The organism is Adlercreutzia sp. CNCM I-6207 (assembly GCF_977072305.1).
The window spans coordinates 1-57,671 of record NZ_CDRVLZ010000009.1; the positions used below are offsets into that span (position 1 = coordinate 1).

The window sequence follows — 57,671 nt, forward strand, 5'->3', positions numbered from 1 at the left end:
AGCTGACGCACCTGGAGTCGCATCCCTTCCTGAGCCTGGCCAACCGCGTCAGCATCGGGGAGAGGTACGGCTATATGTCAATGGTGGTTTAACAGCGGGCATGCAGAATTCAATCCAAAAAAGCACATTTTCCAAACGAGGACACCACTACCGGCCAATCCAGAATTGCCTTCCGGGCGAACAACCTAACTTACAAACGCGAGCGGCGCAGTCCTGTCCTATTCCGCATTGACCACGCAAGGGACGAGCTCAGCGGACACCGCAATCGGACCAACCGTCACGACTGTCGCATCATTGCTGCCGCTTTCTCAGGGCCGCCTGCTCAACAGAGCTCATAAGCTCTTGCTTAGTATGGACGCCCGTCTTTGCATAGATGCGCTTAACATGGGCCCAGACGGTGTTTTCGGTAATCACGAGATCCTCTGCGATATAGCGCGCCGAGCGTCCGCGGGCCAAATAGCCCAAGATCTCCCTCTCGCGCCGCGTGAGTCCATTTTCGCCGGCAATTACCTCAACGCCGCTCTCTAGAATATCGTCGATCACTCTCAGCTCGTTTTGGATTTCTTCGGCGGAACCCTGGGTAAAAGCATTCGCTTCGTGCTTGCTCTCGCACTTCGAAGCGTCCTCTCGAACATCGACCCCACTCCGCGCGCTCTCATCCGCATCAGTCGTCGACCGGCGCTGAATCTTCCGAAGCCCGAACATGAAGACACCAGCCAACGGATAGATGGCCGCAAAGGCAAGGAGAGTGAGCAAGGAAAGGCCGTAATCAACACTCAGAGCTCGCAATACGCTGCCAATGCCTAGGCCCGCAAGGAGGGAAAGAGCCGAACCTCCCAAATAAGCACCCGCAAGAAGGTAGGCAGAAAGATCGAGGCGGCGCGAACAGTCGACGATGTAGAGTAAGAACACCATGCCGCAGACGTCGTAGCAGACGATCACGATAAGACCGACAAGTCCTCCCAGCGCATCTCCGAAAAAGGGCAGAAGCGACAAAACCACAAGCAGCAACGGCAGACAAACCCGATACACCGACGTCGGATGGGGACGTCTGAGGGCGACGATCGCCATGAGCAGCGTGACGAGCGTCGCGACGGCAAGCGGCACCCACATGTTCACATCGCCGACCAAATGCTCCGATTGCGAGCCGAGCACGGCGGTATGCAAAATACCGACGACCCCCACAAGGACAAATACGCAAAGGTACGCGAGAGCCAGATCGCGTCGCTTTGACGAATCAGCGGGCGCAAGAATGCTCCTCGCAGGAAAGACCATACCACGCTTCTTGTAGGCGAGCAGCAGGGCCGAGAGGCACACTGCCACGATCGGCGGCCCAAAGGCCCAAAAGCGATCGATATCGACTGCCAGGGGAATGAGGATGCACTGGACAATGAGGGCACCGATGATCTGGATGGTCGGCGCGACCACATCTCGTTCAGCGGAGAGCACATCAAGCCACACGGTATTGAGAACCGTGGAGGAGAAGCCGCAGAGCAGACCGCAGACAAGAGCGAGAGCGCCCTCGGGAAGACCAGGGAGCAAATTCGCACCACCAAAGAGAAACCCTAGGGACAGCGCGAGCACGGCAGGATATTGCTTGAGTGATCCAGGCGAAAGACGCCCTCTGCGCGCCCCGAGCACGATCAGAGACGCCGTGGCAAGCGAGGCGACGAGCATGGGGGTCATAAAGCTCAGCTCCGAGATAAAGCCGACATTGGAAAACACCGACCCCATCGCTGTCAAATAAGCCACGCCAAGCGCCGTCTTGCAGAGACCGAAGCCGAGCACTCCTGCCAATGTTTTCGCCAGCCCGTCGGCCATCGACACCTCCCCTTTCGCAATTTGGACTATTCTACTGCTCGCACATGCTCGCCCATAACCCGAATGCCTCATTTTTTACAAACTCGAATACTGCATACAGCTGATCAGGCCTTATTCGAAAAGATACCCAATTTTCGGTCATACGGGCGGGCGTATCGCTCGCAAGAAATGCACCGATTTTCGGGGTCGCGGCCGCCGCGATTGCGTTCCATACTTCCAAAGGTCCACGCCGCGCAAGCACTGAGTCGCGGCACCAACAATCCCAAAAGGAGGGAATGCGCTTATGAAGCTCAATCGCAGGGACTTTATCATGGGGTCCTTGGCTCTCGGTGGAGCAGCCGCCGTCGGAGGGCTGGCCGGATGCTCCGCCCCAAAGCAGACGCCATCTGATCAAGGAGCCATGCCGGACACCGGCGCCGAGAAAGGGATCCCCGAAATCTTCACTGACGGCAAATGGATCGGCACGGCCATGGGCCACGACGACGAGCTGATTGCCGAGGTAGTTGTGGCCAACGGAGACCTCGCCTCGATTCGCGTGCTGCGATGCGACGACACCATTGGCATCGGCACGACGGCGGCCCCCATGATGGCGGCGCGAATCCTCGAAGCGAAAAATCTCGACGTTGATGTCGTCTCGGGCGCGACGACCACTTCCATCGCCGTCAGGAACGCCGTCTCGGATGCAATCATGAACGCCGGCGGCGACCTGGCGACCTTCAGCCTGGGAGCCGCAGAGCCGAGCGGCGGGACCGACCAAGCCGTCGAGGTGGATGTTGCGCTTGCGGGGGTCGGCACCGCGGGACTCATCGCCGCCGTCCGTCTCCTGGAAGCCGGCAAGTCGGTCGTCCTCTTCGAGAAGCAGGACATCGCGGGCGGCTCGATGCCGATGACCTACTCGGGCGTGGCGGCTGCGGAATCGGAGCTGCAGGCGAACTACGCAGTCGGACGGCACGACGAGAACCCCATGTTCAGCAAGGCAGGCATGTTGGCGATCATGAGCAAGTACCTCGTGCCCGAGAACGACCGTTTCGATGGCGCGATGCCCTATCAGACCGCGATGTACGACAATTCCGGAAAGCTTGTGGACTGGCTGCATGGCATGGGCGTTGGCTTCTACAGCCTCGGCGTGAACCCAGCCTACGGCGTAACTCCCTATCTCGCCCCCGGCTGCTATATGGGCGGCTGCGGATACGCCAAGGACTTCCTCGTCGACCGAGTGGGCGCGCTTGGCGGCCAGATCATCTATGCTACCAAGGTCACTGAGCTCTCGCAGGATTCGGACGGGCGCGTGACCGGCCTTCTGGCTGAAGGGCGCGACGGATCCACCTGGACGGTGACCGCGAAGGCCGTCTGCCTCACTACCGGCGGATTCGCCGCGAATCCCGAGATGATCGCCGAGCACTATCCCGAATACGCCGAGTACAAGTTCAACTGCGCGCCGGGATCCACCGGCGAGGGCATTCTCATGGGCCAGAAGGCCGGCGGTGCCGTGGAATGCATGGGCCGCGAGCTCGGCGCGTTCCTCTCGACGACGAGCCAAGCAGGCTCCAACTTCGAGATCGCCTTCCTCTACCAGACGACACCGGGCATTATCGTGAACGCCTCGGGAGCGCAGTTCGGCAACATGATGTCCGACAATCACGGGATGCTCGGACGTGGCTTGCGCGATGCGGCCAACGGTGGCGCCTTCTTCTATATCACCGATGAGTCGGGGCGCATCACCACCAACAAGAATGAGCTCTACGCCATGGACACTTACAAGTGTCTCGAACGACGCGGGGACATGGTTCACTTCGCCTCAGTCGAAGAGGCGGCCGCGGCGCTCGACCTGCCCCAACTGGAGGCCACCATCGAGGCCCACAACGCCCATGCCCTCGCCGGCGAGGAAGACGAGTTCGGGCGCAAGAACCTCCCCTACCTCGACACCTACAACGGCATCTGGATCGTCAGCTGCATCCCCACCTTCTACCTGACGACCGGAGGACTGGCCATCGACACTGCGGGGCACGTGCTCACCGAAGACGGAAAGCCCGTAGCGGGTCTGTATGCCGCCGGTGACGTGTGCGGCTCCATCGAGGAGAAGGACGGCCGACCCTACGCCATGGGATTCGACGCCGCCATGAACTACGGGTACCTCATGGCGGAGACCGTTATCGCCGATCTCTAGCGGCTCACTTCGCCACCTCTTCTCTTCCTCTTGCGCCGGGAGCCTTCGGGTTCCCGGCGCCTCGCCTTTTCGGAACCCCCTTATTCCCCATCGCCCACGTAAGGGGCGAGCACGGCGGTGAAGACCTTCAGGTGGGCCTTGCTGCGGTTCAGGCAGGGGACGTAGATGAAGGCCTCGTCGTCGGAGCGCTGGCGGTGGGCGCTTCTTCACCGCTGTCGACAGCCTAAGAATGAACGCCAAATCGCAGATTCTCGACGTGAACGACCCGCCCATCACCAACATGTACGCTGTCAGTTACGATGCCGGCGGCTTGCGCCCGTAAAAAGAGGCGCTCCGCAGAGCGCCTCTCAGAGGGAGGGTACCTTGCCGAGCGCGATTACAGCCGCGTCTCCACCGCGTGCAGAACGGCCGTGCGACCCGAGTAGATATTGTGGGCGCCGCACGATCCGGAGATGTTCATCGTATAGACGTTCGCCCAGATCATCGCGCCTTCGACGCCAACGGCATAGAGGCCGGCGATGGGTTCTGCCTGCTCGTCGACCACATTGAAGTTGCGGTCGGTCTTCAAAGACCCCATGGTCTTTCCCAGACTGCTCTTGATCTCTACGGCATACACCGTGCCCTCCATCGCGAGCGGGCGCATGAACTCCGAGGCTTTGCCGAAATCGGAGTCGTCGCCGGCCTCGCAGCAACCGTTGTAGCTCTCAAGCGTCTCGCTGAGAATCTCGGCATCGGCTCCAATCGACGAGGCAAGGTCTTTCCAGTTCGACGCCTTGAAGATGATTCCCTTGGCCTGGCCGTCCTCCAGCTCCTTGAGTCCCTGAGCGTCGCCGGCCACATAGTCGTTCATCATGGCTTCGTCCATGAGGATGAATGCCTGCTTGCACATGCGGATGGGGTTGGCCGTAATCATATGGTTCGCCAGGGACAAGTCCTCGTTGACGAAGCGCTCTCCCCGCTCGTTCACCCACAGCACCCAGGGAATGTTGGCCAGGGAGTTCATGACCGAGCAGAAATAACCGCCCTCGAAGAACGCAGGCAGATCGGGGACCGTCGTGCCGCCGAGCATGCCCATATTCGAGGTATTGCTGGCGCCTCCAACGGCGATGGCCATATCGTGGCCCGAGCCGTCGCAGCCCATGGTCGTGGGGATGCAGTTCTCCTCGGTGTACCCAAACTCGGCGAGCAAATCGAGACGCTCGGCGTAGCCGCCCGTGGCCAGGATAACCGCGCGCGCATTGACCTGGACGACGGTTCCGTCGGTCTTCGTCGCAAACAGACCGACAACAGAGCCGTCCTCATCGCAGATGAGCTCGTCGGCATGGGTGTCGAAAAGGAACTCCACCCCTTCGCTGACGGCCGCCTCGTTCATGGGCACGATATAGCTCTCAGCGCCCGTGCCGGTCTCGAACCAGTGGAAAATCGGATGGAAGCCCACATAGTTGTCGACCTTGCCAAAGCGCACACCCTTAGATACGAGCCAGTCGATATCCTCGCCCGACGCCTTCACCAAATCTCGGAGCACCAAGCCGCTGTTGCGGTACTGGTTCTGCTCAAGCTCGGTGCGAATCATCTCGCCCATGGACACCGTGATGTTTTGATCTTTCTGAATCTGGGAATTCACGGCGAACAGACCCTCGACGCCGCCCGCTGCGCCGCCGGCAATGCTCTTCGCCTCGATACAGATAACCGATGCGCCCGATTCGGCTGCCTGGACACAAGCGGCAAGGCCGGAACAGCCAGCGCCTACGACGGCAATGTCAAATTCGAGCGTCTCGTCCGGCACCGTCGCTTCCGGCTGGTCGCTTCCCGTGGCGGAAAGTTCGGCTTGCTTCGCATCGTCCTTCGGCGCGCAGCCGCTCATCGCCATGGCGCCCGTGGCAAGGATGGCTCCCACGCCGCCAATAAAAGCCCTTCTCGTTACCTTCTCCATTTCCCACTCCTTTCGAGGTACGCCAACTTCTGTTGACGCGATGCATTCTAGGAAGGAGGAAAACGAAAAACAATGTCAATATAGACACCCATTTGCTCAATAGCTATGGCTGCTCACAAAGGTTTTCCAATTTTAAAAATGACGGTTTTTGTTAAAATGACTCAAGTAATGTAGCGTGATTGCGCTTGAGGTTGTAGTACATCCGCGAGTGCCATGCCCTCAGAATCATCACGGCCTCATCTGTACCAGGGTTGTGCGCGGGGATCGTAATGGCATCCAAAGCGGGCAGGGCCCGATCGAGCGTTCGCTGGCCTCTGGCCGTAAGGCCGACCAGCACCGAGCGACTGTCGAAGGGGTTGGGCATCTCCTTTGCCAGGTGCGCTTCGCAAAGCCGCCGCTTGCTCAGCGACACATGGCTGCGCGGCGACAGGAGCCTGTCTGATATATCCTGTATGCGCAAACTGGGAACCCCGGAAAGCGCATGGAGCACGCGGAACTCGTTGAACGCCAAGCCGCACTCTTTTCTCACGCAGGTCCGCCACCGCTCCAAGATGGCTCTCGTGAAGAGGGTGAACTCGACGCCCTGACCGTCTGCCGGCACCCGCCTCAACTCGAAATCAGCCTCATGCCCGCGCAGGATGTCGAGGTTGCCGCCTATGCCCGTGCTCAGATAGTGATTGTACTCGACATCGGGCAACGACTCCTGCGCCACCCCCTTCGAGAAGGCGAAGAGGTCGCGGCAGCATTCCTCGGCCAGCAAGCGGCCCTTCTCGGTAAGGGAGAGTCTCGCCCGCCTCCTGTCCTCATCGCTGCTTTCCGCCGCGAGAAGAGACCGGTCGATCAACGGGGGGGGCCATATGCCAAAGTGTGCTCGTTTTCAGCATGAGGAAGTCGGAGAGCTGATTGAAGCCAAGGGGCGTCTCGGCCTCCCACAGACATAAGAGCAGCTCGTATTCTGTCACCGACAGACCGAAACGAGCCCGGCAGAACAGACTACTGTACCTCGATAGCTCCGTATAAATTGCGGCAAGCTGAGCGGAGAAGCCTATGGTTTCGCCCGCGCTGTAATCATCCACGCTTTGCCCTCCTGCTATGACTTACAAAGCGCTCAAGCCTCATCTCCCACGTAGGGAGCGAGGATATGGGTGAGCACCTTGAGGTGCGCCCGCGAGCGGTTCAGGCAGGGGACGTAGATGAAGGCCTCGTCGTCGGAGCGCTGGCGGTGAGCGCCGCGGCGGAAATCGTCGGCAGCGCGCTGGCGGCGGCGCGCGTCGGCCAAGTCGGCATGGGCGTCATCGCAGCGGGCGGCGGCCTTGCCTGTGTTCTCCAAGGCCCCCGGTTCCTCGTCCGCGTTCACCTTCTGCCCCGCGATCACCGCACGGTAGAGGGGCTCCAACTCGTAGGGCACGTCGTAGAGCGTCTCCAGGCAATCGACCGAGAAGTTGGGGCACACCATGAACAGGCGGCTGCCCGGCTCGGCGGCCTGGGCCAGACGCTCCAGCGTGGGCCGCGTGAAGGGCGACAGCCACGTGCGGCCCTTGTCGAAGCGACTCTGATAGCTGATGGTCCAGCTTCGGCGATCGAGCCCGAGCTCGCCGGCCACAGCAAGACTCGTGGCCCCGGTCTGCAGCTCGTAGGTGTCCCCCGCCTCGATGTCCTTCAGCGGAATGGAATGGAACGAGAACAGGAGCCGATCCCCCGACTCTTCGGAAAAGCCCGCGTTGCGGATGGAGGCGGCCACGGCCCGGACGTAGGTGGCATCCTCGCCGTAGCCGTCGACAAGGCGCACATCGCCCTTGAACCGGGCCCGCCGCACGGCCTTGGCCACACCGTCGCCCACCGAGCCGGTGGTGGAAAACGCCGACTGAGGGTACATGGGCAAAACGACAAGCTCGGTGCAGCCCTCCTCCTTCAGCTCCTTCACCGCCCGCTTGAGGGAGGGCTTTCCGTAGCTCATGCCGGCGCGCACGACGACGGGCAGCCCCTGCTCGGCATAGTAGTCGTTCAGGCCGCGCTCCAGGGAAGCCGTAATGGCAACGAGAGGCGAACCTTCTTCGGTCCAGATCTTCTGGTACTTCTCCGCCGAGGCGCGCGAGCGCTTGCGCAGGATGGTCGTATGCAGCAGCGTCCACCACACCGGGCGCGGCATGGGGCAGATGCGCGGATCCATGAGGAACTGCGAGAGGTACTTCTTCACGGCCTTTCTCGTGGGAGCCTCGGGCGTTCCCGTGTTCGCAATGATGACGCCCACCTTGCGCGGGGCGGCGGCCTGCTTCCTACTCATCGGGTACCTCTCCTTCCACAGAAGGGACGGGCGACGTTGCCATGAGCTCGGCCACCTCGCGCCCCGCCTCGGTCTTGCCCAGCGAGCGCGCGGCCAGCGAATCGAGCGCTTCCTGCAGGTCGCGCGGCAGATTGTCGGCGAAGGCCATGGGCTCGCCGGTCGTCGGGTGCTCGAAGGCGATGCTGTAGGAGTGTAGGAACTGGCGGCGCAGCCCCAGCTGGGCCCGGGCGTCGCGGGGGCCGTGGGCGTTGTACACCGGATCGCCCACGATTGGATGGCGCGTGTACTGCATGTGCACGCGGATCTGGTGGGTGCGGCCCGTGAAAAGCTTGCACTCGATGAGGCTGTAGCCGTCGTCCTTGGGGCCGGCCTCGAAGCGCTCAAGCACGCGAAACGTCGTGATGGCCTCCCGCGCGCTCGGCACGTCGCGCACGGCCATGCGGCACCGCTCGTCGGCAGAGCGCGCGATGGGCGCGTCGATCATGCCGGTGTCGTGGGCCATGATGCCGTGAACGAGCGCAATGTAGTGGCGGTCGACCGCCCGATCTTGAATTTGCGCCATGAGCTCGCGGCCGGCCTCATCGGTCTTGGCCGCCAGCATGAGGCCCGAGGTGTCGCGATCGAGTCGGTGCACGATGCCGAGCCGGTCGGCCTCCTCGCCCTGCACGTTGCACAGGTTCTCCTCGCCGCAGTGCCAGATAAGCGCGTTGACCAGCGTGCCGTGGGCATGATCGACGGAGGGGTGGCAAACGAGCCCGATCTGCTTCGAGAGCACGAGCATGTCCTCGTCTTCGAAGCGGATATCCAGATCGATAGGCTCGCCGTAGACCACCACGGACTCCGGCTCGTCGTCCACCTCGTAGACGATGGTGTCCCCCGCCGCCACGGCATGCTTTTTGGAAACCGTGGCGCCGTTCACAAAGACGCGGCCTTCCTCGATGGCGCGCGCGGCGGCCGAGCGAGAAGCGTAGAGCCCCCGGGCGGCGCACAGGGCATCCAGGCGGCTTCCAGCGTCCTCGGTGGCGACGATATGGCAAAGCGAGCGTGACATGGCATCCATTCTATCGACGTCCTGCCAGAGGGTCATCCCCCGAACAGGTTACTTCTCCTCCGATGCGACCTCCTTCGCGGGCGCATCCTTCCTCATGGACCAGAGCGTCCCCGCGAAGAACAGCACGAACCCGCAGGTAACCCCGATGTCGGCAACGTTGAACGTAGGGAAGCTGATAAACACCGTGTCGATGAAATCGACCACGTAGCCCAACGTGAAGCGGTCGAGCGCGTTGCCCAAGCCGCCGGCCACAATCAGCGCGATCCCCACCGTCTCCATAACGCCGGCGCGCTTGCCGGCCGTGAACAAATACACCGTGAGCGCGACGCAGACGAGCACCGACATCACTCCGAGGGCGAAGGTCGATTCATCGAACATACCCCAGGCGGCACCGGTGTTGTGCACCAGGCGGAACTGCACCAGACCAAGAAAGGGACCGGCCACCACCTGGCCCACGGAGAAGCCGTTGAAGTAAGCTTTCGTGGCGATGTCGAGGACAAGCCACAGAGCGGCAAGAGGAACGAAGATGGCGGCGTTGCGCTTGCGCCGGCTGGGAAGCCTCTCCTCCACGGCAGAGGCCTCCCCTTGCTCTTTCTCGATGGCTAGCGTCTCGGGAGCGGCCACTTACTCGGCCCCGCCCTCGATGGCGTCCAGCGCGTCCCCGCAGCGCTCGCACACGTCCGGATGATCCGGGTTGCCACCGAGCTCGCGGATGTTCCAGCAGCGCGGGCACTTCTCGCCCTCGGCCACCGTGACCGCCGCCGTGATCTCGTCGCCGTCGCCTTCCACAAACTGCACCGAGGCCACTATGAACAGCTCCTCGAAGACCGACGGGTCGAAGGAGCCAGCGGTCGCCACGAGGGCCGCCGGCGCCGTCACGGTAAGCGATGCCTCCTGGCTCTTGCCGATGATCTTCTCGTTTCGGGCCTCTTCCAGCGCCTTGGTGACCACCTCGCGGACGGCCATCATCTCCTCCATGGTCGCCACTTGCGCGCCAGCGTCGGCGGGAAGGGCGGGCACGAAGTCGCGCGCGGTGGGCCAGCCAGCCAGCTGCACCGAGGCCTCGTGGCCCTCGATGTCCCTGAAGGCCGGCGGGTAGCACTCCCACACCTCGTCGGTGGTGAACGACAGGATGGGTGCCATGACGCGCACGAGCACCTCCAGGATGTTCATGAGCACGGTCTGCACGGCCCGGCGTCGCGGCGAAGCCGGCGCCTCAGCGTACAGGCGATCCTTGGTGACGTCCATGTACACGGCGGAGATGTCGTTCACATAATCGTACAGGGCCCGGTAGACGCTGTTGAAGCGGTAGGACTCGTAAGCGGCCTCCACGTCGGCGAGCAGCTGCGAGAGACGCACCATCGCCCACTGGTCGAGCGGCTCCAGCGCGTCCCAGTCCCCCACGAAGTCGTCCGGCGTGAAGTCGTTCAAGTTGCCGAGCAGGAAGCGGAAGGTGTTGCGGAAGCGACGGTAGGCGTCGGAGACCTGCTTCAGGATGTTCTCGGAGATGGACACGTCCTGGGAGTAATCGCAGGAGGACACCCAGAGGCGCAGCACATCGGCGCCGAACTTGTTGCACATCTCCTCCGGATCGATGCCGTTGCCGAGCGACTTCGACATCTTGCGACCTTCTTCGTCCACGGTGAACCCGCAGTGCATGACCGACCTGTACGGCGGCACTCCGTAGGCGCCGATGGAGGTGAGCAGCGACGACTGGAACCAGCCGCGGTGCTGGTCGGAGCCCTCCAGGTACATGTCGGCCGGGAAGGTGAGCCCATCAGCTTCGGCACGGTGGCGGCAGACGCTCGTGTGCGAGACGCCGGACTCCCACCACACGTCCAGGATGTCCTTCTCGGGGATGAGCTCGGTACCCCCGCACACCTCGCACTTGGTGCCGCGCGGCAGATAATCGCTTGGCGCCTCGGTGAACCAGGCGTCGGCGCCCTTGGTGTTGAACAGCTCGATCACCGCGTCGAAGGTCTCGGCCGTGGCCACCGTGTTGCCGCACTTGGCGCACTTGAACACGGGAATGGGCACGCCCCAGCTTCGCTGGCGGGAGATGCACCAGTCGGGGCGGTCGGCCACCATGGCGCCGATGCGGTTCTTGGCCCAGGCGGGAATCCACTCCACTTCCGAGTTGATGGCGCGCAGGGCGTCCTCGCGCAGGGCGTTCTTGTCCATGGAGACGAACCACTGGTCCGTGGCGCGGAAGATGACCGGCTCGTGGCAGCGCCAGCAGTGCGGGTAGGAGTGGTTGATCTTCTTCTCGGCCACGAGCGTCCCCTGCTCGCGCAGCCAGTCGATGATGACGGGATTGGCCTCGTCGGTGGAAAGGCCGGCAAACTGCCCCGCCTCGCCGGTGAACACGCCGTTGTCGTCCACGGGCATGAGCATGGGGATGTCGAACTCGAGCGCCACGAGGTAGTCGTCCTGGCCGTGGCCGGGGGCCGTGTGCACGGCGCCGGTGCCCGTATCCAAGGTGACATGATCGCCGTAGATGACCGTGCCCTTGATGTCGCGGCGCACGGGAGCCGTGTAGGTGAGGCCGAACAGCTGCTTGCCCGTCAGCGTCACCGGCTCGCCGTCGGCACCGCGGACGAAGTCGTAGTCTTCCCAGCCGGCCACCTCGGCCACCGTTTCCACGAGCTCCTTGGCCATGATGAGGTTGTCACCGCCGACGGTGACCATGACGTAGTCGGCGTCGGGCGCCAGCGACACCGCCGTGTTCGCAGGAAGCGTCCAGGGGGTCGTCGTCCAGATGAGCAGATAGGCGGCGCCTTCGGCTCCGGAGGCCTCGAACACGCCGGGCATCGCATCCAGCTTGAACTTCACGTAAATGGAGGGCGACACCTCGTCGCCGTACTCGATCTCCGCCTCGGCGAGCGCCGTGTGGCAGTGGGTGCACCAATGGATGGGCTTGCGGCCGCGGTAGACCGAGCCCTTCAGGTACAGATCCTTGAAGATCTCCACGTTGCCGGCCTCGTAGTTCGGAATGAACGTGAGGTAGGGATGCTCCCAGTCGGCGTTCACGCCAAGCCGCTTGAAGCCGTTCCTCTGGATATCGACGTACTTCTCCGCCCACTCGCGGCAGCGCTGGCGCAGCTCTACCTGGGAGATCTCGGCCATCTTCTCGGGCCCGAGCGTCACTTCCACCATATGCTCGATGGGCTGTCCGTGGCAGTCCCAACCGGGGATGTAGGGGGTGAAGTACCCGCGCTGGGCGTGGCTTTTAACGACGAAGTCCTTGAGGATCTTGTTGAAGGCGTGACCGATGTGAATGGGGCCGTTGGCATAAGGAGGGCCGTCGTGCAGCACGAAGGGCTTGCCGTCGGCGTTCTTCTCCAGCACACGGCGGTAGATGTCCATTTCCTGCCACTGGGCGAGCCGCTCGGGCTCGCGGGCCGGCAGGTTCCCCCGCATGGGGAAATCGGTCTCGGGCAGGTTCATGGTGTCCTTGTAGCTGTTCGACACAGTTCGTCCCTCTTCCACGTCTCGGGTTCCTCTATATCACGGCCGTCGAAGTGCGACGGCGGCGCCTGTGAGCGTATCTTGCAAAGTATACGGCAAGGGGGCGCGACGCGGGCAATGGTTACAACTTTTTCTCAGGAAAGGCTTCATTAGCCGCAGCAGGTGCAATGGGCCCGATTTGCGTTAGAATATCGGATGCGCAGCAGCGTGCCGCAAAATGCAGCCCCCTACCCGATAAGGAGCCCTCCATGGCCTTCGCCATCGTCACCGATTCCTCCTCCAATCTCACTGAGGAGGTCATCGACCAGTTCGACCTGCATATCCTTCCGCTCACGTTCATGGTGGATGGCGAGGAGCATCACAGTTACCTCAAGGGGCAGAAGACCGATCTTAAGCAGTTCTACACCATGATGCGCGAGGGCAAGGTCATCACGACGTCGCTGCCGAATCTGAAGGACTCCCGCGAGCTGCTGGAGGGGCTTCTTGCCTCGGGCCAGGATGTGCTCTACATCGGGTTCTCCAGCGGGCTTTCCGGCACCTACCAGGCCATCGACCTTCTGCTGGCCGAGCTGGCCGACGCCTACCCGGACCGCACGGTGCTCGCGGTGGACACCCTGGCCGCCTCCATGGGCGAAGGGCTGCTCGTCTGGTACGCCGCCAAGATGCGCGAGGAGGGTGCGTCCATCACCGAGGTTCGCGACTGGCTGGAGGCCAACAAGCTGCATCTGGCCCACTGGTTCACCGTGGACGACCTCATGTTCCTATTCCGCGGCGGCCGCGTCTCCCGCACGAGCGCCTGGGCCGGCACCCTTCTGAACATCAAGCCGGTCATGCACGTGGACGACGAGGGCCACCTCATTCCGCTGGAGAAGGTGCGCGGGCGCAAAAAGTCGCTGAAGGCGCTGGTCGATCATATGGCGCAGACGGCCACCTCTCCCGTGGCGGATCAGACCGTGTTCATCAGCCACGGCGACTGCATCGAGGACGCCGAGTACGTGGCCGACCTCGTGAGAGAGCGCTTCGGCGTCACCGACATCCTCATCAACTACGTGGATCCGGTCATCGGCGCCCATTCCGGCCCCGGCACCATGGCCCTGTTTTTCCTGGCCAGTGAACGATAGCGACGCTTACCTGCCGCCGTGGGAGGGCCCGGCCATCCTGCTGGTAGATCTGGACGCCTTCTTCGCCTCCGTCGAGCAGCTTGACCACCCGGCCTGGCGGGGCAAGCCCGTCATCGTCGGCGGCGATGCGGACGCCCACGGGGTCGTCTCCACCTGCTCCTACGAGGCCCGCGCCTTCGGAGTGCGCAGCGCCATGGCCTCGTCGCTAGCACGAGCGCTGTGTCCCGAGGCCATTTGGACGCATGGCCATTTCCATCGCTACCGCGAGGTGTCCGCCGCCATCATGGTCATCCTGCGAGACGAGACGCCTCACGTGCAACAGGTCTCCATCGACGAGGCCTTTATGGACGTCACCCCCACTGCCGTGAACACCGAGCACCCGGTTCTCGTGGCCCAGCGCATCCAGGAGCGCGTGGCCGCCCTCGGCGTCACCTGCTCCATCGGCGTGGGCACCTCCAAGTCCGTGGCGAAAATCGCCTCGGACCGCGACAAGCCCCGAGGACTCACCGTGGTTTTCCCCGGCACGGAGGCGGCCTTCCTGGAAAAGCTGCCCGTGCGCACGCTCTCCGGCGTGGGGGCAGCCGCCGAGAGGACGCTCCTTTCCCACGGCGTGCGCACCTTGGGAGCCATGGGCCGGGCCGACGGTGCCCTTCTGCGGAAGATCTTCGGGAAGAACGGCGAGATGATGCGCGACCGGGCCTTAGGGCGCGATCGGTCGGAAGTGGCCGAGGACGACGAGGTGAAGTCGGTCTCCAACGAGGTAACCTACGCCCATGATCTGGAGACGCGCGAGGACATCGAAGCGGCGCTTTCCACCATTGCGGCAAAGGTGGGGAGGCGCCTGCGTCGCAAGGGGCTCAAGGGACGCACCGTGGCCGTGAAGATGCGCTACGACAACCGCACGACCCGCTCGGCCCAGTGCTCGCTGGCCGCCCCCACCGACGATGACATCGCGTTCGCCCCGGTGGTGCACCGCCTGGCGGAGGAGCTGTGGGCTCCGGGCATGAAGGTGCGCCTGCTCGGTGTGGCCGTGACCCATTTCGAAGAGGACGGCGCCCCGGTGCAGGAGACGCTTTTCGACGCTGCCGTCCTTGGGGGCGATGACAACGCAGACGCGGTTGAAAGCGAGGCGCTCATCCGCGACGAGGAGAAGCGCCGCAGCCTTCTGGCCGCCACCGACGCTTTGCAGGAGCGTTTCGGCGACGGCACGGTGCGCTTCGGCTTCGAGCTGCGCCAATCCGGCAACACCACCGGCTCCTCCTCGAAAAACGTCGAGGACTACAAGTAGCTCCCTACCAGCGGGCCCATCATGTTCTCGAGTTTTTCGAAAACTCACGAGCAAATGCCACTTCGAGCCCGTTTTGGCACCCCGGGATGCCAGTTGAAGCCCGTAATGGCACGAAATGCCATTTGAGGCCCGAAATGGCCATGGGTGGATTACCATTTCGGGGTCGAAGTGGCATTCACTCATCCCCAAAACGAAAAATTTCCGCTAAAACAGGGCCACGCGAGACATCACTGGCGGAAAGTACACGAGCGGAACAAGTGAAAAGAGGAGCGATTATGGCGCTGGTTTTGGCGATCGACATACGGAACACGCGGACGCGGATCGGGCTGGCAGTTGATGGACGACTCGTCTCCCAGTGGGCCGTTCCCACAGATTCCGCCGAGACAGCCGACGGCGCCGTGGCCTGCGTTCTCGGCTTCTTCGACGCCCTCGCCCGCAATCTCGCGCCCATCGAAAAGGACGCGCCCGACGCCATCGACCTGCCCGAGAGCGCTCCTTTGGCCGACGGGGCCATCATCGCCTCGGTCATCCCTGCCCTCACCGGCGTGTGGTCCGATGCGGCGCGGCGCCTCACGGACGCGCGCCCGCTCACCGTAGGCCCAGGTCTTAAGACGGGGCTGAAGATGAACTTCTCCGATCCCACGGCCGTGGGCGCCGACCGCGTCGCCGAGATGGTGGGCGCCAAGAGCACCTACGGCGCCCCGGCCCTCGTCATCGATCTGGGCACCTCCACCACCTTCGAACTTTTGGACGAGGCGGGCGCCTTCCGCGGCGGCATCATCGCCCCGGGCATGAAGCTCGGCGCCCAGGCGCTGGCCCGCGGAGCCGCCCAGCTGGCCGCCGTGGAACTTAGGGCCCCCAAATCGCTGCTCGGCCGCACCACGGCCGAGGCCATGCAGGCGGGCATCGTCATGGGAGAGGTGGCCCGCATCGACGGACTCATCGACATGATCTGGGCCGATTGCGGCTATACCACGCCGGTCGTTCTCGTGGGCCAGCACGCCGAAGCCATAGCCGCCCTCATGACCCACGCCGTCACCGTCGACCAAACCCTCGCCCTCCGCGGCCTTCTGGAGCTTTACGCGGCCAATACGCGACGTTAGTTGAATTTAAATATCTTCTGGGCGATCTGATAGCCCTTGAGTCCGATCTTCTCGCCGGCCTCGGTGGGCAGGTTCGTGGCCAGATTCAGCGCGTTCGAGCGCACCCGGCGGTAGAGCGACGGGTTCTGCTCCTTCAAATAGGCCCAGATATCCTTCAGATCCCGCTCGTCGGCCTCTCCCCCGCGCATGCGCAGAAACACCGAGCAGATGCACATCATCATGGAAATATAGTTTCGCAGATAGTGGCGCAGATGACGATTGCGCACAGCCTGCGGATCCACGTTGTCGATCATCTGCCGCGTGACGCGCAGCTGCTGGTCCATGCGACCCATCATGACCTTCTCGTTGACCGACTGGTCCTCGCGCCCGATGAAGTAATGGTAGGCGTCCACGTTGAAGTAGCGCATGGTGCGCACGTAGACCAAAGGCTCGTAGACGAAGATGTTGTCCACGTAGAAGGTGTGCTCGGGCAGCGTAAGATGCATCTTGCGCAGCATCTCGGTGCGGTAGTACACCGAGTGCATGAGCAGGTACTGGCTCGGCAGGAAGGTGCCCACCTCGTCCCAGCCGAACTCATAGCCCTCTGGCAGCACATTGCCGTAGCCCATGACCTTTTGCTCGCCTTCGTCTACCTTGTCGTAGACGTAATTGGCCACCACCATGTCGCAGGGTACCGGCGCGTCCAGCTGGCTGCGCAAGTACACCATGAGCGGGAACATGGCCGCCGGATCGAGCCAGTCGTCGGAGTCGACCACCTTGAAGTAGAAGCCCGTCGCGTGAGCGAGCCCCGTGTTCACTGCGCCGCCATGGCCCTTGTTGGGCTGATGGATAGCGCGCACGATGTCCGGGTACTCGTTCTGCCAGCGGTCGCAGATGGCCGCCGTGTCGTCCTTGGTCGAGCCGTCGTCCACGAGCAGGATCTCGATGTCCTCGCCGCAGGCGAGCAGCGTCTCCACGCAATGATCCATGTAGGCTGCCGAGTTGTAGCAGGGCACGGCGAACGTGATGGTCTTCAAAAGCGCCTCCTTCGTCGGGGTCTCGGTGCGCGGGCGTGCTGCCTCGCGCGGCGTCCTAGGCGTCGGCCGTCTCCGTCAAGATCTTCTCGGAGGCAGCCAGGGCGTCGGCGACCACCTTGTCCATGTTGAAGTAGCGGTACTCGGCCAAACGTCCCAGCGGATGGAAGTTCGGCAGCGCATCGGTCAGGCGGCGGTAGCGCGCATAGAGCGCATCGTTGTCGTCGTTGATGATGGCATAGTAGGGAATCTGCGTCGCCGGATCCTCGTAGGCCCGGGAGTACTCGCGCATGATGGTGGTCTTGTCGCCGGTCTGCTCTGTGAGCCACTTGAACTCCGTGATGCGGGTGTAGTCCTCGGTCACCGTGTAGTTCACGGTGCCGCAGGGCAAGTGGTAGGTCTCGTCGAAGGTCTCGTAGACGAAATCGAGGGAGCGGTAGGGCAAACGGCCGAAGCGCCCCAGGAACAGCTCGTCAAGCGGACCGGTGTAGACGATAGGGCCTGCGAACGGCACGCCCTTGATGTGGATGGCCTCCAAAGGGGCATCCTCTTCGCGGCCGGCGAAGACGAGATCGAACACGCTCTCCGCCTCGGTGTTCAGGCAGACGGTGATCTTCTCGTGGCCGAGCAGGTTCTCGAACAGGCGCATGTAGCCATCGACCGGCATTCCCTGGAAGGCGTCCTGGAAGTAGCGGTTGTCCCGGGAGATGAACACCGGCACGCGCGCGGTCACCGAGGGATCCACTTCCTCGGGAGTGAGGCCCCATTGCTTCTGGGTGTAGTAGAGGAACACGTTCTGGTAGACGAAGTCCGCCACCTCCTGCAGCTCCGGATCCTCCTGGGCGCGCAGCTCGTTGATGGTGACCTTGCGCTCGTCGCCGAAGGTGTCGACGAGCTTCTCGATGAGCCGGGCCGCCTTCTCGTCGCCGAAGGCGATTTCCATAGAGTTCTTGTTGAAGGGCACGGGCATGTAGGTGCCGTACCAATCGGCGAGCACCCGGTGCTGGTAGCTCGACCACTCGGTGAAGCGGGCAAGATAGTCGTAGGCGCGCTGATCGTTGGTATGGAAGATGTGCGGCCCGTAGCGGTGCACGAGCACCCCGGCCTCGTCGTACTCGTCGTACATGTTGCCGGCGATGTGCGCGCGCTTCTCGATGATGAGCACGCGAAGACCGCCCTCTTCGGCAAGCTGCCGGGCACTGACAGCCCCGGCAAAACCGGAGCCGACAACGACGGCGTCGTAGTCTTCGATGGCGATATCGCGGAAATCGGCGTAATTAACGGCCATAACGGGTTCTCTCCCTCGTACTCGTTGATGCGAATGGGGCGCCGGCGCTCGGGCGGCGTCGTTCGGAGGATATTGTACCCAGCCCGCATCCGATGGCCTCCAAACCCCATACAAACCGAATAAATGAACCTGCCGCGCGGTCGCGCCGTGCGGGGCGGCGGCCCGTGCTCTATCATGAGGGCAGGATACCCGTGAGAAAGGACGTTCCCGTGAGCCAGTTCCTCGATTCCATGATCGCCCGCGCGAAGGCCGACAAGAAGACCATCGTGCTTCCCGAGGGCAACGACATCCGCACCCTCAAGGCCGCCGAGGCGATTCTCGCCGAGGGCATCGCCGACCTCATCGTCTTGGGCGACGCCGACGACATCGCCGCTGCCGGCTGCAACTTGGAGGGCGCCCGCATCGTCGACTTCCGCACCTCCGAGCTGCGCGAGCCCTATGCCGAGAAGCTGGCCGAGCTGCGCGCGGCGAAGGGCATGACGCTCGAGCAAGCCCTCGAGCTTATGGACAACGAGCTGTACTTCGGCATGATGATGGTGAAGATGGGCGAAGCGGACGGCCTCGTCTCGGGCGCCTGCCACTCCACCGGCGACGTGCTGCGCCCGGCCCTTCAGATCCTGAAGACCGCTCCCGGCGCGCAGATGGTGAGCTCGTTCTTCGTCATGAACGTGCCCGACTGCGACTTGGGCCACCACGGCACCTTCATCTTCTCCGACTGCGGCCTGGAAGTGCAGCCCGATGCCGACCGTCTGGCCCAGATCGCCATCAACGCCGAGGCGGCGTGGCGGTCGCTGTTCGCCGATGCCGAGCCGGTCATCGCCATGCTGTCGCACTCCTCCTACGGCTCGGCCAAAAACGACGATTCCGACAAGGTGGTGCGCGCGACGGCCAAGGTGAAGGAGCTCGCGCCCGAACTCGCGGTAGACGGCGAGCTGCAGCTGGACGCCGCCATCGTTCCCGAGATCGGCGCGGCGAAGGCGCCGGCCTCCCCTGTCGCGGGCCGCGCCAACGTGCTCGTGTTCCCGGACATCGATGCGGGCAACATCGGCTACAAGCTAGTGCAGCGCTTGGCGAAGGCCGAGGCGCTCGGCCCCATCCTGCAGGGCATCGCCGCCCCGGTGAACGACTTGTCCCGAGGGTGCTCGGCTGACGACATCGTGGGCGTGGTGGCCATCACCGCCGTGCAGGCGCAGGGGAAATAACGTCCTTTTTTGCTTCTCTATCCCTCCGGGCCCGAGGTGGCCGAGGGGGTGCCGTGCTCAAACAGCATTGAAGTGCAGGACTCGCCAAAGGTCGCGACATTACCTTATGCACTTCAATGAACTGCGCGCGGCACCCCCTCGCCCACCTCGGGCCCTGCATTTTTGAGGCTGCGGGCAGGATCCCTGCCCTGCCCGGGCCCTGCTCGTTTCAGATTGCTACACTGATTGCTTGCTTTTCTCTTCTCTCTCGATGCTGAGTTTCTCGAAGAGCTCGTCGCGGCTGTGGACGCCGAGCTTCTTGTAGACGTGGCGGATGTGCGACTTCGCCGTGCCGTTGGCCACGACCATGGCAGAGGCCACCTCGCTGGCCGAGCACCCCTCTAAGAGCAGCGTGAGCACCTCCTTCTCGCGCTCGCCCAAACCGCAGGCGGCAGCCACGCGATCCACTTTGGCGCGACGGGCCGCATCGAGATCTCCCGTCGCCTGCTCGCCCTCGAAAAGCTCCGCCGAACGAGTCGGCGTGACACCCCGTCTCACGAGGATGATCATGGCGGCGTTGGCAGCCAGAATAGACAGCAGAACCATGATGTTCGACGCGAATTGCTCGGCGAATGCGAAGCAGAGCGCCATGCACAGGCGGCCGACGAGACATCCGGCGGCAAACGCCACCATGAGGCTCGTGAAGGCCGCAAGAGTGCGCCGCCGACTCCCCTGCGCGCTGGCGCACAGGAGCACGACGGCATAGGCGAGGAAAAGGAACATGCCGAGCGCTGCCAGATCGAAGGAAAGCGCAGGCTCGAGGTGAAGATAGGAGGCAGCTATGACGGCCACGATGATAGCGGGCACGGCGATGGTCGTCAGCGGGAGGACTGCCGCATTTGCCAAGAGCACCACAGCGCAGATAAGCAGCATCGGGGCGAAGAAATCCCCCGAAGCATAGGAGGCGCTGTCGCCCCCGATACCGGCAAAGGCGATGGCCGTGATGAAGGAGAAGCTGAACAGAAACGTCGCCGAGGCCGGGTAGCGGAAGGCATCCGCCGGCACGGCCGCGGGCGCAGCGGCGTCGTCTCCCTCCTTGGCCTGCTCCGTGCGCAGCTTGCGAGAGAGCACGAACGTCCCCAGGAACATGAGCACCCCCATGCACACGCACAGCTTTACCGCCTCCAGGCCCGAGAACACCCAGATGACGAAGGAGGCGAACACGCCCGCCAGCACGATATTCCAAATCACCGAAAAGGAGCGGCGATCGATGTGCACGGCGAACCACGAGGTCATGGCCACGGGCAGATAGACGCCGAAGATAGCGCCGCAAACCCAGTTGACGGGCTCGGGCACGTGGATGCCCGCCCCGAACAGCACGCAGTACAGCACCAAGCTCGCCTGCACGAGGAGGGCCAAAGTCCAAAGCCATCGGCTGCCCACGGCAAGGCGCCCGCTCTGCCGCAGACGCAGCCCAAGCATCAGCGCGCAGAGGACCTCGGCGACATAGGAAGCATCGGTATAGGAGAACATGAACGCCGAGGTGTGCCACATGGCCGGCCAGAAGTACACCTGGCCCACGAAGGCCAAGTTGCAGGCCAGACCTACGAACAGACTTATGGATCCAGCGCTTCTGAAATGCTCCTCGAACCCGAGGCGCAGCCCCGCGATCGTGTCTCTCAGATGTTTCATCGATTGCCCCTCCCCTTTTCGCTGCCACCCATGAAACCACAAAAGGCAGATAAGCGCCAGCGGCAAATTGGCAGTCTCTCCTCATTTCCAGAAAGGTGGGTTAGCGGGATAGGTTAGCAAGTTCCGCCATCGCTAACCTACAGGTTATCTCTCACGCTAACCTCAATGCTGCCGCTAAAGTGACCAGCGTGATCGGGGACACCGCGATCCCCGGAGCGCCGGAGCGAATGCGTCACGCGACGTCTTCGCCAGACATCAACCCGGCGCGAAGACACCGACCACAAGGGAGTGGAAAATGGGAAAATATACCCGCCGACAGTTCATCACCAGCGCTGGTGTCGGCATGGCCGCCGTCGCCGGCCTCGGCCTTGCCGGCTGCGCGCCGCAGACCCCGGCCGATAAGGCCATGGCCAACACGGGCAACGGGGGAACCACCTTCGCCGACACCATCGCTTGGGACGGCGAGTACGACGTCGTCGTCATCGGCTTCGGCGGCGCCGGTGCCGTGTCCGCCTGCTACGCCGCCGACGCCGGCGCGAAGGTGCTGCTCATCGATAAGGCCCCTCAGGGCATGGAGGGCGGCAACACGCGCTTCTGCGGCCAGATCATCCTGAACTCCGACGACAAGGAGGCCATGCTCGCCTACAACAAGGCCATGGCCGGCGATTTCGCCGTGGACGACGAGCTCATGGACGTGTACGCCGAGGGCCTGACTCAGACGAAGACCATGCTGCGCGACTTCTTCGGCGTCCCCGAGGAGAACTTCCTCGATTGGAAGGAGGACTCCTCCGCCCAGCCGATGATCGCCATGTTCATCCCCGAGTACCCCGAGCTCGAAGGCGGCGAGGCGCTGCACGTGCTGACCGTGAGCGACAACGTGTGCAACTCCGCGCTGTGGAAGACCTACCGCAACAAGGTCATGTCCATGAGCGACAACATCGACGTGTGGTACATGTCCCCGGCCACGAAGCTCTTCCAAGACCCGGTCAGCCGCGCCGTCATCGGCGTGGAGATCGACAAGGCCGGCGACACGGTGAACATCCGCGCCAAGAACGGCGTCGTCATGACCATGGGCGGCTTCGAGAACAACAAGCAGATGGTCGAGGACTTCCTGGGCCTCACCAAGAGCACCCCGGCCGGCACCCTGTTCAATACCGGCGACGGCGTGAAGATGGCCATGGGCGTCGGCGCCGATCTGTGGCACATGGAGGCCTACGAGGGCAACTGCTTCGCGCTCGGCGGCATCTCCTTCGTGGTGAACGAGGATCAGCACGCCAAGACGTTCAACGACCTGCGCAACCTTTCCGGCAGCGTCATCGTCGTGGGCAACGGCGGCGAGCGCTACCTGCGCGAGGACGTGTACAACCGCCACGGCCATGTGCCGAGCAACGGCGACTGGGTAAATGTGAAGCGCCCGCGCAACACCTACATGGTGTGGGACGCCGCCCAGAACGAGGCCATCGCCGAGTACCACGGCATCCCGGCCGGGTTCGAGGATCAGGTCGTCTCCGCCGCCACCATCGCCGAGCTCGAGAGCGCCCTCGGCATTCCGGCCGGCAAGCTCGAGCAGACCGTGACCGATTTCAACAAGATGGCCAACGATGGCTATGACCCGGCCTTCTTCCGCGCCGCCGAGACCATGCGCGCCTTCGGCGAGGGCCCCTTCTACGCCATCGAGATGATCCAGGCCTTCCTGAACACCCAGGGCGGCGCCCGCCGCAACGCCCGTGCCGAGGTCGTGGGCACCGACGGCGAGCCCATTCCGCACCTCTACTCCGCCGGCGAGTTCGGCGGCATGACCCCGTACCAGTACAACGGCGGCGGCAACATGGCCGAGTGCCTCATTTTCGGCCAGCTGGCCGGCGTGGGCGCGGCGGCCGAGAAGGATCCGCTGCCGGTGCTCCCCCTGGGCGTGGCCTCCGAGATCGTCTACACCCAGGGCAGCGGCAGCCACGAGGTCGATCCTGACCCGACCGCGTCCGCGAAGCTCGGCGAGAACGAGTACCTCGGCACCTCGACCCTGTGCATGGGCAACGAGCTGGCGGTGAAGGTGAAGGTGGAGGGCGGCAAGATCGCTGCCATCGACATCGTGCAGCAGCAGGAGACCGCTGGTGTGGGCAGCTTGGCACTCGACGCCCTGCCGGCCCGGATCATCGAGGCCCAGTCCACCGAGGTGGATGCCGTAGCCGGCGCCACCGTCTCCTCCACGGCTCTGAAAGACGCCGTGAACAACGCCCTCGCCCAGGTGAAGTAGCTCGCCTGATGCGATAGGGGCGCACCCGAGCGCCCCGCAATCCCTCCCCACGAGATCGTGGCCCGCTCTGGGCCTCGATCTCGTTTTTTTCAGCCGCAAATCGACGATTGTTCCGTTAGAACCGTCGATTTGTGGCTAGCATTTTCCCGAAACAGCCTGATCCGGAGAAAAAGAAGCCCCGGATTGACGATCTTTACAGAACAACCGTCAATCCGGGGCTAGTTTTTCGGAGCCGAAAGCGCCTACGCAAGCTCGGTGATCTCGAGCGTGCCCTCCTTCACCAGCTGATAGGTGTCGCGGGCGATCATGTACTCCTCGTCGGTGGGAATGATAACGATGCGCACCTCGGAGTCGTCCGTGGAGATCTCGCGCTCGCCGCGCAGGCCCTTGCGGTTCTTCTCCAGGTCGATCTTGATGCCGAGCGGCTGCAGGCCCGCGAAGATCATGCGGCGCATCTTGTCGCAGTTCTCGCCCACGCCGGCCGTGAGCACGATGGCATCGACGCCGCCCATGACGGCGATGTACTGGCCGATGTATTTCTTCGCGGAGTTCGAGTACATGTCGTAGGCGAGCTGGGCGCGCTCGTCACCCTCCTCGGAGGCCTGGCGCACGCTGCGCAGGTCGTTGGAGATGCCAGAGATGCCCAAAAGCCCGCTCTTCTTGTTCATGAGGTCGTTCACCTCGGCCGCCGTGAGGTTCTCCTTCTCCATGATGAAGGGGACGATGGCCGGATCGATGGCGCCGCAGCGGGTGCCCATCATAAGGCCATCGAGAGGCGTGAGACCCATGGAGGTGTCAACGGCCACGCCGTGGTCGATGGCGGAGATGGAGCAGCCGTTGCCCAGATGGCAGGTGATGAGCTTCAGATCCTCCAAGGGCTCGTCCATGAAGGCGGCCGCTCGCTCGGCGATGTAGCGATGCGAGGTGCCGTGGGCGCCGTACTTGCGGATGGCGTGCTTCTCGTACAGCTCGTAGGGCAACGGGTACATGTAGGCCTTCGGCGGAATGGTCTGGAAGAACGAGGTGTCGAAGACGGCCACCATGGGCTTGCCGGGCATCTGCTCGCGGCAGGCCTCGATGCCCATGAGCGCGGCCTTGTTGTGCAGAGGCGCGAGCTCCGCCAGCTCGTCGATCTTGGCGACGACATCGTCATCGATGAGCACGGAGCGATCGAAGTACTTGCCGCCCTGCACTACGCGGTGCCCCACGGCGTCGATGTCGTCCAAAGAGTCGATGGCCTTGGTGGGGCCGCTCGTCAGCGCCTCCAGCACGAGGGCCATGGCGGCGTTGTGATCGGGCATGGGGGTGTCGATGACCACCTCATTCTCGTCGATGCCGTGCTTGTGGAAGGCCTCGGCGGAACCGACACGCTCGCAGATGCCCTTGGCGAGCACTTCATGGGTTTCAACATTGATGAGCTGGTACTTCAGAGAGGAAGAACCGGCGTTGAGGACGAGGACGTTCAATGACTTACCTCCTAATCAATAGTTTCCCCTATTTTAGGAGTGCACGCAGGGCGCGTCGCACCTGCTCGCGTCCTTATCGGCAAGCGGAGCGCCGCTCACCGATTGACACCCCGTCATCTTTTCCGTTGAATTGCGGAGGCGGCTCCCCGTAGAGGGCGACCTTGATCCCCCCCTTCCAACTGAAGACATCATTCCGGTCGAGTGGGCAGACCAAGGTCTGCCCCTACGGAATCTGTCGCGCCGTCACCGCTCTAGGAGAGGGTCGTGTCCTGGGTCTCGTCGTCGGGGGCGGCCACCAGCTCGCCCATGAGCACCTCCACCTGCTGCTCGGCGGCGCCCAAGCGCTTCTGCAGCGAGCCCAAGAGCACCACGCCGCGCTCGTAGGCGGCGAGGGACTCCTCCAGTTCCAGCGTATTGCTCTCCAGCACGGAGACGATGGACTCCAGCTCGCTCAAGGCCTCGCGGAAGGTCAGCTCTTCCACCGGCTTCTTCTCGTCAAGGTTCGCGGCATCGCTCATGGCGCTTCCTTTCTCATCGTTGCGTGTATCACTCGTCGCTGAGCGTATCATCAGTCCCAAGCCTCGACGGCGCTGTGGATGCGGCGGATATCGTCCACCGTGCAGTCCAGCTCACCGTCGGAGAGGGTCACCACGAGGCGCTCCCCCGCCGCGACGCCGTCCACCGAGCTCACCACTCGGCCGTCCTCCCCCTTGGCCATGGCGTAACCGCGGCCGATGATGGCCAGAGGCGACAGATCGTGCAGGCGCGCCGAGCTCACGGCCACCGACGCGCGATAGGGGTCGGTCATCGCCGCGCCGGCGCGCATCAGGCGCCCCCGCGCCCCATCGAGCTGCTGCCGGGAGCGCTCGCCGAAGTGCTCGCCGAGGTAGCCGAGGCGCCCTGCAGCGGCGCCCACCGCTCCTCTGGGCGCCGAGAGCAGCCCGGGCAGCATGCGGCCCAGCGCCTCGCCGATAAGCCCCAGCCTGTGGCGATCCTCGCGCAGCGCCTCCGGCAGCGCGCGGCCGAGGCGGTCGGACAGGTCGTCCAAGGCCAGCGCCTCGCCGTCGAACAGGCGCGTCGGCTCGCGGAACAGCGGTAGGGAAGCCACCCGTTCCATCTTGATCGACAGCGCGTCCAAACGACGGCTCTCGGCATGGCCCATGGCGGCGCCGAGCCCCTGGATGCGGGCGGCGATCTCGCCCTGAGCCGGCGCCACGGCCTCAGCGGCCGCCGTGGGCGTCGAGGCCCGCACGTCGGCCACCATGTCGGCGATGGAGGTGTCCGGCTCATGTCCGATGCCCGTCACCACGGGCACGGGACAGGCGGCAATGGTGCGCGCCAGCCGACGGTCGTTGAAGGGCATGAGATCCTCGAAGGATCCGCCGCCGCGCACGAGGAGCACCACCTCAGCGCCGGCGAAGACCACCTTGGCCAGACCGTCCACGAGCCCGTCGGCCGCCCCGGGGCCCTCCACGGGAACGCCGGCGAACAGGATGCGGGCCAAGGGATACCGCCGTCGCAGGGTGCGAAGCACGTCGTGGACGGCCGCACCGCGCGGCGAGGTGACGAGCCCTATGGTCTCGGGATAGGCGGGCAAAGGACGCTTGCGGGCCGGATCCATCAGTCCCATGGCCTCGAGCTCCCGCGCCAAGTTGGCCACCTGCAGCCGCAGCTGCCCCTCGCCGGCCAACGACACCGAGAACACGTCGAAGTTCATGCGCCCCTTGGCCGCGTACAGCGAGAAGCGCCCGGTGAGCTCCACCAGGGCGCCGACGGAAAGCGCCACGCCCGAGGCCTGGTAGCGGTTCATCCACATCATGCACGGAAGCGAGGCCTTCTCGTCCTTCACGGTGAAGTACACGGCCTTGTAGCCGGGCTTGTCGTTCACCTCGGAGACCTCGCCCACCAGGCGCACCACGACCTCTTCCAGGGCATTCTTGGCCAGGCCCATGGCCGCCGACACCGACAGGGCCGGGGCGGCCTCCTCTTCCGTTGTCGTCTCGCGCTCTTCCACCGCCACAGCAGGCTCCGTTTACTCCTGGCGCTGGCCGAGCAGCCACAGAAGCTGCAGGATGGAGGTGAGGGCGGCGGCCAGATAGGTGAAGGCGCAGGCGCGCAGAACGTCGAAGGCGCCCTTGCGCTCCTGGGCGGGCAGGCCGATCTGACCCATGTAGGCCATGGCGCGCTGGGAGGCGTTGAACTCGACGGGCAGGGTCACCAGCTGGAAGAGCACCACCACCGCGTACATGATGATGGCCGCGGTGGTAAGACCGGCGATGTTCAGGACGATGCCGGCCATGAGCAAAAAGATCCAGGCGTTCGAGGCCAGGTTCACCGCCGGCACGATGGCCCCGCGGATCTTCATGGGCGTGTAGTCCTGGGCGTACTGGCAGGCATGGCCCACCTCGTGGCAGGCCGTGGCCGTGGCGGTGATGGTGCGCCCGTCGAAGGCCTCGGGCGAGAGCGTCACCGAGTTGCTGCGCGGGTCGAAGTAGTCCTGCCCCGGGCCGCCGCGGAAGACCTGCACATTCGAGATGCCGTAGTAGGAAAGCATCTGGCGCGCCGCCTCGGCGCCGGTCAGCCCCGTGGAGTTCGCCACATGGGAGTAGGTCTTCAGTTTGTGGTTCACATACCACTGGGCGCCCATACCGATGACGAGCGTCACGACGATGAGCATGAGGTAACTGCTGGAAATCATAGGGTTCTCCTTGCGTATGCCTTGCATTTTTGGCAGTCAATTATAGGCATGGGAGCGCCCCGGTCGCCCGGGAGGCGCCGAAAGCGTGAAAGATACGTAACCGCCTCAGGAACGCGGCGTCACCACGAGTCCTTCGGGGCCGAGGGACAGGGCGAGCCGACCGGCGAGAAGCTCCAGCAGCTCGTCCCCCACCATGGCGCGGCGCCAGCCGCGCAGCACATCAACATCGGCGGTGTAGCCCCGGGCGACGCGGGCGAGCTCCGTGCGGGAGGCCAGCGTCTGCATGGCGATGTCGTTCTCCTTGGCGCGCAGCCGCACGAGCGCCTCCATGAGATCGAGCTCGGCATCGACGTTGCGCTCGCTCTTCGGCGATTTGTCCAGCTCGGGCCACGTATCGGGCGCAGCATCGAGACCTCGGACGAGCACGGTGGCTACGGCCCGGGCGTCCCGAGTGTTCAGCTTCTCGCGCACGCCGCGGATCAGGAACAAATCGTCGATGGTGCGGGACTCGCGACGGCAGGCCTCGACGATCTGCTCGTCGGTGAGCACCCACTTGCGCGGCATATCGCGCTCCTGAGCCGTCACCTCGCGCCAGCACGCCACCTCCCGAGCCGCCGAGAGCTGCCGGCGCGTAAGCTGGCCCACGCGCTTGAGCCGCTTGTAGCGCTCGAAGGGGTCGCTCTCGTAATGGGCCGGGTCGCTCATGGCGGCGAAGTCGTTGTCGAGCCAGTGCAGACGCCCCTTCGCCTCCAATTTCTCCACCATGATGCGGTACATCTTCGGCAGATAGATCACGTCGTCGGCGGCATATTCCAGCTGGGAAGTGGAAAGGGGTCGGCGCGACCAGTCGGTGAACGAGTCGCTCTTCTTCAAGTTCACGCCGCACAGGCTGTGCACCAAAGGCCCGTAGCCGATCTGCTGGGTGTGGCCCAAAAGAGTGGCCGCCACCTGGGTATCGAACAGGGACGCGGGCAAAACGCCCAGCTCGCGATAGAGGATCTCCAAATCCTGGCCGCCGGCGTGGAAGAGCTTCACGATGGAAGAGTCAGCGAGCAGCGGGGCGAGCACCTTCATGTCCTCGATGGCGAAGGGATCAACGACGGCCACTTCCGCATCCGTGGCCAGCTGAATGAGGCAGAGGTTCGCGTAGTAGGTCTTCTCGCGCAGAAACTCCGTATCAATGGCCAAGACCGACGTCGAGGCCGCTCTGCGCACGAAGGCCTCCAGGTTTTCTTGGCTTGCAATGTATTCCACGACGGTCCTTGTCTGTAAGAGGTGAGGTTGTAGTACCATCCTATAATAGCAAGGGAAAGGAATTATGTGAAACTCCTCATCGTGAACAACCTGGCCTCCGGCTTCCGCGACGGGGCCATTTACGACTTCATGCGCGCCTTTGCGTCCGACGGCGACGAGATTTGCGTGCGCTGCACCGACGGTAACACCGACCTCGCCGATTTTCTGCGCGACGCCGAGAATTTCGACGCCGTGGTAGCCGCCGGCGGCGACGGCACGGTGGCCTCGGTGGCCTACCTTTTGGCCGAGACGGGCATCCCGCTGCTCCCCTTCCCCGCCGGCACCGCGAATCTGCTCGCCATGAACCTCGCCTCGCCGGCCGAGCCCCATGCGCTCGCCCATCTCATGCGCGAGCAGCGCCTCATGGATTTCGACATCGGGGAGATCGAGCTCTCCAACGGCGAGCGCTTCGGATTCTCCATGATCGCCGGAGCCGGCTACGACGCCGCCATCATGGAAGGCGCGGAGCCCTCCAAGCGCCTTCTGGGCCCCATGGCCTACTTCACGGCGGCCTTCGCCAACTTCGCGCCGCAGTTCTCCCGCATCACGCTCACCATCGACGGGAAGACCGTCGAGACCCAGGGCGTGGGAGTGCTCGCCATCAACTTCTCGAAGCTGCAGTTCGACATCTCGCTCGTCCACGAAAACCTGCCGCGCGACGGCATGTTCGACATCGTGGTCATGAACACCCACGACGCCGTGGGCCTCATCCCGGCGATCTTAAGCTGCATGCTCGACCGCGCCGGCGAGTTCCCCGCGCGCCCCGATGTGATGGAGGTCTTCCGCTGCCGGGAATGCACCGTCGTCGCCGACCCGCCGCTGGATGTGCAATACGACGGCGAGGTGACGGGGACGACCACGCCCTTCACCGTGCGCATGCTGCCCGAGGCGGCGCGCTTCGTCGTGAGCGAGGAGTGCCTGAAGCTCTTCGGCGAGGAGAGCGCTTCGCCGCTTAATCTCGACTAGGGACGCGCACAACGAGGCCAGCGCGCTCGCCCAAGGGCCCCCTGCCCGCTCCTTCCCTTCCACGGATCTACCACCCTCCCCTTCCGTGAAAAAAGCGGCCCCGGCGCGATTGCCGGGGCCGCTTTCTCGCTTCGACCGAAGCGTCGCTACACGAGGCCGGGCGTCGTCACCAACAGGTAGATAGACAGGCAGGCTGCCGCGATGATAACGACGAGCACCACCTTGTCCAGGGTGCTCTGAAAGTACTTCTCGCCGCGCTCCTTCTTGCCCCAAATGTACATGATGATACCGGGCACGTACAAAAGGCACATGAGGATGACACCGAGCACGCCTGCGGCCCACGAAAGGAACAAGCTGTAGACGACGCCCACGCAGCCGAGGATACGCCACCAGAGAATCGGACCGCTGAGGTGCCCCTTGAAGGCCTCGGGCTCCTTGAAGGCCACTTTCGCGAAGTAGGCGGCGGACAGCAGGTACGGCAGAAGAATCATGCCGGCGGACAGCGTGTAGAAGAACTGGTAGGTGGAATCGGTGAACAACCAGGTGATGAGGAAGAGCTCGATGATGATGTTCGTGACCACCAGCGTCACCACCGGCGCGCCCTTGGCGTTGGTCTTGGCGAAGGCCTTGATGAACACGCCCTCCTCGGCGGCCTCGAAGGGGGACTCGCTGGCGAGCACCGTATAGCCGAGCATGGCGCCGATGAGCGAGAGCGACACGGCGAAGTTGATGAGCACGGCACCCCAGTCGCCCACGGCGGCCTGCATCACGTAGGCCAGCGCCGGATTCTCGAGGTTGGCCAGCTCGGAGAGCGGCATAACGCCCATGGAGAGAATCGATACCGTCAGGTACAGCGTCAGCACGCAGATGAACGCGATGATCGTGGCCTTGCCCACGTCCTTCGCCTTCTTGGCGCGGCCGGAGATGGCCACCGCGCCCTCGATGCCGATGAACACCCAGATGGTCACCATCATGGCCGTCTGCACCTGGTCGACGAAGGCCAGCGACGGGTCGGCCCCGGTAGTGAGGTTCGCGATGAAGATGTCGGGTTTGAAGGCGCCGATGAAGATGATGGCGATGATGCCGATGAGCAGGGGCACGAACTTCGAGATGGTGATGACCGCGTTGATGAGGGTCACCTCGCTGATGCCGCGGCTCACGAGGAAGGCGTAGAACCAGATGATGCAGGAGGCGCCGATGACGGCGTAGAGGTTCGTGCCGTTGCCGAAGATCGGGAAGAAGTACGACAGCGCGCCGAACAGAAGCGCCGAGAAGCTGACCGTGCACAGAAGAGCCGAGATCCAGTAGCCCCAGGCACTGTTGAAGCCGAGGAAGTCGCCGAATCCCGTGGCGGCGTAGGTGTAGATGCCGCCCTTGAGGTCGGGCTTAACCCGGGAAAGCGCGAAGAACGTCATGACGAGGCAGAACACGCCGATGGCGGAAATGCCCCAGGCGGTCAGTATCGCCCAGCCGCTCGCGCCGCCGGCCGCCGCATCGCCCGACAGCGAGAACACGCCCGCGCCGACGATGAGCGTGATGACCGTGGTGACCATTCGAAACAAGCCGATGCCCTTGGGGTTGGTCACCCCGTCCGCTGCGGCCTGGGGCACGGCGGCCCCTGTCGTGGTCATTGATTCTGTGCTCATGGAAAGACCAACTCCTCGGTAGGGGAACATTGAGAACAATGATACCCCAGGTGAGGTTATTTCGCTTCCACAACTTTTCCACGTAAGGGCTGCGTTACGAAAACTTGTCGAGATAACGAAAAAGGTCGGAAGAAAACTCTTCCGACCTGCGAATTCATGGTGCGCGATACAAGATTTGAACTTGTGACCCCCACCGTGTCAAGGTGGTGCTCTCCCCCTGAGCTAATCGCGCATTCCGGGTTGCCGCCTCGCTTTCGTTCAGCAGCGAGTTAGTAGTTTAACAGATCGCCGCTCCCTGTCAAAGGGTTTTTCAGGATTCCTTGGAATCGGCGGCAGATGGCGCGGATGCGGGGGCAGGAGCCTGGCTTCCCTCATCGATCGCCGGCTCCCCTTCGGGAAGCTCGCGGCCCGATGCCGGGGCAATCTTGTCGTAGTTCCAACCGTTGGTGTACTTGGGAGGCTGCACCACCGCATAGCGGGCGCCGCACTTCTCGCAGATAACGACCTTGCCGGCCTTCGGGCGGAACATCCACCACACCACCCCGGCCGTGGCAAGGGTGACGACGACGGCCAGCACGATGAGCATGTCCATCATGCCCACCTCGGCGGCATCGCCGGTCGTGAAACCCGCCAGAGCCACGAGCACCCACAGGCCGAGGATGTAGATGGCGAACCCGGCCACGAGGACCTTCGCAACGCCCCGAGTCGGCAACGCCCCCTCGTACTGGGTGGCGCGGGCCTTGCACTCGCGGCATTTTACTTTGCTCGTCTCCATGGGCAACCGCCTCTCACGGCCGAATCTTTTCGTGCTGCCATACTACCATAGGGTGACGTTCATTTTGTGCACGCGATCAACGATCAAGGCAAAGTCATCTCAGCTCGCCGGGAAACCGAACGCTGCAGCTTTCCGCACCGAGCACGACGCAAAGAGGGCTCTTCCAGCAAAAAAAATCGAGAGCCCGCAGGCTCTCGACTCGTGAAATCATGGAGCGGACAACGGGATTCGAACCCGCGACCCTCACCTTGGCAAGGTGATGCTCTACCAGCTGAGCCATGTCCGCATATAGGTTCCAGGTTGGAGGCGACGCCCAGATTCGAACTGGGGGTGAAGGCTTTGCAGGCCTCTGCCTTACCACTTGGCCACGTCGCCATTCCCTGGCGGCTGTCATTGCAAAGGCCGGTCAAACAAGAGCCTGACCGGCCTTCTGATGACAATGGAGCGGACAACGGGATTCGAACCCGCGACCCTCACCTTGGCAAGGTGATGCTCTACCAGCTGAGCCATGTCCGCATCGCGAGGAGATACTATAAGGGAAGCAGCCAGACGATGCAAGCCCTAATTTCAAGAAATTCAAGACTCGTCCGCAAACGGCCGCCCGGGGCATCCTTCCGTGGCCGCATCGCTAGTTGAGCCGCTCGGCGTTCTCGATGGCCGCGTCCACGCGGGCACGGGCCTGCTCCCCCACCTTCGCCGGCGCCTCGCCGCCCTCGGCCTCGCGCACCGCCTCCTCGATGGCCTCGTCGGCCAGCTGCTTCTTCCACGCGTTCAGCCGCGAATTGAAGGCCATTTGAATGAACTCCAAGACGACCGCGAAGATCATGGCGAAGTACACCATGAGCTTCTCCATGTGCATGTCGAGCACCTCGATGGAGGTGTGGATGCCGGCGGAATCAAGCACGAGCAGAACGCCGATGGCGCAGATGAACACCAGTGCCAGGATCTTCATCTCCGGATGACTGTTGATGAAATTGGAGATGGGGTCGATAAAGATCATCATGACGAACACGGCGATCATGACGGCCAGAATCATGACGATGAGGTGCTCGGCTAGGCCAACTGCTGTGATGACCGAGTCGATGGAGAACACGAGATCCATCACCATGATGGTGCCGACGGCCTGGGGCAGCCCGATGAGATGGCGCGCCTTGTGCTCCTCGGAGGTCTCGGCCTTGATCTCGGTGAGGGCGAGCACGTCGATAAGCTCACTGATGCCCTTGTAGATGAGGTAGCCGCCGCCGACGAGCATGACGATGTCGCGCACCGAGAAGCCGTGGCTGTAGGCGCCGAGGTTCACGGTGAACAGCGATGCGGTCATGTGCACCAGATAGGAGGCGAAGCACAAGAAGAGGATACGCATAACCAGCGCGCCAGCCAGGCCCAGCTTGCGGCCGATATGCTGCTTCTCCGGTGGAAGGCGGTTGGTGGTGATGGAGATGAACACCAGGTTGTCCACGCCCAAAACTATCTCCAGGAAAATGAGCGTGAGGAGGCTGATCCATGCCTCCGGGGTCGCAAAAATCGAAAGATCCACGTCTTCCTCCTCGGTCCGCGCGGGCCGGCCCATCCGACCCACAAAAAAAGACTCATGGTGCAGAACGGACCTCTGCGGTCAATCCTGCACCATGAGTCTCGCTAATTGAGGCTCGCCAGGTCCGCCGTTGCCGCCCATGCGCGCAACCGTGGCCACGATGTTGACGAGCCGCGCCCGTTGGCGCCAGCTACTCCCCCATGGAGTCCGTTTATCCTAGCAGAGAGCCAACGGGGAAGCAATGGTATAATCGGCAGCAACACCGTAACGTACAGGAGCGCCATTCATGACCCAAGACGAGAACCTGCGCGATTCCGTAGATTCAACCGAAGCCGCTACAAGCCCCGCCGAGGAGGCGCGCCGCCGCAAGGCCAGCCACGCCCGATCGGGCGAAGCCGAGATGCCTCCCACCCGCCGTGCAGGCTTCCACCCGCTGGCCCGCGAGCCGAAGAGCACCGTGCAGATCGGAGACGTTCGCTACTACGACGGCGCCGAGCTCTCACGTCCCTTGGAGATGCCGCCGCGCGTGAAGGCCATCATGCTGGCCGCCATGGTCGTGGCCGCCGTTGTCGGCTGCCTTTTCTTGGGGCGCTACTTCGACCAGATCATGAACGAGCCCATCCGCCAGCAGCAGACGCTGCAGGACAACTTGGCCCGCGAGGTTTCCTACGACTTCCCTTTGCTCTCTTCGCTCATGCCGCTTTCCGACGAGGAGATCATGACCGCGCTTACCGATGCCGGCTACACTTTGTACGAGCGCACCCCCGTTGGCACCGACCCCGACGGCGGCTTCGAGGTCATCAAGCTGCCCGCCGACGTCTCCCTGGAAGAAGCGGGGCTCATGTACGTACAGGGCATCGACAAGCTGTCGGCCGGCGACGCCGTGAAGCTTTTGAAGGGAGCCTGGACGCTCACCGTCTCGCGCAAGGCGGGCGACGACATGCGCCTGCGCTACGCGGACTTTGCCTCGGGCACCATCGAGAAGGCCGTCCAGGGGGCCATGCAGGTGGAGGGGCTGGAAAATGCCGAGGTCACCGACAGCGGCGTGGACGACTCGGGCAACACCTACCAGGCCGGCGTCGTGTCCACGGACAACGGTACCTACAACTGGCGCGTGTCGGTCATCGAGCTGGACGAGGTCTACGACATCTCGGGCCTGCCGAATACCGCCTTCTACGTCGGCATCCGGTTCACCGCCCAAGCTTAGGAAAGCCGTCCCCGGCTGTCCCCGCAGATTACCGAAAGCCGCCGCCCGCGAAATCGGACGGCGGCTTTTTTGCGCTAGCCCTCGGCGCGCTCGGCGGCCGTATCCGGCTCGATATGCACGAGCACTTCCTTGATTTGAGGGAAGGCCGCGGCCACGACACCTTCCACCTCGTCTCCCAGGTCATGGGCGGCAAGCACCGTCATCTGCGGATCGACGAGCACGTGCAGATCGCAGTAGACCTCGGCCTCGGTGCCCCGGGTGCGCACGGCATGGATCGACCGCACGCCATTCACCTTCTCCGCCACGCGGGCGATGTCGGCGGCGGGAATGCGCGCGTGGTCGGAAAGGGTGCGCAGCCCCGTGCGGAACACGCCCACTGCCGAGGCGAGGATGGCCACGGTCACGAGCAGCGCCATGATGGGATCGGCCATGGGGAACCCGGCCACGACGAAGCCGAGGCCGACGATGACGCCGATGGAGACGAAAGCGTCGGAGAGCGTGTGAGCCGCATCAGCCGCGAGGATCTCGCTCTTGAGCCGCTTGCCCGCACGGCGCTCGTACACGGTCACGAACAGGTTCACCACGAGGGTTCCCACCATGACGATGAAGGACACGGGCGTCACCTGAGCCGTGTAGGTGCCGGCGACCAGCTTCTCCACAGCCGAGGAGCCTACTTCGAAGGCAGCGAAGAGGAGCAGCACACCGATGGCGAGCGAACCGTAGGTCTCGAACTTGGAATGGCCGTAAGGGTGCCCCGCGTCGGCAGGACGCGCCGCCAAGCTGATGCCGACAAGCCCGATGACGTTGCCCAGCGAGTCGAATACCGAGTGGATGCCATCGGCCTGCATGGAGGCCGACCCCGACGCCAGACCGTAGAAGTACTTGGAGGCGGCCACCACCAGGTTCAAGACGAGAACGATCCAAAGAACCCTCTCCACCTGCCGCCCATGAGCTGTTTTCTCTTTGCCTGTCTCCATCATTCACTCCTTAATTGGACCAAGTGCGACTCCCCCGAACGCCCAAGGAAGTCAGCGAGGGGCCGACAGGGGCCTGATATGGCCCCGCCTTTGGGCCAAGCGGCCTTCGTGCCGCGCCGAGCCCAAAACAAGGGGCCAGATCAGGTGCCTGTCGGATCCGCAGCATCGGCATCAAAAAAGGGCCCTACGGGCCCTTTTGTGATCGATGGTGTCGGAGGCGGGATTTGAACCCGCACACCCGGTATATGGGCACTAGCACCTCAAGCTAGCGTGTCTGCCGTTCCACCACTCCGACATGCTTTTTGCAGCGACGATTATTCTAACAGAACTCCCGCGCGATGCAAGAAGAAATTTCCAATTACTGGGTAATGGTTCCGTGGGGGTAAATGATCATGAGAACCACCAGCGAAAGCAGGAACACGATAGCGCAGCCGATGGTGATGCGGTCGAGGTTCTTCTCGATGATGCTCGTGCCCGTCTGGGTAGAATACATGGAGCTCGCGATCATGTCCGAGATGCCCGTGCCCTTGCCCGAATGCATGAGAATGAAGATGATAAGGCCGACGCCGGACAGAACCAGCAGAACCAAGAAGACGATTACCAGGGGATTCAACGTGTCACGCTTCCTTTACGTTTCCAGTGTTTTGCGTACGCAAGTTGACTAGTATAGCCGATGCCGCCGGCGCCTTCAAGGGTCACGCGGCGGCATCGAAACGATTTCAAGCCAGAAGGCTCTCGCCGGTCATCTCGGACGGCTGCGGCAGGCCGATCATCGCCAGCAGCGTGGGCGCGATGTCGGCCAGGCACCCTTCTGCGCCGGAAAGGGCGAGGCCCGACCCGCTCGCGTCCACGAGCACGAGCGGCACCGGGTTGGTGGTGTGCGCGGTGAACGCGCCGCCGTCCTCGGCAATCATCTTGTCGGCGTTGCCGTGGTCAGCCGTGACCAGCGCCACGCCGCCCTTGCGCTCGATAGCGGCGAGCACGCGCCCCACGCCGGCATCCACCGCCTCTACAGCCGCGCGGGCCGCGTCCACGACGCCGGTATGTCCCACCATGTCGCAATTGGCAAAGTTCACGATGTACACATCGGCCTCATCGGCGTCAATGGCCGCTGCCAGGGTGTCGGCCACTTCGGGCTCGCTCATCTCCGGCTGCAGATCGTAGGTGGCTACCTTGGGGCTCGCGATGAGGCATCGGCTCTCCCCCGCCTTCTCGGCCTCGCGACCGCCATTCAAGAAGAAGGTGACATGGGCGTACTTCTCCGTCTCGGCGATGTGGTACTGGGCAAGTCCCGCGTCAGCCAGCACATCGGCCAGCACGTTTTCCGGGAACTCCTTAGGGAACGCCACAGCCGCTGGAATGTCCGGGTCGTACTCCGTGAGGCACACGAAATGCACGCTCGGCCACGTCTTGCGTTCAAAGCCGGCGAAGGCTGGATCGGTGATGGCGCGGGTGATCTCGCGGGCGCGGTCGGGGCGGAAGTTGAAGAAGATGACGGCATCCCCGTCGCGCATACCGCGGGCATCCAGGGCCACCGGCTCGACGAACTCGTCGGTCACCTCGCTTCCGTAGGAGGCCTCCATGGCAGCCACGGCAGCCAGGTCGCGGAAGGGCTCGGCGCAGACGACGGCATCGTAGGCTCGCTCCACGCGTTCCCAGCGATTATCGCGATCCATGGCGTAGTAGCGGCCCTCCACGGAGGCGATGGAAATCTCGCAGGGCGCGCCAGCCGGGGCCTTCGACGCAGCCCGCTCCAGATGATCTACGAGCTCGGCCATATAACCGGCCCCACTGGCGGGCGGCACGTCGCGGCCGTCCATGAAGCAGTGCACCATGATGCGCGGCACCCCGGCCGCCACGGCGGCGTCCACGAGCGCGTAGAGGTGCTCGTTGGAGGAGTGCACGCCGCCGTCGGAGAGCAATCCCATGAGATGCAGCGCGGCTCCCTGCTTCTTGGCCGTCTCGAAGGCCGCGACGATCTCCGGATTTACGGCGATCGATCCGTCGCGGCAGGCGCGGTTGATGCGCGTGAGCTCCTGGAACACCACGCGCCCCGCACCGATGTTCAAATGCCCTACCTCCGAGTTGCCCATCTGCCCCTCGGGCAGGCCCACGGCCTCGCCGGAGGCCGCCAGGCGCGTGGTGGGCGCCTCGGCGAACAGGCGGTCGAGCACCGGTGTTGCGGCCAGCGAGATGGCGTTGCCGGGGCCCGGCTCGGCCAGGCCGAAGCCGTCCATGATGATGAGACAGGCGGGAAGGCGCAGCTCTTCGCGGGCCGGCGCCACAACAGGTCGTTCCATTTAGCAGGCTTCCTTCACGATCTGGATAAACGAATCGGCCTTGAGCGCCGCACCGCCGATAAGGCCGCCATCGATGTCGGGCTCGGCGAGGAGCAGCGCCGCGTTCCCCTCGTTCATCGAGCCGCCGTAGAGCACGCGCAGGTTCTCGGCCACCTCAGCGCCGAACATGTCCGACACGGTGGCGCGGATGGCGGCGCAGACCTCCTCGGCCTGCTCGGGCGTGGCCGTGCGACCCGTGCCGATGGCCCACACCGGCTCGTAGGCCACAACGGTACGGGCGGCGTCGGCCGCGTCCATGCCGGCATAGGCCGCGCGCACCTGGGCCGTGACGAAATCGAGGTAGGTGCCCCCGTCGCGCACGGACAGCGACTCGCCCACGCAGATGATGGGGGTGATGTCGGCCTCGATGAGCGCGCGGGCCTTCAAATTCACTTCCTCGTTGGTCTCGCCGAACAGATTGCGGCGCTCGGAATGGCCGACGATGCAGAAGGCGCAGCCGATGTTCTTGATCATGGCGATGGAAATCTCGCCGGTAAACGCGCCCTTGGGCTCCCAGTAGACGTTCTGGGCGCCCACGGCGATATCCACGCGGTCGAACTCGAAGACGCTCTTCACAGGCTTGAGATCCACAAACGGCGGGCAGACGGCCACGTCCACCAGCTCGAGCCAGTCGCGCTCCATGCGGTTGGAGATCTCCTGAGCGAGCACCACGGCCTCGGGGATGGTGTTGTTCATCTTCCAGTTGCCGGCAATGAGGTTCTTGCGGGGCATATTGCTTCCTTTCTAGCGAAGGGCCTCGACGCCGGGGAGCGCCTCGCCCTGGACGAGCTCCATGGAGGCACCGCCGCCCGTGGAGATGAAGGTCATCTTGTCAGCCAGGTCGAACTGGTTCACCGCGGCCACCGAGTCGCCGCCGCCGATGATGGTGTCAGCCTCCTCGTTGGCGGCCACGGCCTCGGCCACCGCCCGGGTGCCGGCCTCGAAGGAGGGCATCTCGAAGACGCCCATGGGGCCGTTCCAGAAGACGCTCTTGGCCATGCCGATGGCCTCGGCGTACAGCTCGGCCGTCTCCGGGCCGATATCGAGGCCCATCATGTCGTCGGGAATCTCGTCCACCGAGACGGTGGCGAGGTTGGCGTCGTTCGCGAAGGCATCGGCGCACACGACGTCCACGGGAAGCAGCAGCGACACGCCGCGGTCGGCGGCCTTCTTCATCATGTCGCCGGCGCGCTCGACCCAATCGGCCTCCATGAGCGAGGTGCCCACGGATTTGCCCTGGGCCGCCAGGAACGTGAAGCACATGCCGCCGCCGATGATGAGGGTGTCGGCCTTCTCCAGCAGCGCGTCGATGACCTTGATCTTGTCGGAGACCTTCGAGCCGCCGAGAATGGCGACGAAGGGGCGGCGCGGCTCGTCGAGCATGCCCGTGAGCGTGGCCACCTCGCGCTCCATGAGATAGCCGGCATAGGAGGGCAGATAAGCCGCAACACCGGCTGTGGAGGCATGGGCGCGGTGCGCGGTGCCGAAGGCGTCGTTCACGTAGGCATCGGCGAGGTCTGCCAAGGCACGGGCAAACTCGGGGTCGTTCTTCTTCTCGCGCTTGTCGAAGCGGATGTTCTCCAGCAGCAGCACGTCACCGTCTTCCAGCGCGTCGACGGCTTCCTGAGCCGCAGGTCCGATAAGCTCGCGCGAGAGCACGATGTCGCGGCCGAGCAGCTCCTGCAAACGGCGCGCGATGGGGCCCAGGCTGAAGGACTCCTCGAAGCCCTCCCCCGCCGGGCGACCGCGGTGGCTCGTGAGGATCACCCGGGCGCCGTCGCCGATGAGCTTGTTGATGGTGGGCAGCGCCGCGCGGATGCGCGTGTCGTCGGTCACGTTGCCATCGGCATCCACCGGCGCGTTGAAGTCGACGCGCACGAGCACCTTCTTGCCCGCGAAATTCTCGTCATCAATGGTCTTGATATCCGCCATGTCGTTCCTTTCCCAAAGAGAAAACCCGGCTCATTAAGGGAACCGGGATTCTCAAAATACTAATTATTTTGCCTCACTGGTTCGCCCAAGGAAGTCAGCGAGGTTTCGACAGGTGCCTGGAATTGCCCCGCCTTGGGGCCAAGCGGCCTTCGTGCCGCGCCGTGCCCCAAACAAGGGGCAAGGCCAGGTGCCTGTCGGAACCGCAGCGTCGGCGATCTTGATTAAAATTCTTATTCCTCCGGAAGAAGAATTTTAACAAGATCCTTCACGCGGTTGGAATAGCCCCACTCGTTGTCGTACCAGGAGACGCACTTCACGAAGTTGCCCTCGCCGCCGAGCACCATGGTCAGCTGCGAGTCGAAGATGGAGGAGTGGTCGTTGCCCACGATGTCGATGGACACGATGGGATCCTCGGTGTACTCCAGGATGCCCTTCAAGGGGCCCTCGGCCGCGGCCTTCATGGCGGCGTTGATCTCCTCGGCGGTCACCGACTTCTCCAGCTCCACCGTAAGGTCGACCATGGAGCCGTCGGGGGTGGGAACGCGGGTGGCGAAGCCGTCGAGACGGCCCTTGAGCTCGGGGAGCACGAGGGACACGGCGCGGGCGGCACCGGTGGTGGTGGGGATCATGGACACGGCGGCAGCGCGGGCGCGGCGCAGATCCTTATGGGGAAGATCGAGGATCTTCTGGTCGTTGGTGTAGGAGTGAATGGTGTTCATGTAGCCGCGCTTGATGCCGAAGTTCTCCAGCAGCACCTTGGCGAAGGGAGCCAGGCAGTTGGTGGTGCAGGAGGCATTCGAGATGATGTTGTGCACCTCGGGGTCGTACTGGTCGTCGTTGACGCCCATGACGATGGTGATGTCCTCGTCCTTGGCCGGGCAGGTGATGACGACCTTCTTCGCGCCGGCATCCAGGTGCTTCTGCGCCAGCTCGCCGGTCTTGAAGATGCCGGTGGCCTCTACGACCACATCCACACCCAGCTCGCCCCAGGGCAGGTTCGCCGGATCGCGGTCGGAAAGCATGGTCACGTGCTTGCCATCCACCACCAAGCCGTCATCCGTCACTTCGATATCGAAATTGCGGATGCCGTGGATGGAGTCGTACTTCAGCAGGTGAGCAGCGGTGGCTTTGTCGCCCAGATCGTTGACGGCGATCACCTCGACCTCGGGATCGTCAGCCATGGCGCGGAAGACGAGGCGTCCGATGCGACCGAATCCGTTGATGCCTACCTTGGTTGTCATGCGTATCTCCTTTCACAAGATACTCGCGAAGCCCGATGGGCACGTATCAGCTGTTAGGCCTCTCACAAGTTTACTACGAAGCTAAGCGATTCCCACCACGATAAAGCCGACGGCCCCGAAAACCGTCCCGCCTGCACAAAAGCGAGCGCAACAACTTGCCGCCTATTTCCTCCAGTAAATTGACTCGGGCACAACTTACTGGAGGAAATACGGCACAAGGGAGAAGCTAGAGAAGCCGTTTACCACCTCGATGGGGTTGGCGGCGCTACTCCCCCGCGTCCAGCTCGGCGGCCATCGACTCGAGACGGCGGACGCGGTGGTAGACAGCGCTCTTGGAGAGGGGCGGCGTCGCCCGCTCACCGAGCTCCTTCAGCGATGCCTCGGGGTAGGTGACCCGCAGGCGGATGAACTCCTGCAGCGCCGGGGGCAGGTCCTCCATGCCGTAGTGCTCCACCACGCGCCGGATGGCGTAAATCTGCTCCACGGCGGCGTTCGAGGCCTTCTGCTGGTTGGCCAGCTCGGCGTTGATCTGGCGGTTCACGTCGTTGCGCACCGACTTCACGACGCGCTCCTCCTCCATGGAAAGCGCCGCTTGGTGGGCGCCGGTGAAGGCGAGGAACTCCGTGATGGCGTTGCCGCTCTTCAGATAGACCATGTACGAGCTGCGCCGCGCCATGATGCGGGCCGTGATGTCCTTGCGGGCCATGAGCTCCACGAGCCCCTCGGCCAGCGCCTCGGATTCCACGGTGATCTCGAAGTGGAAGTCGCTTTTGGGGTTCGAGATGAAGCCGCTGCCCAGAAAAGCGCCGCGCAAATAGGCCGCCGCGCAGCAGGGCTTGGCCACCAGCGATTCCTTGATTCCCATCTCCAGGCCGCCCTCGGCCGAGAGCACCCCCATGTCGCGCAAAGCGTCGGCCAGATGGGGCTGGGCAGGCACCTCGATGAGGTAGTTCGGCGTCTTGTGCAGCACCGAACGGCGCATGGTGAGGTTCGTCTTCAACGAATAGATGCCGTGCAGAAGCCGCACGACGAGCCGCGCCGAGGCCGGCGCGTCCGTGGCGATCTCCACCCGGTAGCGGGCAGGTCCGCTCACGAAGAGCGTCCCCTCGATGCGCACCAGCGCCGCGAGCGTCGCCTTCTCGCACTGCGGACAGGCGGGCATGACCCGGGCCAGCTCGTCTTTCACCTCGGACGTGAACGACATAGCCTAGCTCCGGCGCGCCCGCGAGAGCTTGATGACGTTCTGGAAGGCATCGCGCAGCGCGAAGGGCGAGTGCCACGTGGGCTGCTCGGCGTCCACCAGGTTGCGGCTGATGACGATGGGGCCGCGGGACTGGATGGCGAGCATATCGGCATAGGAGATGGAGATGGGACGCACCCCCTTGATGAGCTGGTCGTCGTTCAAATCACTCGTGGAGGCGTGCTCCAGCTCGGCCCCGGAGATGGCCGCGAAGCTGCCCGTGGCGGGACTTTCCGCGCGCAGGGGCACCTTCGAGTGCACGAGCATGTAGTCGATGAGGCCTTCCATACCGTGGGCCGCCAGCGCCTCGAAGTGCTCGCGGGCCGTCAGCCCCCACGTCTCCCCCTGCACGTCGGCCAGGGCGCACACGAATAGCACGCGGCCCCGAGAGGCGCGGATGGCCTCGACGACGCCGGGGATGAGCAGGTTCGGAATGATGGAGGTGAACAGCGACCCCGGGCCCAGCACGATGAGGTCGGCCTCGAGGATGGCCTGAAGCGCCGGCTCGTAAGGGCGCGGCGGCCGGCCGTCCTCGGCGGAGAGCCACACCTGCGCAAGCGCCGTCTTGGAATGGCAGGCCACGGCCTGACCGTCCAGAATGCGCCCGTCTTGGGTCTGGGCCGACAGCACCACATGGTCGAGCGTCGAGGGATACACATGCCCCTGGGCGTCCACCAGCTTCTCGCAGATGGCGATGGCCTCGGGAAACGACCCCGTCGCATCTTCCAGCGCGGCCAGAAGGAGGTTGCCCAGAGCATGGTCGCGGGCCACGGCGAACCGGTACTTGAGCGCCCGCACAAGCGGGTCGGCGGGATCCTTCGCGAAGGCCACGAGGCACTTGCGGATGTCGCCGGGCGGCGTGACGTCGGCCTCCTCGCGCAGAACGCCGGTGCTGCCGCCGTCATCGGCCATGGCCACGACGGCGCTCGTCTGCACGCCCAAGGAGAGCAGCGTCCGGATGGAGACGGGAGCGCCGGTGCCCCCGCCGATGACCACCGCCTTCAGCGCACGGGCGTCCTCATCCAAAGGCCGCAGGTTCGGAAGCGCGCTGCGCAGGGCCGAGAACGCCGCCGTGGCCGCCGGATCGACGCGGAAGGCCTCGGTGCTCTTCTTTATGCCGGCCACCTTCTACGCTTCCTTTCCGCCGCCGGCGCGGGCGTCCAGCACGTTGTCGCTCTCGCGCTGCACGTCGTGACCGCGCTCGGCCAGACGCAGATCGCGATGGGCCACGCTCACCCGATAGCCCTTCGACTTCAGGTAGTCGCCCGTGGCCTCGGCAAGCGCCACCGACCGGTGCTGGCCGCCGGTACAGCCCACGCCGATGGCCAGCTGCTGCTTGCCCTCGGCGACGTACCCCGGCATGACGACGTCCAAAAGGTCGTGCCATTTCTGCTCGAACTCGATGGTCTCCTCGCGCATGCGCACGAAGTCGCGCACCGGGGCGTCCAGCCCCGTCAGCGGCCGCAGCTCCGGATCGTAATAGGGATTCGGCAAGAAGCGCACGTCCATGACGAGGTCGGCGTCGTAGGGAGCGCCGTGCTTGAAGCCGAAGGAGTACACGGTGACCGCGAGTCCCTTGCGCTCGCTGCCCGTGGCGAAGAGCCCCCGGATGGTGCTGCGCAGCTTCTGGGGCAGCATATCGGTGGTGTCGATGACGTAGTCGGCGCGGTCGCGAAGGCCCATGAGCATGAGCCGCTCGCGCTGGATGCCCTGCCAAATGGTGGTGCCGTCGGTGCACAGCGGATGCCGGCGGCGGCTCGACTTGTAACGGGCGATGAGCTTGTCGTCGGCGGCATCGAGGAACAGCGTCTTGTAGGAGACGCCGGCCTCTTGCATGGAGGAAAGCTCGGCCTCCAGATCGCCGAAGAAATCGCCGTTGCGCGAGTCGCAGACCACGGCCAGGCGCCGCCGTCCGCCCTCGTGCTCGGTGCTCTCGTTCACGCGCACGAGATCGGCGAGCAGGCTCGAGGGCAAGTTGTCCACGCAGTAGTAGCCCAAGTCCTCGAAGACGTGCATGGCTTCCGTGCGCCCGGCGCCGGACATGCCCGTCACGATGACGAAGTCGGGCATCTGGTCTTCTTCCATTATCTCCTCGGCCACACAGGCCTCCTTTCCCTAAGAAGCGTCTTCCGCCAGCTGTTCTTCCTTCTCTTCTTTCCGCTCATTATACTGCGCGAGAACGCGCACCAGCTCCTCGGCCACCTCTTCGGGGATGACCTTGGCGGCCTTGATTTCCTCGAGGCTCGCGGCCTTCAGGTTCTTGAACGACTTGAAGTGCTTCATCAGCGCCTTCTTCCGCACGGGACCCAGTCCCGCCACGTCGTCCAGAATGCTCGCCGTCATGCCCTTGCCGCGCAGCTCGCGGTGGAAGGTGATGGCGAAGCGGTGGGCCTCGTCGCGCACCTGCTTCACCAGGTACAGCGACGCCGAGCCTGAGGGAAGCACCACCGGCCCCGTGTCCTGCCAGGGCACGAACAGCTCCTCGTCGCGCTTGGCCAGACCACAAATGGCGATGTCGTCGATCCCCATCTCCTCGAACATGGCGAGCGCCGCCGTCAGCTGCGGCTTTCCGCCGTCCAGGATGATGAGGTCCGGCTTGCTGCCGAAGCGCTCGTCGTTCAAGCGCTCCGGAGCATAACGGCGCCGCATCACCTCCTGCATGGAGAGGAAGTCGTTGGCCTCGTCGAGCGGCGTCTTTATCTTGAAGCGGCGGTACTGGTTCTTGTCCGGCTTGCCACCGGTGAACACCACCATGGAGGCCACGGTGTAGGAGCCGTGGATGGTGGAGATGTCGAAGCACTCGATGCGCATGGGCGGCGCGTCCAAGGCCAGGGCGCTCTCCAGCTGCAGAAGGGCGTTGTTGATGCGCTTGTCATCGTAGTTCGTGCGCACCTTGTAGCGCATGAGCGTATGCCGCGCGTTGGTCTCGGCCATGGTCAGAAGATCGGCCTTCTCCCCCTTCTGCGGCGCGGTGAAGCGCACCTTGGCGCCATGAGCCGAATCGAGCTTGCCCGTGAGCCACTCCCCCATGACCTCTGCGTCCTCGGGCAACGCGCGCACGATCACCTCGCGCGGGATGGAGGTGGTGGTGTCGTAGTAGCGCATGAGGAAGTTGCGCAGCAGGTCCTGGTCGGGCACGTCGGTGCCGCGGTTCAAGATGAACTCGTTGGCGTTCACGATGCGGCCCTCGCGGATGACGAGCACGTTCACCCCGGCCACGGTCTCCTCGCGGAAGAACCCGACGACGTCGGCGGACAGGTCGCGGGAGGACACGGCGTGCTGCTTGTCGGCAAGCGAGTTGATGGTGTCGATGCGCGCCTTCAGCCGTCCCGCCCGCTCGAAGTCGAGCTCGGCGGCGGCCTCCTGCATTTCCGCCGTCAGCTCGTCGACGAACTCGCGGTGGTTGCCGGCCAGGAAGCGCTCGATGCGCCGCACGTTCTGGGCGTACTCCTCGGGCGTGACGGCCCCGCAGCAGGCGCCGGGGCCCAGCCCCACGTGGCAGTCGAAGCAGGGTCTGGCGTCGCGCTTCAGGAAGGCAAGCGAGTCCTTCTCCAGCGCGCGCGTAAGCCCCCGCCAGTCGGCGCAGGTGGCGGCGCATAGGGGCACCACGCGCCGGGCGATGTCGATCATCTCCCGGGCGGCGCGGGCGTCGGTGAAAGGACCGAAGTACTTCGTGTCGGACTTGTGTTTCTCGCGGGTGTACTTGATGGCCGGGAACACATCGCCTTTGGTGAGCGCGATGAAGGGGTAGCTCTTGTTGTCCTTGAAGTCCGCGTTGAAAAACGGGCTGTACTGGTTGATGAGGTTCTTCTCCAGCACGAGCGCCTCGTGCTCGTTGTCGACGACGAGGTAGTCGAAGGAGTCGATGGCCTCCACGAGCAAGGGAATCTTCGCGCGATCGTCCTGGAAGTTCACGTACTGGCGCATGCGCGCCCGCAGCTGCTTGGCCTTGCCGACGTAGATGACCTCGCCGGCGGCGTCTTTCCACAGGTACACGCCGGGCTCGGTGGGCACTGCTTCCAGCTCGCGCTTGATGCGCGCGAGCTTCTGCTGCTGGGTCTCGCGGGGGCGGCCGGACTTGGCGCGACCGCCTTCGCCCACGGCTTCCGCGACGGCTGCCTCGTCGACCGCTCCCATGGCGGGCGCGTCGTCGACGACGTCCATGGCGGCCGCCTCGCCTTCGCCGTCCGCCCAGACTGCCTCCGCGACGGCCTCGTCAACAGCGTTGCCCGCGGCTTCATGGTCGCGCACGGCACGGGCGAGCGTCGGCCTCATGCGACTCTCGCGCTCCAACTCATCGGGGTATTCGTTTTCCCAGGAAATTCGTTCTTTACTCATGGGTGCAGTATACCCGCAGGGCCGTCCCCTTGTCTTCTCGGACAATTCTTCACCCACGTTTTCGCCAAAAAATTCGAGTTGTTAGCATCGAAGGGATCGCTTACAGCGTTCCTCGGCCGCCACTGGAGGAATTCGCCTCATCAGTTATTCGCTTAGCGATAATTTCTGCCTTCTCATGGAGCTGATTGAGCCACAGAACGCCATTCGCAATGCTAACAACTCGAAAATCATGGCTCAAATCGCCATGGAGATTTTCCCAAGACAGGCGGGACGTTTCGCGACGCCCAAAGTAAAGCAGCCTCGACCGTGGTAAGTTGTTTTTTTGCATTTGAACCGGAGGGTCTTTTGAATAGGGAACGAACTGAAACCAGCTTGGACGCCACTGGCCGTTCGCGAGCGACGGATGCGCTGCGGCGCGGGGCCTTCTTCGCACTCGCCGTCGTTTTAGGCTTCCTGCTCCTCGAGCTGCCGTGGAACGACGGCGTCTTCGCCATCCCACAGCGCTACGTCGTAGACAACCTGCTCATCTTGGGTTTGGGCTGCGCCATCGTGTTTCTGGCAGGACAGCGCACCCGCGCATCGCTGGCCGTCTTCACGGGCTTTTGCCTGCTGTGGGGCACCGCCAACTTCTTCATCATTACCTTCAAGGGGCAGCCCATCGTGCCGGCGGATCTGTTCGCCCTCGGCACCGCCGCCTCCGTGGCCGGTGGTTACAGCCTGTTTCTCACCGGTCGCCTCATGTTCTGCTGGGCGCTGTTCGCCGCCTATTGCATCGCCCTGGCGAAGCTGTGCCCCCAACGAAAGCGCGTCCGCTGGGACATTGCCGCCAACATGCTGGCGGCGGCCCTCCTGGTGTGCCTCGGCGCCATGCAGTACCAAGCCATCGACATCAAGAGCGACTGCGACGTAACCGTGGACGTATGGGATGTGCGCGGCTCCTACGCCACCCAGGGCACCGCGCTCTGCTTCCTCTCGCGGGCCCAAGAGCTGACGCCCAAGCCTCCGGAGGGCTACTCCGCCGAGGCCGTGGACGCCATCCTGGCCCCCTACGCCGAGGATCCGCTGACGGGAACGGACGGCACGGTGGCAGAGTCCCCCTCGCCCGACACAACGGGCAACCAAAACTCAGCGGCGCCCACCACTGGCGATGCAGCGCCGGAACAGCCCGAAGCACTCCCCTACGACGGGCCCAACGTCATCGCCATCATGAACGAGACGTTCTCCGATCTCTCCGAATACCCCGGCCTTGAGGGAACAAACGCCGCGCCGACGTTCTTCCACGAGGTGGCCGACGATTCCCTGGCCGCGGGCGACGTGTACGTCTCGGCCATGGGCGGGGGCACCTGCAACAGCGAGTTCGAGTTCCTCACCGGCGCCTCCATGGGCAACATGGGCGGCGGCGTGTACCCCTATGTGCTCTACGATTTGGAAGGGGTGGACAACCTCGCCTCCTACTTCCGCGGTCTGGGGTACGGCACCCACGCGATTCACCCGGCCGAGGCGGCCAACTGGCGGCGCGACCGCATCTACGAGCAGCTCGGATTCAACACGTTCGACGACATCACCACCATGGAAGACGCCGACACCTTCCGCGACCTCGTCACGGACCGCGCCACCTACGAGCGCGTGCTGGAGAAGATCGACGAGGGAGAGGGGCCCCAGTTCGTCTTCGACGTCACCATTCAGAACCACGGCGGCTACGACACGGGACTCGTTCCCGCCGCCGATGCCGTGCATCTGGAATCGGACGAGGTGGAAAACCCCGAGGTGGACGAGTTTCTGGCGGCCATCCGGCGCTCGGATGAGGATCTGCGCTGGCTCGTGGACGAGCTGAACGCGCGGAACGAGCCCACCATCGTCGCGTTCTTCGGCGACCACCAACCCGGCTTCGCCGACTGGCTCTTCGAGGAAACCTTCGGCAAGCCCGTGGAGAGCGCCAGTTTGGAAGAGGTGCAGGCGCGCTACCGGACGCCTTATTTCATCTGGGCGAACGCTGCGGCCCGCGGGAAGTACGGGGGTACGCTCGCGCGCATCGAGAACGCCGATGTCACGAGCTTGAACTATCTTTCAAGCCTGCTTCTGGATGCGACGGGGCTGCCCCGCGACTCCCGCGCCCTGTACCGATCGGCTCTGCGCCAGGCGCTGCCCGCCGTGAACCTGAACGGATACCGGGATGCCGAGGGAACGTGGCACTGGTTCGGCGAGGCCGTTGAAACCGACGCCCAGCAGAAGGCCGAGGACGCCCTGAAGTCCTACGCCATCGTCCAGTACGACCAGCTCTTCAAAGACCGCTCGAACCGATAGGTTCGCCCCGACTCGACCCGATTTCGCTACAGATTCTCGCGTACCCAGGCTATGTTGGACTGGACGGTGGCGATGAGCTCGTCGGTGCTCTCGAAGGCGCGCATGGGGCGCAGCCATTCGATGAACTCCACCTCGATGTCCTGGCCGTAGATGTTATCATCGAAATCGAGGAGGTGCACCTCGATGTTCTCCTTGGCCGTGTCGGCGAAGGTAGCGGGAACGCCCACGTTCACGGCCGCCTTGTAGCGGGCGCCTTCCACTACGGCATAGCAGGCGTACACCCCCTCGCCGACGGCGAGAAGCATGGGAGGCACCTCCAAATTCGCCGTGGCGAAGCCGAAGTCGCGGCCCTCGCCGCGGCCCGGGCGCACGAGACCCGAAAGCTCGTAGGGGCGCCCCAGAAGGTCGGCCGCCTCGCGGGCCCGGCCCTCGGACAGAAGGCCGCGGATGCGCGTGGCCGTCACGGGTCGGCCGCCCTCGGCCACCAGCTCATGGCCGTGCACCTCCATGCCGCGCTCGGCGCCCCACACACGCAAGCTCTCCACATTGCCCGCGGCCTTGCGACCGAAATGGAAGTCGCTGCCGATGTGGATGTGGCTCGGCACGCCGCCGCCGAAGCAGGCGTCGAGGAAGTCCTCGGGGCTCTGGGCCGCGAACTCGCGGGAGAACGGCAGCACCACGACCGCGTCCACATCCAGCTCGGCCAGCTTGGCGATGCGCGCCTCGTTGGTCATGAGCTTCTTCAGCCGATCAGCCGCGAACACCTCGTCGGGATCGATGTCGAAGGTGATGACGGCGCTCGCGCGCCCCTCTTCGCGGGCCGTGTTTACCGCCTCGCCGATGATGAAGCGGTGCCCCTCGTGGACGCCGTCGAAGACGCCGAAGGCCACCGAGGCGCGATCGAGCAGGGCCTCGTCGAAGGCGGGATCGTTCCTAGAGATCACTGCAGCCACGGGAAACTCCTATCGGAAACACGCATCGGGGGGCAAAACGCCCCTTGTCGACATGATACTCATATAATGCCACGATGCGGTTATCGGCCACAAGGGCCACGACCTCGCCATTTTGCGGCGGCTCGCAGCTTGGGCGCACCCCGGCCGTGCAGGCGCACAGCTCCGCCGCCGGATCGACGCTGCGGCGCTCGAAGAGCTCCACGGCGCGCCCGTCCAGCGGGTTGCCGTTGCGCACCCGCGCCGCGGCGGCATCGTCGAGGTAGATGAAGCGCATGCCGAGCACCTTCAGCGGATCCAGGGCGGCGCGCTCCCCCATCTCCTCCAAGACCTCCAGCGTCACGCAGTCGGCGATGCCGATCGCACCGGCCGCCGTGCGGCGCAGCGCCCCCACATGGGCGGGGCACCCTAGGCTGTTGCCGATGTCGCGGGCGAGCGCGCGAATATAGGTGCCCTTCGACACCTTGAAGGCGATGTCCCAGCGGGCCAGTTCCGTGCCGTCGGCGCCCCCGATGCCCAGAAGCTCGGCGGAGTACACCTCGATGTCGCGCGGCGCCAGATCGATAACGCGCCCCTTGCGAGCCGCATCGCAGGCCTTGGTTCCCCCCACCTTGATGGCCGAGTACACCGGCGGCAGCTGCTTGGACTTCCCCACCAAACCGCCCACGAAAACGCTGGCGAAGAACGGGTCGAACACCTCATCGGGCACAACGCCCGTGCGGATGACCTCACCGTCGCAGTCGTCGGTATCGGTAGCGGCGCCGAAGACGACCGAGACCACGTAGGACTTGTCGTGGCCGGTGAGGAACTGGTCGAGCCGGGTGGCCGGCCCCACGCACAGGGGCAGCACCCCCGAGGCGAGCGGATCTAAGGTGCCCGTGTGCCCGATGCGCTTCTCGCCGAAGATGCACCGGGCGCGGCTCACCACATCGTGGGAGGTCATGCCGCTCGGCTTGTCCACGGCCAGCACGAGGCACAGATCGGTCGTCCCCCGCTTCACAGGCGCTCCTCCGGCAAGGTCGGGCTCTCGATGCCCAAACGGCGCGCGACGGTCTCCACGGCCCCGCGCAAATCATCGTGAATGGTGAATCCGGCCGCGGCTTTATGTCCGCCGCCGCCGAACTCGCCGGCGATGGCGGCCACGTCGGTGTCGTCCTTGGAACGGAAGCTGCCGCGCACCTCTCCGTCCTGCTCCCGCAGCATGCAGGCAACGCGCACGCCGCGCAAGGAGCGCAGAAGATCGATCATGGGCTCGGCATCGGCCTTCACGGCACCGCACTCGACGAAATCGGCGAGCGAGAGCCACGAGAGCACCGCCTCGCCGTCGCCGGACAAGCACATATGACTCACGGTGCGCCCCTCAAGCTCGATGGAGGCGAGACTGCGGTTCTGATAGAACTCCCGGGCGATCTCCCCAGGCCGTGCACCAGCGGCCACCATTTCGCACGCCCCCTCGAACGCGGCAGCGTCGGTGTTGCCGTGCTGGAAGCGGCCGGTGTCGGTCATGAGGCCGGTGTAGCAGCAGGTGGCGATGATGCGCTCGCGGTCGGCGCCCAAAAGCGCCGCCAGCTCCCAGATGAGCAGCGACGTGGAGGCGGCGTTCGGATCGGTGTAGCTGAGGTCGCTCATGGCCCGGGGCACCGCATGATGATCCACGGTGACCGTGAAGGGCGCCGCCTCGTGAAGGCGCGCCCCATCGCCGAGCCGCTCCGGCGTGGGCACGTCCACGGCGATGAAGCACTCGCAGGGCCCTTCGAAGCGCGCGGCGGGAACGAGCCCGTCGGCCCCGGGCAAAAACATGAGATCGCTCGGCGGCTCCTCATCGCGGGCAAGCACGCACGTGACCTGTTTGCCCAGCTGGCGCAAGGCCCAGGCGAGCCCCAGCGCCGAACCAAGGCAGTCGCCGTCAGGGCTCACATGGCCTCCGATGACGAAGTGGTCGCACTCGGCGAGCGCGGAGGCGATCTCGGAAAGCGTCGTGTTGGTCTGGGGCGTCACCGTCATGAAACTAGTACTCCCGATCCTCTCCGATGGTTTCTTCCTCGATGCGCTTCTCCTGATGCTCGCGCTCGGAATTCAGCGCCTGGGAGATGGCCTCGGCCTGATCGACGGACGTGTCCACGTAGAAGCGCAGCTCCGGCGCCACGCGCCAGGAGAGCTTCTTCGCCATGAGCGAGCGGATATGGCCCGCAGCGGCCTCGAAGGCAGCCTGAGCCCCGGCGTAGCGCTCGGGATCGGTGGTGTAGTAGACGTTGCAGACGGAACGGTCGTAGCTGACCTCGCAGCCGGTGATGGTGACCAGATGGAGGCGCGGGTCGGACACATCGAACAAAAGGATGCTCGCGATCACCTCGCGGGCCTGCTCGTTGACCTTGCGGTTGGAAGCGCTCTGCTTCATGACGTCATCTCCTCAATCGAGGCGGATAAGATAACTTCAGTATAGGGAATGCCCCCGCTTCGCACCCATCGACAATGCAACGTATGCGAAATTGTTTAAGTTGGAACTCCCCCGGGGCGGGCTGCGGGGTACCGCTCAGTCGCTCAGACAGTCCTCGCTCGGCGAAACAGGACATTTAGTCCTGTTTCGTTCGCTGCGGAACTCGCTTGGTGAGCAATACCCCGCATCCCGCTTCGCTCAACCTTAGTTGAGTAGGCGCAAGATGCGGGGCGTGTCCCCGCGCGCAGTTCATTGAAGTGCATAAGGACGTGCCCCGGCCCTCAAGGAGCCCTGCACTTCAATGCTGTTTGAGCACGGGGGCATGCCCCGCAGCTCGTGCCGGACGGCGCAAGTTACTCCGTGCGCTCGACCTCTTTCACCTGGTAGCCCTCGATGGTGTCGCCCACCTTCAGGTCCTGGAACTTCTCGATGCCGATGCCGCACTCGTAGCCCTGCTTCACAGACTTCACGTCGTCCTTGAAGCGGCGCAGCGACGCCATGTGGCCCTCGAAGATGACCGTGCCGTCGCGCACGATGCGCACCTTGTCGTCGCGGTGGATCTCGCCTTCCACGACGTAGCAGCCGGCGATGGTGCCCACCTTCGGCACCTTGAAGGTCTCGCGCACCTCGGCGATGCCGGTGTCCTCTTCCACGATATCCGGCGACAGAAGACCCACGCGCGCGGCGTTGATATCCTCGATGGCCTGATAGATGACGCGGTACAGGCGGATGTCCACCTTCTCCTTCTCGGCCTGCTGGCGGCTCTTGCCCGTGGGACGGACGTTGAAGCCGATGATGATGGCGTCGGAGGCGGCGGCCAGGGTGACGTCGGTCTCGGTGATGCCGCCCACGGCCGAGTGCACGATGTTGATGCGCACCTCGGACTGGTCCATCTTGTCGAAGGCGTCGCGCAGAGCCTCGATGGAGCCCTGGACGTCGGCCTTCACGATGAGGTTCAGATCGGTGGTCTTGCCGTCCTCGATGCGACTGAACAGGTCGTCCAGGCTCATGTGGCTCTTGGTCTCCTGGGCGGCCAGGCGGGCGCGCAGCGCGCGCTCCTCGGCCAGCTTGCGGGCGTCGCGCTCGTCCTCGAAGACGCGGAACTCGTCGCCTGCGGTGGGCACCGAGTTCAGGCCCAGGATCTCCACCGGGTCGGCGGGCTTCGCCTCGGCGACGTGCTCGCCGCGCGGGTTCACCAGAGCGCGCACGCGGCCGTAGCTCGTGCCGGCCACCACGACGTCGCCGGTGTGCAGGGTGCCGCGCTGGATGAGCACCGTGGCCACGGGGCCCCGGCCCTTGTCCAGGTTCGCCTCGATGACGAAGCCGGAGGCCGAAGCGTCCGGGTTGGCCTTCAGCTCCAGCACGTCGGCCTGCAGGATGATGGTCTCCAGCAAGTCGTCGATGTGCAGCTTCTTCTTGGCCGACACCTCGACGAACATGTTGGAGCCGCCCCACTCCTCGGGGATGACGCCGTACTCGGTGAGCTCCTGGCGCACGCGGTCGGGGTTGGCGCCGGGCTTGTCGATCTTGTTCACGGCCACGACGATGGGTACCTCGGCGGCCTTGGCGTGGTTGATGGCCTCGATGGTCTGCGGCATGACGCCGTCGTCGGCGGCCACCACGAGCACGATGACGTCGGTGACCTGGGCGCCGCGGGCGCGCATGGCGGTGAAGGCCTCATGGCCCGGGGTGTCGATGAAGGTGATCTGGCGGTCGCCGATGTTCACCACCGACGCACCGATGTGCTGGGTGATGCCGCCGGCCTCGCTGGCCACCACGCCTGTATCGCGGATGGCGTCCAGAAGCGAGGTCTTGCCGTGGTCGACGTGGCCCATGACGGTGACCACGGGGGGACGCGGCTTCAAATCGGCCTCGGAGTCGTTGTACACCACGGCGTACTCCTCCTCCGGCGACACGACGCGCACCTTGCGACCCATGTCGTCAGCGATGAGCTCCATAGTCTCGTCGCTCATGGTCTGGGTGAGCGTGAGCACCTGGCCGAGCATGAACAGGCGCTTGATGACGTCGTTGGGCTGCACGCCCAGAAGCTCGGCGAACTTGGCCACCGACGCGCCCTGCGGGATCTCCACCACGGAGTCGTCCAGCACCAGCGTCGGGTCCAGCCCGCGCTCGATGGCCTCGAGCTCGGCGCGCTCGCGGGCCTCGGCCTCGCGCTTCTCCTTGCGCTTCTTGCGGCGGCCCTCCCCCTCGTGGGTGTTGGCCGCGGCCACGGCCGCGCGGGCCTCGGCGAGCACCTTGTCGCGCTGCAGCTTCTCGGCCTGCACGGCCATCTGGGCATAGCGATCCTCGCCGGCGGTCATCTGGGCCTCGAGCTCGGGCACCACCTGGTGAGCCCCGCCCTTCTTGCCCTTCTTGCCGCCGCGGGGGGCGCGGGTGTCGGCCTGGGCGCTCTTGGCCGCCTCCATGCGCTGCTTCTCGGCCTCGATCTGCGAGAGCAGCGAGTCGAAGTTGTTCTTGGGACGGGACGGCGCGGGAGCCGGAGCCGGACGGGCCGGCGCCGGGGCGGGCGCGACCTTCGCGGGCTTCTTGTGGCCGCGGCGCAGGGCCTCTTCCACGGCGCGCTTCTTCGCCACCTCGGCGGCCGCCTTCTCGGCACGGGCGCGGGCCCGGGCCTCCTGGCGCTCGCGCTCGACGCGCTCCTTCTCCGAGGCGATCTGCTGCTCGAGGCTCGCGAAGGCGGAGGGCTGCTTGGGCGCCTGCTTGCGCGCCGGGTGCTCCTCGCCCTCGGCGTCGTCGTCGGAGCGCGATCCCTCGCGGCGGGCGCGGGCGGCCTCGCGCTCGGCGAGCTCCTTCTCGCGCGCGGCCTTGCGCTCGGCCTCCTCCTCGGCGCGCTTGCGCTCGGCCTCCTCCTGCTCGGCGGCCAGCGCCGCGGCCTCCTCGGCCTCGAGGGCGCCGGCGCGGGCGCGGATCTCCGGCTCCAGGTTCTTGCGAATCTTGTCAACGTAGGCGTCGTTGAGCATGCTCGCATGGGACTTCGCCGGTATCTTCATCTCTTTCAAACGATCGAGCAGATCCCCGCTCGACATATCGAATTCCTTCGCCAACTCGTGTACGCGCATGCTGGCCATATATCACTCCTCATTCTTTCCCGGTGCCTCGGCGAGGGCAAGCTCGCGAAGAACGCGCTCGTAATCTTCGTCGGTCACTTTGCAGCGCAGGGCGCGCTCAAGCTTCCTAGTCTTTCTCGCCGCGGCGAGGCAGTCCTCAGAGCAGACGTAGGCGCCACGGCCGGCGAGGCGGCCCGTAGGGTCGAAGCTCACAAGGCCCTCGCCGTTGCGCACGATGCGGTGAAGCGCGCCCTTCCCAAGGGTCGCGCCGCAGCCGATGCAGGTGCGCTGGCGCTTTGTCGTCTGTGCTGCCATCAGGTTCTACCCCTTAGGCCTCTGCCTCGGCATCGGCATGGACGCCGCAGTACTGGCTGTTCGGTCGGGCGTGGTTGCGGCAGCGGTTGCCGTCCTCGTCGACGAAGATGCAGAAGCCGTCGTCCTCCTCCACCTCGTCGTCCATCTCGACATCGACCAAAGACGCGCCCTGGAAGCTCTGGGGCTTGATGTCGATGTGCCAGCCGGTGAGGCGGGCGGCCAAGCGAGCGTTCTGCCCCTCCTTGCCGATGGCCAGCGACAGCTGGTCGTCGGGCACGATGACCGTGGCGTAGTTGTTGTCCTCGTCGATGCTCACGTGGCTCACCTTCGCCGGCGACAGGGCGTTGGCCACGTAGACCGCCGGGTCGGGGCTCCACTGGATGACGTCGACGCGCTCGTTGCGCAGCTCCTCGACCACCATGCGGACGCGGGAGCCCTTCGGCCCCACGCAGGCGCCCACCGGATCCAGGTTCGCCTCGCGGGAGAACACGGCCACCTTGGAACGGGCGCCGGGCTCGCGGGCCACGGACTTGATCTCCACGACCCCCTCGTAAATCTCCGGCACCTCGATCTCGAAGAGACGGCGGATGAGGTCGGGGTGGGTGCGGGAGACGACGATGGCCGGACGCGCCTGCTCGCCGCGGGCGCGGGGCGCGTCGGCGTTGGGGTTGCGCACCTCGATGATGAGCACTTTCAAGCGCTGGTTGTGGCGGTAGTGCTCGTTGGCCGGGCGCTCGTTGCGCTCGCCCGGGTTGCGCTTGGCGTCGTAATGGGGCAGCTCCGCCTCGACGCCCTCGCGGATCTTGATGATGGTGAAGTCCGGCGTGCCCTGCAGCACGGTGCCCGTGACCAAATCGCCCACGCGGCCGCGGAACTCGTCGTAGATGGACTGGCGCCCGGCCTCGCGCACGAGCGATGAGATGACGCCCTTGGCGTTCTGGGCGGCGATGCGGCTCACGTCGTCGGGGGTAACGTCGCGCTCCTCGAACTCGCTGTACTCGCCGGTCTCCTCGTCGGGCTCGCCCACGGGCACGAGCTCGTAGACGTAGATCTTGCCGGTCTGGCGGTCGATGGTCACGCGCGCGTCCCATTCCAGATCGAGGATGCGCTCGTAGCTCTTCGCCAGGGACTGCTCCAAGCGCTCGATGAGGTAGAACTCGTCGATCTTGCGCTCGTGGGCCAGTGCCTGCAAGGCCTCGATCAGTTCTGAAGTTGCCACGTATCTAATCCTTTCCCTAGGCGCTGAAGTCGATGGTGCCCTTAACGCGGGCCTTTTTGATG

The 57,671-nt window shown here is 64.4% G+C and carries 46 protein-coding genes and 5 tRNA genes (1 of these 51 running past the window's edge); 9 read left to right on the plus strand and 42 right to left on the minus strand.

What is annotated here, in order from left to right:
• Positions 1–291: 291 nt before the first annotated feature.
• The gene (locus ACW4QM_RS05915) at positions 292–1,821 is read right to left on the minus strand and encodes a response regulator transcription factor (RefSeq protein ID WP_455798273.1); all 1,530 of its coding nucleotides are present in this window, start codon (positions 1,819–1,821) and stop codon (positions 292–294) included.
• Between the two features lie 400 nt (positions 1,822–2,221).
• On the opposite strand from ACW4QM_RS05915, the gene ACW4QM_RS05920 reads away from it, so the two are divergent.
• Entirely contained in the window at positions 2,222–3,988 is a 1,767-nt protein-coding gene (locus ACW4QM_RS05920) for an FAD-binding protein (protein WP_417176734.1), read from the plus strand.
• Between the two features lie 376 nt (positions 3,989–4,364).
• Here ACW4QM_RS05920 and ACW4QM_RS05925 read toward each other — a convergent pair whose 3' ends face one another.
• From ACW4QM_RS05925 to ileS, 7 genes are all read right to left on the minus strand, one after another.
• On the minus strand, positions 4,365–5,921 hold the full coding sequence (locus tag ACW4QM_RS05925) for an FAD-dependent oxidoreductase (RefSeq protein ID WP_114539092.1): 1,557 nt from the start codon (positions 5,919–5,921) through the stop codon (positions 4,365–4,367).
• 151 nt (positions 5,922–6,072) lie between these two features.
• Complete coding sequence (locus ACW4QM_RS05930) at positions 6,073–6,681, minus strand: MarR family winged helix-turn-helix transcriptional regulator (protein ID WP_417176735.1); 609 nt, start codon at positions 6,679–6,681, stop codon at positions 6,073–6,075.
• 43 nt (positions 6,682–6,724) lie between these two features.
• Positions 6,725–6,997 (minus strand): hypothetical protein, encoded by a 273-nt coding sequence (locus ACW4QM_RS05935; protein WP_417176736.1) that lies wholly within the window; start codon positions 6,995–6,997, stop codon positions 6,725–6,727.
• A 32-nt stretch (positions 6,998–7,029) separates the two neighbouring features.
• Entirely contained in the window at positions 7,030–8,205 is a 1,176-nt protein-coding gene (hemH, locus tag ACW4QM_RS05940; protein ID WP_114539094.1) for a ferrochelatase, read from the minus strand.
• On the minus strand, positions 8,198–9,256 hold the full coding sequence (locus ACW4QM_RS05945) for an RluA family pseudouridine synthase (protein ID WP_114539175.1): 1,059 nt from the start codon (positions 9,254–9,256) through the stop codon (positions 8,198–8,200). The genes hemH and ACW4QM_RS05945 overlap by 8 nt, the downstream gene beginning before the upstream one ends.
• A 48-nt stretch (positions 9,257–9,304) precedes the next feature.
• Positions 9,305–9,880, minus strand: coding sequence for a signal peptidase II (gene lspA / locus ACW4QM_RS05950; protein WP_278572068.1), 576 nt, complete (start codon positions 9,878–9,880; stop codon positions 9,305–9,307).
• Positions 9,881–12,727, minus strand: a complete 2,847-nt coding sequence (gene ileS / locus ACW4QM_RS05955; protein ID WP_237974264.1) for an isoleucine--tRNA ligase — start codon at positions 12,725–12,727, stop codon at positions 9,881–9,883.
• A gap of 245 nt (positions 12,728–12,972) precedes the next feature.
• Between ileS and ACW4QM_RS05960 the strand changes: the two genes are divergently transcribed.
• From ACW4QM_RS05960 to ACW4QM_RS05970, 3 genes are all read left to right on the plus strand, one after another.
• Entirely contained in the window at positions 12,973–13,845 is an 873-nt protein-coding gene (locus ACW4QM_RS05960; RefSeq protein WP_117284599.1) for a DegV family protein, read from the plus strand.
• On the plus strand, positions 13,835–15,133 hold the full coding sequence (gene dinB / locus ACW4QM_RS05965; protein ID WP_455798274.1) for a DNA polymerase IV: 1,299 nt from the start codon (positions 13,835–13,837) through the stop codon (positions 15,131–15,133). Before ACW4QM_RS05960 ends, dinB begins: the two co-directional genes overlap by 11 nt.
• Positions 15,134–15,408: 275 nt before the next feature.
• Positions 15,409–16,236: a type III pantothenate kinase gene (locus ACW4QM_RS05970; RefSeq protein WP_022739861.1), complete on the plus strand. Its 828-nt coding sequence runs from the start codon at positions 15,409–15,411 to the stop codon at positions 16,234–16,236.
• Here the strand turns inward: ACW4QM_RS05970 and ACW4QM_RS05975 are convergent.
• A complete protein-coding gene (locus ACW4QM_RS05975) occupies positions 16,233–17,252 on the minus strand; it encodes a glycosyltransferase family 2 protein (protein ID WP_117284600.1) in 1,020 nt (339 codons plus the stop codon). The genes ACW4QM_RS05970 and ACW4QM_RS05975 overlap by 4 nt on opposite strands.
• A 55-nt stretch (positions 17,253–17,307) precedes the next feature.
• Positions 17,308–18,537: a UDP-galactopyranose mutase gene (gene glf / locus ACW4QM_RS05980; RefSeq protein WP_455798275.1), complete on the minus strand. Its 1,230-nt coding sequence runs from the start codon at positions 18,535–18,537 to the stop codon at positions 17,308–17,310.
• 209 nt (positions 18,538–18,746) lie between these two features.
• Between glf and pta the strand changes: the two genes are divergently transcribed.
• The gene (pta, locus tag ACW4QM_RS05985) at positions 18,747–19,739 is read left to right on the plus strand and encodes a phosphate acetyltransferase (RefSeq protein WP_223901415.1); all 993 of its coding nucleotides are present in this window, start codon (positions 18,747–18,749) and stop codon (positions 19,737–19,739) included.
• Positions 19,740–19,955: 216 nt separating this feature from the next.
• On the opposite strand, the gene ACW4QM_RS05990 is transcribed toward pta, so the two are convergent.
• Complete coding sequence (locus ACW4QM_RS05990; RefSeq protein ID WP_455798276.1) at positions 19,956–21,410, minus strand: response regulator transcription factor; 1,455 nt, start codon at positions 21,408–21,410, stop codon at positions 19,956–19,958.
• Positions 21,411–21,705: 295 nt separating this feature from the next.
• Between ACW4QM_RS05990 and ACW4QM_RS05995 the strand changes: the two genes are divergently transcribed.
• Positions 21,706–23,664, plus strand: coding sequence for an FAD-binding protein (locus ACW4QM_RS05995; protein ID WP_117284603.1), 1,959 nt, complete (start codon positions 21,706–21,708; stop codon positions 23,662–23,664).
• A gap of 242 nt (positions 23,665–23,906) precedes the next feature.
• Here the strand turns inward: ACW4QM_RS05995 and ACW4QM_RS06000 are convergent, their stop codons facing one another.
• From ACW4QM_RS06000 to rnd, 5 genes are all read right to left on the minus strand, one after another.
• Complete coding sequence (locus ACW4QM_RS06000; protein ID WP_022739855.1) at positions 23,907–25,130, minus strand: acetate/propionate family kinase; 1,224 nt, start codon at positions 25,128–25,130, stop codon at positions 23,907–23,909.
• A 251-nt stretch (positions 25,131–25,381) separates the two neighbouring features.
• Entirely contained in the window at positions 25,382–25,648 is a 267-nt protein-coding gene (gene xseB / locus ACW4QM_RS06005; protein WP_022739854.1) for an exodeoxyribonuclease VII small subunit, read from the minus strand.
• A 50-nt stretch (positions 25,649–25,698) separates the two neighbouring features.
• Positions 25,699–27,150 (minus strand): exodeoxyribonuclease VII large subunit, encoded by a 1,452-nt coding sequence (gene xseA, locus ACW4QM_RS06010; RefSeq protein WP_455798277.1) that lies wholly within the window; start codon positions 27,148–27,150, stop codon positions 25,699–25,701.
• A gap of 12 nt (positions 27,151–27,162) precedes the next feature.
• Positions 27,163–27,828, minus strand: a complete 666-nt coding sequence (locus tag ACW4QM_RS06015; RefSeq protein ID WP_349050798.1) for a zinc metallopeptidase — start codon at positions 27,826–27,828, stop codon at positions 27,163–27,165.
• Between the two features lie 105 nt (positions 27,829–27,933).
• Positions 27,934–29,082, minus strand: a complete 1,149-nt coding sequence (gene rnd, locus ACW4QM_RS06020; RefSeq protein WP_455798278.1) for a ribonuclease D — start codon at positions 29,080–29,082, stop codon at positions 27,934–27,936.
• Between the two features lie 66 nt (positions 29,083–29,148).
• Here rnd and ACW4QM_RS06025 point away from each other — a divergent pair, with 66 nt between their 5' ends.
• Complete coding sequence (locus tag ACW4QM_RS06025) at positions 29,149–30,087, plus strand: diacylglycerol/lipid kinase family protein (protein ID WP_022739850.1); 939 nt, start codon at positions 29,149–29,151, stop codon at positions 30,085–30,087.
• 146 nt (positions 30,088–30,233) lie between these two features.
• Here the strand turns inward: ACW4QM_RS06025 and ACW4QM_RS06030 are convergent, their stop codons facing one another.
• The 7 genes from ACW4QM_RS06030 to ACW4QM_RS06060 all read right to left on the minus strand — a co-directional run bounded on the left by ACW4QM_RS06030 (position 30,234) and on the right by ACW4QM_RS06060 (position 34,045).
• On the minus strand, positions 30,234–31,718 hold the full coding sequence (locus ACW4QM_RS06030) for a basic amino acid/polyamine antiporter (protein ID WP_373310783.1): 1,485 nt from the start codon (positions 31,716–31,718) through the stop codon (positions 30,234–30,236).
• A 172-nt stretch (positions 31,719–31,890) separates the two neighbouring features.
• Positions 31,891–31,965: transfer RNA gene (locus ACW4QM_RS06035), tRNA-Val, on the minus strand.
• Between the two features lie 78 nt (positions 31,966–32,043).
• Positions 32,044–32,508, minus strand: coding sequence for a hypothetical protein (locus ACW4QM_RS06040; RefSeq protein ID WP_117284606.1), 465 nt, complete (start codon positions 32,506–32,508; stop codon positions 32,044–32,046).
• A 210-nt stretch (positions 32,509–32,718) separates the two neighbouring features.
• Positions 32,719–32,794: transfer RNA gene (locus ACW4QM_RS06045), tRNA-Gly, on the minus strand.
• A 15-nt stretch (positions 32,795–32,809) separates the two neighbouring features.
• Positions 32,810–32,883, minus strand: a tRNA-Cys gene (locus ACW4QM_RS06050).
• Between the two features lie 65 nt (positions 32,884–32,948).
• A tRNA-Gly gene (locus ACW4QM_RS06055) sits at positions 32,949–33,024 on the minus strand.
• Between the two features lie 112 nt (positions 33,025–33,136).
• Entirely contained in the window at positions 33,137–34,045 is a 909-nt protein-coding gene (locus ACW4QM_RS06060; RefSeq protein WP_270358014.1) for a TerC family protein, read from the minus strand.
• A gap of 283 nt (positions 34,046–34,328) precedes the next feature.
• Between ACW4QM_RS06060 and ACW4QM_RS06065 the strand changes: the two genes are divergently transcribed.
• Positions 34,329–35,249, plus strand: a complete 921-nt coding sequence (locus tag ACW4QM_RS06065) for a teichoic acid transporter (protein WP_223900821.1) — start codon at positions 34,329–34,331, stop codon at positions 35,247–35,249.
• Positions 35,250–35,323: 74 nt separating this feature from the next.
• Here the strand turns inward: ACW4QM_RS06065 and ACW4QM_RS06070 are convergent, their stop codons facing one another.
• The 11 genes from ACW4QM_RS06070 to uvrC all read right to left on the minus strand — a co-directional run bounded on the left by ACW4QM_RS06070 (position 35,324) and on the right by uvrC (position 47,316).
• Positions 35,324–36,226, minus strand: coding sequence for a cation diffusion facilitator family transporter (locus tag ACW4QM_RS06070; protein ID WP_418914741.1), 903 nt, complete (start codon positions 36,224–36,226; stop codon positions 35,324–35,326).
• 206 nt (positions 36,227–36,432) lie between these two features.
• Positions 36,433–36,521, minus strand: a tRNA-Leu gene (locus ACW4QM_RS06075).
• A 63-nt stretch (positions 36,522–36,584) separates the two neighbouring features.
• A complete protein-coding gene (gene secG / locus ACW4QM_RS06080; protein ID WP_022739837.1) occupies positions 36,585–36,839 on the minus strand; it encodes a preprotein translocase subunit SecG in 255 nt (84 codons plus the stop codon).
• Between the two features lie 106 nt (positions 36,840–36,945).
• Entirely contained in the window at positions 36,946–38,526 is a 1,581-nt protein-coding gene (gene gpmI / locus ACW4QM_RS06085; RefSeq protein ID WP_157011551.1) for a 2,3-bisphosphoglycerate-independent phosphoglycerate mutase, read from the minus strand.
• Entirely contained in the window at positions 38,527–39,297 is a 771-nt protein-coding gene (tpiA, locus tag ACW4QM_RS06090; RefSeq protein WP_022739835.1) for a triose-phosphate isomerase, read from the minus strand.
• 12 nt (positions 39,298–39,309) lie between these two features.
• Complete coding sequence (locus ACW4QM_RS06095) at positions 39,310–40,497, minus strand: phosphoglycerate kinase (protein ID WP_157011549.1); 1,188 nt, start codon at positions 40,495–40,497, stop codon at positions 39,310–39,312.
• A 230-nt stretch (positions 40,498–40,727) separates the two neighbouring features.
• The gene (gap, locus tag ACW4QM_RS06100) at positions 40,728–41,738 is read right to left on the minus strand and encodes a type I glyceraldehyde-3-phosphate dehydrogenase (protein WP_022739833.1); all 1,011 of its coding nucleotides are present in this window, start codon (positions 41,736–41,738) and stop codon (positions 40,728–40,730) included.
• Positions 41,739–42,003: 265 nt separating this feature from the next.
• The gene (gene whiA, locus ACW4QM_RS06105) at positions 42,004–42,942 is read right to left on the minus strand and encodes a DNA-binding protein WhiA (RefSeq protein WP_302403369.1); all 939 of its coding nucleotides are present in this window, start codon (positions 42,940–42,942) and stop codon (positions 42,004–42,006) included.
• A gap of 3 nt (positions 42,943–42,945) precedes the next feature.
• Positions 42,946–44,103 carry a gluconeogenesis factor YvcK family protein gene (locus ACW4QM_RS06110; RefSeq protein WP_455798279.1) on the minus strand — a complete coding sequence of 386 codons (1,158 nt, stop codon included), beginning with the start codon at positions 44,101–44,103 and terminating at the stop codon, positions 42,946–42,948.
• A gap of 3 nt (positions 44,104–44,106) precedes the next feature.
• Positions 44,107–45,063 (minus strand): RNase adapter RapZ, encoded by a 957-nt coding sequence (gene rapZ, locus ACW4QM_RS06115; RefSeq protein WP_117284623.1) that lies wholly within the window; start codon positions 45,061–45,063, stop codon positions 44,107–44,109.
• Between the two features lie 30 nt (positions 45,064–45,093).
• The gene (gene uvrC, locus ACW4QM_RS06120; RefSeq protein WP_302403373.1) at positions 45,094–47,316 is read right to left on the minus strand and encodes an excinuclease ABC subunit UvrC; all 2,223 of its coding nucleotides are present in this window, start codon (positions 47,314–47,316) and stop codon (positions 45,094–45,096) included.
• Positions 47,317–47,661: 345 nt separating this feature from the next.
• Between uvrC and ACW4QM_RS06125 the strand changes: the two genes are divergently transcribed.
• On the plus strand, positions 47,662–49,620 hold the full coding sequence (locus ACW4QM_RS06125) for an LTA synthase family protein (RefSeq protein ID WP_455798280.1): 1,959 nt from the start codon (positions 47,662–47,664) through the stop codon (positions 49,618–49,620).
• A gap of 26 nt (positions 49,621–49,646) precedes the next feature.
• Here the strand turns inward: ACW4QM_RS06125 and ribF are convergent, their stop codons facing one another.
• The 8 genes from ribF to ACW4QM_RS06165 form a co-directional block, all read right to left on the minus strand.
• Positions 49,647–50,573, minus strand: a complete 927-nt coding sequence (ribF, locus tag ACW4QM_RS06130; protein ID WP_302403376.1) for a riboflavin biosynthesis protein RibF — start codon at positions 50,571–50,573, stop codon at positions 49,647–49,649.
• Positions 50,554–51,570: a tRNA pseudouridine(55) synthase TruB gene (gene truB / locus ACW4QM_RS06135; protein ID WP_302403378.1), complete on the minus strand. Its 1,017-nt coding sequence runs from the start codon at positions 51,568–51,570 to the stop codon at positions 50,554–50,556. The genes ribF and truB overlap by 20 nt, the downstream gene beginning before the upstream one ends.
• Positions 51,567–52,574, minus strand: coding sequence for a DHH family phosphoesterase (locus ACW4QM_RS06140; protein ID WP_302403380.1), 1,008 nt, complete (start codon positions 52,572–52,574; stop codon positions 51,567–51,569). Before ACW4QM_RS06140 ends, truB begins: the two co-directional genes overlap by 4 nt.
• 4 nt (positions 52,575–52,578) lie before the next feature.
• Positions 52,579–52,968, minus strand: coding sequence for a 30S ribosome-binding factor RbfA (gene rbfA / locus ACW4QM_RS06145; RefSeq protein ID WP_022739824.1), 390 nt, complete (start codon positions 52,966–52,968; stop codon positions 52,579–52,581).
• Positions 52,969–53,360: 392 nt separating this feature from the next.
• Complete coding sequence (gene infB, locus ACW4QM_RS06150) at positions 53,361–56,096, minus strand: translation initiation factor IF-2 (RefSeq protein WP_302403382.1); 2,736 nt, start codon at positions 56,094–56,096, stop codon at positions 53,361–53,363.
• A 3-nt stretch (positions 56,097–56,099) separates the two neighbouring features.
• Positions 56,100–56,390 carry an RNase P modulator RnpM gene (rnpM, locus tag ACW4QM_RS06155; RefSeq protein WP_157011536.1) on the minus strand — a complete coding sequence of 97 codons (291 nt, stop codon included), beginning with the start codon at positions 56,388–56,390 and terminating at the stop codon, positions 56,100–56,102.
• A 13-nt stretch (positions 56,391–56,403) separates the two neighbouring features.
• Positions 56,404–57,609, minus strand: a complete 1,206-nt coding sequence (gene nusA / locus ACW4QM_RS06160; RefSeq protein ID WP_022739821.1) for a transcription termination factor NusA — start codon at positions 57,607–57,609, stop codon at positions 56,404–56,406.
• A 16-nt stretch (positions 57,610–57,625) separates the two neighbouring features.
• On the minus strand, positions 57,626–57,671 hold the final stretch of the coding sequence (locus ACW4QM_RS06165; RefSeq protein ID WP_022739820.1) for a ribosome maturation factor RimP. It continues 428 nt past the right edge of the window; only the last 46 of its 474 coding nucleotides appear in the window; the start codon falls outside the window, past its right edge; its stop codon occupies positions 57,626–57,628.

What these genes read in the sequence shown, in the direction of transcription:
- ACW4QM_RS05915 (WP_455798273.1), bottom strand. Translation starts at nt 1,821, where the DNA reads ATGGCCGACGGGCTGGCGAAAACATTGGCAGGAGTGCTCGGCTTCGGT.
- ACW4QM_RS05920 (WP_417176734.1), top strand. Translation starts at nt 2,222, where the DNA reads ATGCCGGACACCGGCGCCGAGAAAGGGATCCCCGAAATCTTCACTGAC.
- ACW4QM_RS05925 (WP_114539092.1), bottom strand. Translation starts at nt 5,921, where the DNA reads ATGGAGAAGGTAACGAGAAGGGCTTTTATTGGCGGCGTGGGAGCCATC.
- hemH (WP_114539094.1), bottom strand. Translation starts at nt 8,205, where the DNA reads ATGAGTAGGAAGCAGGCCGCCGCCCCGCGCAAGGTGGGCGTCATCATT.
- ACW4QM_RS05945 (WP_114539175.1), bottom strand. Translation starts at nt 9,256, where the DNA reads ATGTCACGCTCGCTTTGCCATATCGTCGCCACCGAGGACGCTGGAAGC.
- ACW4QM_RS05960 (WP_117284599.1), top strand. Translation starts at nt 12,973, where the DNA reads ATGGCCTTCGCCATCGTCACCGATTCCTCCTCCAATCTCACTGAGGAG.
- ACW4QM_RS05970 (WP_022739861.1), top strand. Translation starts at nt 15,409, where the DNA reads ATGGCGCTGGTTTTGGCGATCGACATACGGAACACGCGGACGCGGATC.
- glf (WP_455798275.1), bottom strand. Translation starts at nt 18,537, where the DNA reads ATGGCCGTTAATTACGCCGATTTCCGCGATATCGCCATCGAAGACTAC.
- ACW4QM_RS05990 (WP_455798276.1), bottom strand. Translation starts at nt 21,410, where the DNA reads ATGAAACATCTGAGAGACACGATCGCGGGGCTGCGCCTCGGGTTCGAG.
- ACW4QM_RS05995 (WP_117284603.1), top strand. Translation starts at nt 21,706, where the DNA reads ATGGGAAAATATACCCGCCGACAGTTCATCACCAGCGCTGGTGTCGGC.
- xseB (WP_022739854.1), bottom strand. Translation starts at nt 25,648, where the DNA reads ATGAGCGATGCCGCGAACCTTGACGAGAAGAAGCCGGTGGAAGAGCTG.
- ACW4QM_RS06015 (WP_349050798.1), bottom strand. Translation starts at nt 27,828, where the DNA reads ATGATTTCCAGCAGTTACCTCATGCTCATCGTCGTGACGCTCGTCATC.
- ACW4QM_RS06030 (WP_373310783.1), bottom strand. Translation starts at nt 31,718, where the DNA reads ATGACCACGACAGGGGCCGCCGTGCCCCAGGCCGCAGCGGACGGGGTG.
- ACW4QM_RS06040 (WP_117284606.1), bottom strand. Translation starts at nt 32,508, where the DNA reads ATGGAGACGAGCAAAGTAAAATGCCGCGAGTGCAAGGCCCGCGCCACC.
- ACW4QM_RS06065 (WP_223900821.1), top strand. Translation starts at nt 34,329, where the DNA reads ATGACCCAAGACGAGAACCTGCGCGATTCCGTAGATTCAACCGAAGCC.
- ACW4QM_RS06070 (WP_418914741.1), bottom strand. Translation starts at nt 36,226, where the DNA reads ATGGAGACAGGCAAAGAGAAAACAGCTCATGGGCGGCAGGTGGAGAGG.
- gpmI (WP_157011551.1), bottom strand. Translation starts at nt 38,526, where the DNA reads ATGGAACGACCTGTTGTGGCGCCGGCCCGCGAAGAGCTGCGCCTTCCC.
- tpiA (WP_022739835.1), bottom strand. Translation starts at nt 39,297, where the DNA reads ATGCCCCGCAAGAACCTCATTGCCGGCAACTGGAAGATGAACAACACC.
- ACW4QM_RS06095 (WP_157011549.1), bottom strand. Translation starts at nt 40,497, where the DNA reads ATGGCGGATATCAAGACCATTGATGACGAGAATTTCGCGGGCAAGAAG.
- gap (WP_022739833.1), bottom strand. Translation starts at nt 41,738, where the DNA reads ATGACAACCAAGGTAGGCATCAACGGATTCGGTCGCATCGGACGCCTC.
- whiA (WP_302403369.1), bottom strand. Translation starts at nt 42,942, where the DNA reads ATGTCGTTCACGTCCGAGGTGAAAGACGAGCTGGCCCGGGTCATGCCC.
- rapZ (WP_117284623.1), bottom strand. Translation starts at nt 45,063, where the DNA reads ATGGAAGAAGACCAGATGCCCGACTTCGTCATCGTGACGGGCATGTCC.
- uvrC (WP_302403373.1), bottom strand. Translation starts at nt 47,316, where the DNA reads ATGAGTAAAGAACGAATTTCCTGGGAAAACGAATACCCCGATGAGTTG.
- ACW4QM_RS06140 (WP_302403380.1), bottom strand. Translation starts at nt 52,574, where the DNA reads ATGACGGTGACGCCCCAGACCAACACGACGCTTTCCGAGATCGCCTCC.
- rbfA (WP_022739824.1), bottom strand. Translation starts at nt 52,968, where the DNA reads ATGAAGCAGAGCGCTTCCAACCGCAAGGTCAACGAGCAGGCCCGCGAG.
- infB (WP_302403382.1), bottom strand. Translation starts at nt 56,096, where the DNA reads ATGGCCAGCATGCGCGTACACGAGTTGGCGAAGGAATTCGATATGTCG.
- rnpM (WP_157011536.1), bottom strand. Translation starts at nt 56,390, where the DNA reads ATGGCAGCACAGACGACAAAGCGCCAGCGCACCTGCATCGGCTGCGGC.